Below are 56,590 nucleotides of genomic sequence, written 5' to 3' on the forward strand. Positions count from 1 at the left end.
GGGAAGATAAGATTCGCCTCAATCACGATCCCACCGAGGAGTTACCGTCCATGGACACCGTTGCCCTGGCCAAGCGCCGCTACACCACCAAAGCCTACGACGCCAGCCGCAAGATCCCCCAGGCCACCATCGACGCGCTGCTCGAGCAGTTGCGCCACAGCCCGTCCTCGGTCAACTCGCAGCCCTGGCACTTCGTGGTCGCCGACAGCGATGAAGGCAAGGCGCGCCTGGCCAAGAGCACCGAGGTGGGCTTCGCCTACAACACGCCGAAGATCCTCAACGCTTCCCACGTGATCGTGTTCGCCGCCCGTACCGACATGACCGAGGCACACCTGAACGACCTGCTCGAGCAGGAAGCCAAGGACGGGCGCTTCAGGAGCGAAGAGGCCAAGGCTGGGCAGGACCAGAGCCGCCGCTTCTATGTCAACCTGCATCGCCACGACAACAAGGACCTGCAGCACTGGATGGAGAAGCAGACCTACCTGGCCTTGGGTACCGCGCTGCTGGGTGCCGCCGCCTATGGGTTGGATGCCACGCCGATCGAAGGGTTTGACCCCAAGGCGATGGACGCCGAGCTGGGCCTGCGTGAGCGTGGCCTGACCAGCGTGGTGGTGCTGAGCCTGGGCTACCGCAGCGAGGAAGATTTCAATGCCGGGCTGGGCAAGTCGCGGCTGCCGGTGGACAAGGTGTTCACCTTCCTTTGAATTTGTTGCGCCAGGGGGGAAGGGAGAGTTTTTGTGCCTGTCAGCTTGAGCGCCGCATGAGCGGCGCCCAATCTCGAGAGCGCTGCAAGGCTATCGCCCGGCACCTGCCGGCCATTGCGCAATCCCCCACCGGAAAGTGCTGGCTGTAAAACCCATAGGGCACAGGTAGACTCGCGCCTCCCTCCAGCCCCCAGCGAGCCAGCCGCATGGATGCCACCCTCGAACTGCTCCAGACCGACGTTGCACAGGCCGACCTGGTACGCAACCTCTATCAGTTCTACGCCTACGAGTCTTCCGACTGGGAGCAGGAGGACGTGGAAGTGGACGGGCGCTTCTACATCCACGAACCCCACTTCGAACGCTACTGGCAGTCGCCCGGCTGGAGCGCCACGCTGGTGCTGGTCGATGGTTTCATCGCGGGTTTCGTCCTGGTCGAGCGCAGCGAACTGCCAGGTATCGACGCCTTCGAACTGGCCGACCTGTTCATCCTCAAAAAATACCGTCGCCAGGGCATCGGCCGCGCCGTCGCCCAGCAGTTCCTCTGCGAAGGCGATGCCGACTGGCTGCTGCGCTGGCATGGCGCCGATGCCGTGGCGACGCAGTTCTGCCAGGCATTGCTGGCCGACCTGCCGCGCGCCACGCGGGAAATCCCCCTGGACGATGAACCTGAGCTGTTCAATTACCTGGTAACGCCACGGCGGCACTGACGGGTGCATGCGTTTTTGTGACGGGCTTCACAAAACGCCCTCAAGCGGCATAATGCCAGCACTGTGCGGTTCCGCTCGTCAGAGGCCCGGAAGCGCTCCATTCGTGCCCGTCGCAGGTTCAGGGAAACTCCATGTCGCTAGCCACAAGTCCCGACGTCATGTACCGGCTGTTGATCCAGAGCGTGGTGGACTACGCCATCTACCTGCTCACCCCCGACGGTATCGTCGCCAATTGGAACCCCGGCGCGCAGCGGGCCAAGGGGTATCACGCCGAGGAAATCGTCGGCCAGCATTACTCGCTGTTCTACACCGAGGACGAGCGGGCGGCGGGGCTGCCGGCGAAGAACCTGGAACAGGCCCGCAGTTCCGGCCGCTTCGAGGAGCAAGGCCAGCGCCTGCGCAAGGACGGCTCGGCGTTTCACGCCCATGTGCTGATCGAAGCGGTGCGTGACGAGCAGGGGCAACTGATCGGCTTCGCCAAGATTACCCGCGACATCAGCGAGCGCCGCCGCCATGAGCAGGAATTGCTGCAGGCCAAGGAGCTTGCCGAGCAGTACAGCCAGGAAATGGTCACGCTGTCGCAGTTCCTCGATTCGGTGATCACCCACATCCCCGCCAGCGTGATCGTCCAGGACCTGAACAGCCAGCAGATCCTGCTGGCCAACCAGCAGGCCGAGCAGCTGTTCGGCGGCGTGGGTGTGAGCCTGGTCGGCAAGCTGCCGGGCGAGTGCATGGCGCCCACGGCGGCCGACTACCTCGAACAGCACCTGGCCCGTGGCGCGCGCAGTACAAAGGGCTTTGCCGCCGAGACCCGGGTCGATACCGCCAGAGGCCCGCGCACCCTGCGCAGCCGCGCCATGCTTTGCCAGAACCCGGGGCAGGGCGACTACGTGCTGTTCGTGGCCGAGGACGCTACCGAGGAACTGGCCGCCCATGCCCAGATCCATCACATGGCCCTCCACGACGCCCTGACCGGGCTGCCCAACCGCACGCTGTTCCATGAACGGCTCAAGCAGGCGCTGCTGCGCGGCGAGGACGACGGCAAGCTGACCGCCGCCCTGTGCCTGGACCTGGACAACTTCAAGAACATCAATGACACCCAGGGCCACGCCTTCGGTGACAAGCTCCTGCGTGCCCTGGGCAAACGCCTGCGCCGCGAACTGCGCGAGCATGACACCTTGGCCCGGCTGGGCGGCGACGAGTTCGCCGTGGTGCTGGCCGGCCTCGACAGCCATGAGGCCGCACGCACCACCGCCCAGCGCTTGATCGAGGCGATCTGCCCGCCGTTCCAGATCGAGGGGCACCAGTTCAGCGTGGGGGTGAGCATCGGTGTCGCCACTGCGCCGGACGACCACGACCAGGCCGAGCAACTGCTCGGTTATGCCGACATGGCCCTGTACGAAGCCAAGCGCAACGGGCGCAATCGCTTCGAGTGCTTCCATGTCGAGCTCGACGTCGCCGCGCGCCAGCGGCGGCTGGTCGAGACCGACCTGCGCACCGCCCTGCACCTGGGGCAACTGGAGCTGCACTACCAGCCAGTGGTCGACCAGCAGAGCAACAGCGTCACCGGCTACGAGGCGTTGCTGCGCTGGCAGCACCCGACGCGGGGCATGATCATGCCCATGGACTTCATCCCCATTGCCGAGGAGACCGGGCTGATCCATGAGATCGGCGCCCGCGCGCTGAACCTGGCCTGCCAGGAAGCGGCCAGCTGGGGCACCGAGCAGACGGTGTCGGTCAACCTGTCGGCGGTGCAGTTCAAGAACGCCGGCCTGGTCCACAGCGTGGCCCTGGCGCTGTCTGATTCAGGGTTGCCGGCGACGCGGCTGGAGCTGGAGATCACCGAGTCGGTGCTGCTGGGCAACAGCGAAGAGAACGTGCGCACCTTGCGTGCGTTGAAGGACCTGGGGGTGTCGATCTCCCTCGACGATTTCGGCACTGGCTATTCGTCGCTGGGCTACCTGCGTTCGTTCCCGTTCGACCGGATCAAAATCGACAAGTCGTTCGTGCACGACATGTGCGAGAGCCGTGAGGCGATGTCGATCGTGCGCGCTATCACCGAGCTGTCCAACAGCCTGATGATCAAGACCACCGCCGAGGGCGTGGAGTCGGCGGAGCAGATGCAGCGGTTGATGGCCGAGGGGTGCTCGCATTTCCAGGGTTATCTGTATGGGCGGCCGGCGCCGGCCAGCGAGCGGTTGCGGCAGGTGGGGGTGGTGGAGTGCCGGGCGACAGATTTGTAGTGTGTTCGAGATCGAGCGCCGCTGTGCGGCGCATCGCGGATGAATCCGCTCCTACAGGCGCGGCGCAACATGTTTGTAGGAGCGGCTTTAGCCGCGATGCGCCGCGCGGGCGGCGCTCGGTTTCATGGTCGCTGCAATTCTCCCTTCAAAGCCATAAAAAAGCCCCGATGACCAAGGCCATCGGGGCAAACGGTTGGGGGAGGAACCAACCAAAGGAGTCTTCAGATCAGGGACGCGATCAACCCGCGCTGGCCACCACCTCCGGCTGCCAGCCGCCACCCAGGGCCTTGTAGATCGCCACGATGCCGCTGTACAGCTCGACCTCGCCCTGGGCCTGGGCGTCCTCGGCGCTCAGCCGCTCACGCTCGGCATCGAGCAGCACCAGGTAATCCACCGTCCCTTCGCGATAGCGAATCGAGGCCAGTTCGGCCGCCTTGCGGCTGGCTTCGCTCTGGCGCATCAGTGCCAGCAGGCGCTGCTGGCGCTTGCTGTAGTCGCTGAAGGCGTTGGCCGACTCTTCCAGGGCCAGCAGCACCTGCTGCTCATAGTTGGCCAGGGCACCGTCGGCGTCGGCCTTGGCCCCGCGCAGGCGGGCGCGCACGCTGCCCAGGTCGAACGCCGCCCAGGTGATGCTCGGCCCCAGCGCCCAGGCGTTGGAGGCCGCCGAGCCGATCTGCGAGCCGCGCGCGGCGGTGAAGCCAAGGAAGCCGCTCAGGCTGACCCGCGGGAACAGGTCGGCGGTGGCCACGCCCACGTTGGCCGTGGCCGCCGCCAGTTGGCGCTCGGCGCTGCGGATGTCCGGGCGGCGGCGCAGCAGCTCGCCTGGGTCGCCCACCGGCAGGGCCTTGGCGATGGCCGGCAGGGCCTTGGGCGAAAGGTCCACGGTCATGGCGTCCGGGCGCTGGCCGAGCAGGGTGGCGATGCGGTTCTTCGCCCGCACCTGCGCGGCCTGCAATTGCGGCACGGTGGCTTCGACCCCCGCCAGACGGGCATCGGCGCGCACCACATCGAGCTCGTTGCCGACCCCGCTGTCACGCAGGGTCACGGTGATGTCCCGCGACTGCTGCTGGGTCTTGAGGTTGGCCACGGCGATCTGCTCGCGTAGTTGGGCGCCGCGCAGTTGGCCGTAGGCGTCGACCAGCTCGGCGATCAGGCTGACCTGCAACTGCTGCAGGTCGGCTTCGGCGGCGGCTTCCTGGGCTTCGCTGGCCTCGATCTGGCGCTGGATGCGGCCGAACAGGTCGAGCTCCCAGGCCATGTCCAGGCCCAGGTCGTAGCGTTCGCTGTTGACCCGGCGCTCGGTCTGGCCCGGGACCTGGCCCTTGCCCAGGTCGCTGCTGGCGCGGCTGGTGACCACCGGCAGCTGGTCGTTGGACACATCCTCGCGGATCGCCCGCGCCGCCTTCAGGCGGGCAAACGCCACGCGCAGGTCACGGTTGCCCTCCAGCGATGCCTGCACCAACTGGTTGAGCACCGGGTCGTCGAACTGTTTCCACCACACGCTCTCGAAGCGGCTGCGGTCGAAGGCCTTGGCCGCAACACCGCTGTCCAGCTTGGCCGGCGCGGTGTCCGGTGTCTTGTAGTCCGGGCCCACCGCGCAGGCCGCCAGGGCCAGGGCCAGCAGGCTCGGGGTCAGGGGTTTGAGCAACTTCATGCGTGGTTCTCCAGCGCGACGCTGCGCTCGGCCTTGCGGGCCTGGCGACGCTCGACGAAACGGCGGATCAGGAAGAAGAACACCGGGGTCAGGAACAGGCCGAACACGGTCACCCCGATCATCCCCGAGAACACCGCCACACCCATGGCGTGACGCATTTCCGAGCCGGCACCGGAGGAGAACACCAGCGGCACCACGCCCATGATGAAGGCGATCGAGGTCATCAGGATCGGCCGCAACCGCAGGCGGCAGGCTTCCAGCACGGCGGCCAGCGGGTCGAGGCCCTTGGCTTGTTCATCCTTGGCGAACTCGACGATCAGGATCGCGTTCTTGCACGCCAGGCCCACCAGCACGATCAAGCCGATCTGGGTGAAGATGTTGTTGTCGCCACCCGAGACGATCACCCCGGTGATGGCCGACAGCAGGGTCATCGGCACGATCAGGATCACCGCCAGCGGCAGGCTCCAGCTTTCGTACTGGGCGGCCAGCACCAGGAAGGCCAGCAGCACGCAGAGCGGGAACACAAACAGCGCGGTGTTGCCCGAGAGGATCTGCTGGTAGGTCAGGTCGGTCCACTCGAAGGTCATGCCGTTGGGCAGTTCCTCCTTGAGCAGTTTCTCGATTGCCGCCTCGGCCTGGCCGGAGCTGTAGCCGGGGGCCGCGGCACCGTTGATCTCGGCGGTGATGAAACCGTTGTAGTGCATCACCCGGTCAGGCCCCGACGTGTCGCTGACCTTGAGGAAGGTCGCCAGCGGGATCATTTCGCCCAGGTTGTTGCGCACCTTCAACTGGCCGATCTGCTCGGCATCGAGGCGGAACTGCTGCTCGGCCTGGACGTTGACCTGGTAGGTGCGGCCAAAGCGGTTGAAGTCGTTGGTGTACAGCGAGCCCAGGTACACCTGCAGGGTGTCGAAGATGTCGTTGATCGCCACGCCATGGGTCTTGGCCTTTTCCCGGTCGATGGCGGCATCGACCTGCGGCACGTTGACCTGGTAGCTGGTGAACAGGCCGGCCAGCTCCGGCACACTGCGGCTCTTGGCGATAATGTTCTGGGTTTCTTTGTACAGCGCTTCGTAGCCCAGGTTGCCACGGTCCTCGATCTGCAGGCGGAAGCCGCCGATGGTGCCAAGGCCTTGTACCGGCGGTGGCGGGAAGATCGCGATGTAGGCGTCCTGGATATCGGCGAACTGGGCGTTCAGCGCCGCGGCGATGGCCTGCGCCGACTGGCTCGGGTCCTTGCGCTCGTCGAACGGCTTGAGCGGGGTGAACACGATGCCGCTGTTCGGGCTGTTGGTGAAGCCGTTGATCGACAGGCCCGGGAAGGCCACCGAATCGGCCACGCCCGGTTGCTTGAGGGCGATCTCGCTCATCTTCTTGATCACCGCCTCGGTACGGTCGAGGCTGGCGGCGTCAGGCAGTTGGGCGAAGGCCACCAGGTACTGCTTGTCCTGGGCCGGGACGAAACCGGTCGGGGTGGACGAGAAACCGAGGTAGGTCAGGCCCATCAAGCCGGCATAGACGAACAGGGCGATGCCGCTGGAGCGGATGACCCGGCGCACGCCGCCGACATAGCCATGGCTGGCGCGGTCGAAGAAGCGGTTGAACGGGGCGAACAGCCAGCTGCCCAGCAGTTTTTCCAGGAACCGCGAGAAACGGTCCTTGGGCGCGTGGTGGTCCTTCAGCAGCACGGCGGCCAGGGCCGGCGACAGGGTCAGCGAGTTGAACGCCGAGATCACGGTGGAGATGGCGATGGTCAGCGCGAACTGCTTGTAGAACTGCCCGGTAAGCCCCGAGATGAACGCCGCCGGCACGAACACGGCGCACAGCACCAATGCCGTGGCGATGATTGGCCCGGTCACTTCGCTCATGGCCTTCTGCGTGGCCTCGAGCGGTTTCAGGCCCAGGCCGATATTGCGTTCGACGTTCTCCACCACGACGATGGCGTCGTCCACCACGATACCGATGGCCAGCACCAGGCCGAACAACGACAGCGCGTTGAGCGAGAAGCCGAACAGGTGCATCACCGCGAAGGTACCGATCAGCGAGACCGGCACGGCCATCAGCGGGATGATCGAGGCGCGCCAGGTCTGCAGGAACAGGATCACCACTAGTACGACCAGGATCAGCGCTTCGAACAGGGTGTGCACCACCGCTTCGATGGAACCACGGACGAACACGGTCGGGTCATAGACAATGCTGTAGTCCATGCCTTCCGGGAACTCTTTCTTAAGCTCGGCCATCTTCGCCCGCACTTCGTCGGAGATCTCGATGGCGTTGGAGCCCGGGCGCTGGAAGATCGGGATGGCCACGGCCGGCTGATTGTTCAGCAGCGAACGCAGGGCGTACTGGCTGGAGCCGAGCTCGACCCGGGCGATGTCCTTCAGGCGGGTGATCTCGCCGTTGGCGCCGGCACGGATGATGATGTTCTCGAACTCTTCCTCGTTGACCAGGCGGCCCTGGGTGTTGATCGACAGCTGGAAGCTGGTCGAGCCCGGGGCGGGCGGGGCGCCCAGTTGGCCGGCGGCGACCTGGCGGTTCTGCTCGCGAATGGCGGCCACCACATCACTGGCGGTCAGGTTGCGCGAAGCGGTCTTGTTCGGGTCGAGCCACACCCGCAGCGAGTAGTCGCCCATGCCGAACAGCTGCACGTCACCCACGCCGCCCAGCCGTGCCAGTTCATCCTTGATGTTGAGGATGGCGTAGTTGGACAGGTAGAGCATGTCGTAGCGGTTGTCCGGCGAGGTCAGGTGCACGACCATGGTCAGGTCGGGCGAGGCCTTGTCGACGGTGATACCGATACGGGTGACTTCCTCCGGCAGCTTGGGCTGGGTGCGGGTCACGCGGTTCTGCACCTGCACCTGGGCGTTGTCCAGGTCGGTGCCCAGGGCGAAGGTGATGGTCAGGGTCAGCTTGCCGTCGGCGGTGGATTGCGAGGACATGTACAGCATGTTCTCGACACCGGTGATGGCCTGCTCCAGCGGCGCGGCGACGGTTTCGCCGATCACCTTGGGGTTGGCGCCGGGGAAGTTGGCGCGCACCACCACGGTGGGCGGCACCACTTCGGGGTATTCGCTGATCGGCAGCTGGAACAGCGAGATCGAACCCGCGATCAGCAGCACCAGCGACAGCACCGCGGCGAAGATCGGCCGGGTAATGAAGAATTTCGAGAAGTTCATCGGTGTTGTCCCTTAACCGCGTGGCGCTTGGGCGCTGGCGACTTTGACATTGGCACCCGCTACCTTCGGCGCCGGGTTGCTGGCTTCGAGGGCCTGGCGCTGCTGGGCGAGGGCGGCGAGGGTCTGTTCGCTGGCCATCTGGGTTTCTTGCGGGGTGACTGGCGAGCCTGGGCGCACGCGCTGCAGGCCCTTGACCACGATGCGGTCATCTTTGTCCAGGCCGCTGCGCACGATGCGCAGGCCTTCGAGCTTGGGCCCCAGTTCCACGGCGCGGTAGGTGGCCTTGTTGTCCTTGTCCATCACCAGCACGAACTTCTTACCAAGGTCAGTGCCGACCGCCTCGTCGTTGATCAGCACGGCGTCGTACTGGGCGCTGCCGACCAGCTTCAGGCGCGCGTACAGGCCTGGGGTGAACTGGCCGTCGCGGTTGTCGAACACGGCGCGGCCACGGATGGTGCCGGTGCGCGGGTTGACCTGGTTGTCGACGAAGTTCATCTGGCCCAGGTGCGGGTTGCCGGTTTCGTTGGTCAGGCCCAGGTACACCGGGGTGCTCTGGCCGCGCTGGCCGTCGCGGGCGAGCTGGCTGTACTTGAGGTACACGCGCTCGTCGGCGTCGAAGTAGGCGTACACCTTGTCGGTGGAGACCACGCTGGTCAGCGGTGTGACATCGGCGCTGACGATGTTGCCGGCGGTGAACTGGGCGCGGCTGACGCGGCCGCTGATGGGTGCGGTGACGCGGGTGAAGCTCAGGTTCAGGCGGGCCAGGTCGAGCTGTGCCTGGATTGCATCGACCCCGGCGCGGGCCTCGGCGGCGGCGCTGGTGCGCGACTCGGCCAGTTCCGCGGAGATGGCGTTGCTGTCGCGCAGGCGCTCGCCACGGCGGGCTTCGTTGGCGCTGCGGATGGCGGTGGCCTTGGCTTGTTGCAACTGGGCTTCGAGGCGGCGGACTTCAGCCTGGAACGGGCGCGGGTCGATCTGGAACAGCAGGTCGCCTTTCTTGACCTGGGCGCCTTCGGTGAAGGCCACCAGGTCGATCTGGCCGGAGACCCGCGGGCGCACCTCGACGGTTTCCGGCGCCTCGAGGCGGCCGGTGAACTCGTCCCACTCGTTGATCGGTTGCTCGATCACCTTGGCTACGCTGACCTTGGGCGCGGCGGGAGCCTGCACGGCGTCGGGGGTGCGACCGCAAGCGCTGAGCACCACCACTGCCAGGGCAGCGAGCGGGAAGCGCAAGGGTTTGAGTGAGTGATCCATGGAGAACTCCGCCAATGTATTAGTAGTGGGCGGAGTCTGAGTGTGTTGCGTTTGAGGAACGAATCGAACGGAGCGAAGGTTATTATCACGCGCAATGATATGAGCGCTGGTGGCATCGATGATGACGTATGATCCGCGCTGTCCGCTCCTGGCCGGTGTTCGCCAGCAAGGCTGGCTCCTACGAGATTGCGGTAAGGCCACGCGATCCCTGTGGGATCGGGGCCGGTAGCGCTGACCGCTCCTGGCCGGTGTTCGCCAGCAAGGCTGGCTCCTACGAGATTGCGGTAAGGCCACGCGATCCCTGTGGGATCGGGGCCGGTAGCGCAGACTGGCCCAGGCATGACTGCCCCGAATCAAAACCTGTAGGAGCGGATTCATCCGCGATGCGCCGCCTGGGCGGCGCTCGATTTGCGCACCACCACAAAACCGCTCAGCCCCCCACCACCATCACCGTCTGCAACCGCGCCAACGCCCCTCCCTCCCGCTCCCGGTCGAACACCTGCACCGACACCTCCACCCCTTCACCCGCCAAGCGCACCACCCGTTGCTCACAACGCAACCGCAACCGCCCCTGGTCACACTCGACCTGCCGCAGTCCGGGCTTGGGGTCGCCCTCCAACCGCGTCTCGGCCAACCGCCCCTGGGCCGCCAGCAGCGCCAGCGACTTGTCCCGCAGCAACCCATTCCCCTGGGTCATCAGCCCGGTCGCGCGCACGGCAGCGGCCATGGCCACCGCGACGATGGTCAAGGCCACCAGCACTTCGATCAGGGTAAAACCCGCCTGGCGGTTGCGCACGGGGTGAGCTCCGGGCAAGGGAAAGCCGCACTGTAGAGCGCTTGGGTGACGCTTTGACGACGCCGACTCCCGAGCTTTTTCAATATCCGTGACATACCGGCTTGCCACAATCGGCCCCCGAATCGAACTCACGCAAGGAATGCCGAGATGCAGATCGCCCGTCGCAGCGCCAGAGGCCACCGTTTCCGTCAGCAGGGTTTCACCCTGATCGAGATCATGGTGGTGGTGGTGATCCTCGGGATCCTCGCGGCGATGGTGGTGCCCAAGGTGCTCGACCGCCCCGACCAGGCCCGCGCCACGGCGGCGCGCCAGGACATCGCCGGGCTGATGCAGGCGCTCAAGCTCTACCGCCTGGACAACGGCGGCTACCCGAACCAGAACCAGGGCCTGAAGGTACTGGTGGAAAAGCCGGCCCAGGCCAAGGAAGGTCAATGGCGCGCCTACCTGGACCGCCTGCCCAACGACCCGTGGGGGCGCCCGTACCAGTACCTGAACCCCGGCGCCAACGGCGAGATCGATGTGTTTTCCCTGGGCGCCGACGGCCAGGCCGGCGGCGACGGGGTGAACGCCGACCTCGGCTCCTGGCAGTTGTGACCGGCCATGGCGCGCCAGGACGGCATGGCGGTGATCAGCGCCTTGCTGATCGCCGCGGTGGTGGCGGTGATCGCCGCCGGGATGATCGAGCGCCAGGGCCTGCTGACCCGGCAGCTGGAGAACCGCCAACTGGCGGTGCAGGGGCAGTGGGCATTGCAAGGGGGGCTGCAGCTGAGCCGTCAGCTGCTGGCCGAGCAACGCCAGCGCGATCCGCTGGTGCGTGCGGGCCAGCCGTGGACGCGGCCATTGCCGGACATGGCCGCGGGCAATGTGGTATTCGGCGGGCAGTTGGAGGACGAGCAGGGCAAGTTCAACCTGCGCAACCTGGTAGTCGATGGCCGGGTCGACGCCGAGGCGCTGGCGACCTTCCAGCGGCTGTGTGGGCTGATCGGTGTCGATGCACGGTTGGCTTCGGCCATCAGCGAGCGGGTGATCGACAGTTATCCCCGGCAACCGGCCACCCCGGTGGCGTCGCAACAGGCTGGTTTCGACAGTGGCCGCCTGACGTCGCCCGCTAGCGCCAGCACGCCATTGCCGGCCAGGCAGCCGATGGCGGGCAGTCTCGATGCCTTCGCTTCGCTCAAGGGCATGAACACCCAATCCATGCAGCGCCTGCGCCGGTTCGTCACGCTGTTGCCGGCGCTCACCTGGGTCAATGGCAACACCGCCAGCGCCGAGGTGCTCGCCGCTCAGGTGCCAGGATTGTCGTTGCAACAGGCCGCCGCGCTGGTGGCCGAGCGCGATGGTGGGCGCTGGTTCGTCAACCGTGGCGACTTCGTCAACCGCCTGCGCATGCCGCAACTGGCGCAGGCCAATGTGCGGGTGGGGATCAACAGCGACTGGTTCCGCCTGCATGGCCAGGCGCGCCAGGGGCAGCGGGTGCTGCGCATGCAGGCGCTGCTACGCCAGCGCGAAGGGCGGCTGCCGGATGTGGTCTGGACGCGGGTGGGCGCATGAACACGCGCCTGGACGTTCAACTGCCACCGTTGGCCGAACTTGGGCCCGCGTCGAGCCTCGATTTTCGCCTGAGTGATCGCCAGGGCCACACCTTGGCCACGGGCAACGCCGAGCGTGCGCAGCTGCTGCGCGACGCCAAGGGCGCTGCCTGGCGCTTGCATCTGCACGAAGACGACAGCCTGGCCTTGGCCGTGGCCTTGCCGCCGCTCACGGGCAAGCGCTTGAGCGCTGCGGTACGTTGCACGGTGCAGGGGCTGGTGCTGGGCGATATCGGGCAGGTTCATGTCGCTCATGGGCCGCGCCAGGGTGATGGCCAGGTGGCGGTCGCCTGGCTTGGGCTGGCTCAGCTGGCCCAGTTGCAGGCATGGCTGCAGGGCGGGCGGGTCCGGCCACAAGGGGTGTTCACGCAACCTGCGCAGGATCGGCCGGTGGTGGACCTGGGCGGTGGCTTGCAGGGGCCGGCCCACACCTTGGATGTGGGACGGGCCGTGGCGGTGTGGAGTGCGGCGGCGTTGGTCTGGTGCCTCGGTTTGAACCTGCATGCCATGCAACTGGCCAGCGCAGGCGAGCAACTGCGGGCGCGCATGGTGAGCCAGGTGCGCACGGCGTTCCCGCACTTGCCGGTGGTGCTCAACCCACTGCAACAGGCGCGTCAGCAACTGCAGGGCGGGCAGGGTGCCACGGGCGACGGATTAAGTGCATTGCTCGACGGCGCAGGCAAGGCCATGCCGTTTCTTGCTGGCAATGTCGCAGCGCTGGACTACGCCGACGGTGAACTGCGCATCACGCCCTTGGCCGAGGGGCGCAAGATGCCCGCCGACACGGCCTGGCAGGCGCAACTCGCCGCCCTGGGTATCGAGGCCAGCGCCGGCGAACAAGGCTGGACACTGCGCGCTGGCGGTGCCGCGAACGAGGCCCTGGCCCATGTCGATTAAGGCGCGCATCAGCAGCCTGCATGGGCAGGCTCGGCAGCGTTGGCAGGCCTTGGCCCCGCGCGAGCGGCGCGCAGTGGCGCTGGCCACCGCGGTGCTGGGCAGCTTCTTCTGTGTGCAGGTGCTGGTATTGCCGGCGCTCGCCCGCATCGAGCACTGGAACAACGAAACCCCCAAGCTGCGCAGCCAGGCCCAGGCCCTGGACGCCCTGCTCGGGCAACGCCCGGCCGACCTTGCCGGGGCCCTGGCCAAAAGCCTGGACGAGGCCGGCCTGCGCGCGCATTCACAACTCGACGCCGAGGGCGACGGCTGGCACCTGGCCTGGCGCCAAGCCCCAGCCGAACCGGCCATGGCCTGGTTGCAGCATATTCCCCCGCGCCTGGGGCTCACCGTCGGCCAACTGAGCTTGCGCCGCGACCCGGGTGCCGACAGCGGCCCGGTGACGTTTTCCGGAACCCTTCGCATGGATCAGGCGCACGGCGCTAAGGACCCTTCATGACGTGCACTGGATCGCCACGCTTTCTTTCTCGGGCACTGCCGTTCACACCCCTGGCCTTGGCCCTGGCGCTCAGCGCCTGCGCCAGCGCGCCGGCACCGCACAAGCCCCTGGCCAGCAGCGAACTCGGCCAACCCCTGGCCCAGGTCGACGGCTCCACGACCGCCCTGGACCTGCACACCCAGGCCGGCGCCGGGGGGCGCCAGGCCGTGCGCCAGCTGCCGCCACGGGTCGGCCAGCGTCATAGCCGTGGCGCGCCTGCGCCAATGGCCGGCAACCCGCTGGGCGACCAGCCGGTGCAGCTGAACTTCGTCGACGCTGATATCCAGGCGGTGGTGCGTGGTCTGTCGCGGGCCACGGGCCGGCAGTTTTTGGTCGACCCACGGGTCAAGGGCCAGCTGACCCTGGTCTCCGAGGGCGAGGTGCCGGCCAGCAAGGCCTACGGCATGCTGTTGGCGGCGCTGCGCATGCAGGGTTTCAGCGTGGTCGACGTCAACGGCGTGGCCCAGGTGGTGCCCCAGGCCGACGCCAAGCTGCTGGGTGGCGCGCTGGTGAGCGGCGACCGCGACGCGGGCAACGGCATGGTCACTCGCACCTTCCGCCTGCAGTACGAAAACGCGGTCAACCTGATCCCGGTGCTGCGCCCGATCGTCTCGCCGGACAACCCGATCAACGCCTACCCCGGCAACAACACCCTCGTGGTCACCGACTACGCCGAGAACCTCGAGCGGGTGGCGCAGATCCTCGATCGCGTCGACATCCCCAGCGCCCTCGACACCGACGTGGTGGCGATCCACAACGGCATTGCCAGCGACATCGCCAGCATGGTCGGCGAGTTGCTCGACAGCCAGGGCGCCGACCCGACGCAGAAGATCAGCGTGCTGGGCGATCCGCGCTCGAACAGCGTGGTGATCCGCTCGTCCAGCCCCGAGCGCACCCAGCTGGCGCGGGACCTGATCTACAAGCTCGACAACGCGCAGAACAGCACCGGCAATCTGCATGTGGTGTACCTGCGCAACGCCCAGGCCGACAAGTTGGCCCAGAGCCTGCGCGGGCTGCTTACCGGCGAGAACGACAACGCCACCAGCGACGGCACCCGAGCGCTGCTCAGCGGTGGCGGCATGCTGACAGGGGGCAATAACAAGAATGGCAGTGCCAGCAACAGTGGCGCGTCGCAGAACAGCAACACCGGCAGCCTGAGCCGGGGCACTGGGCAAGCGGGCGCGAGCACGCCCAATGGCTACGGCAACGGCACGCAGCAAGACGACCAGGGCATCGCGTTCTCCGCCGGCGGCGCGACCATCCAGGCCGACAAGACCACCAACACCTTGCTGATCTCCGCGCCAGAGCCGCTGTATCGCAGCCTGCGCGAGGTCATCGACCAGCTCGACCAACGCCGCGCCCAGGTGGTGGTGGAGAGCCTGATCGTCGAGGTAGGTGAGGACGACGCCAACGAATTCGGTGTCCAGTGGCAGGCCGGCAACCTGGGCAAGAACGGCCTGTTCGGTGGCGCCAACCTGGGCGGCAGCGGCCTGGTCAAGGGCCCGAGCAGCATCGATGTGCTGCCGCCCGGGCTGTCGGTGGGGGTGGTCGACGGCACGGTGAAAATCCCCGGCATCGGCGAGGTGCTCGACCTCAAGGTGCTGGCCCGTGCCCTCAAGAGCAAGGGCGGCAGCAACGTGCTGTCGACGCCCAACCTGCTGACCCTGGACAACGAGGCGGCGAGCATCTTCGTCGGCCAGACCATTCCCTTCGTCAGCGGCCAGTACGTCACCGACGGCGGCGGCAACAGCAACAACCCGTTCCAGACCATCCAGCGTGAAGAGGTGGGCTTGCGCCTGAACGTGCGCCCGCAGATCTCCGAGGGCGGCACGGTCAAGCTCGATGTCTACCAGGAGGTCAGCAGTGTCGACCAGCGCGCCTCCAGCGCCGCTGGCACGGTGACCAACAAGCGCGCCATCGACACCAGCATCCTGCTTGACGACGGCCAGATCATGGTGCTCGGCGGCCTGCTGCAGGATGGCTACACCCAGAGCAACGAGGGCATCCCGTGGCTGTCGAGCCTGCCGGGGGTGGGCGCGCTGTTTCGCAGCGAGCGCCGGGCCAGCAACAAGACCAACCTGATGGTGTTCCTGCGGCCCTACATCGTGCGCGACGCCAATGCCGGGCGCAGCATCACCCGCAACCGCTACGACTTCATCCGCCGCGCCCAGGGCAACCTCAAGCCCGAGCACTCGTGGGCGCTGCCGGACATGGACATGCCGTTGCTGCCGCCGGTGGAGCAGGGGGTACCTGACCAGAGGCGCCTCACGCCGGGCGCGCCCCGTGCGTCGATCCGCGCGGTGCCGGTGGACGAGGTCGCCCGGTGAGCCGGTTGCCGTACGCCTGGGCCAAGGCCCAGCGCCTGGTGCTGCAGGCCAGCGGCGATGAGGGCGCGCGCCTGGCGCGCTGCCCGTCGAGCCCGGCGTGGGCGGTGGCGGAGGTGCGACGGCGTTTTGGCCAGGTACCGGTCGAGGCGCTCAGCGACGCGCAGATGGACGCGTTGCTGGTCAGTGCCTACGCCGACACCGGCAGCGCCGCGGCGGTGGTGGGGGCGGCGGAGAACGAGGTCGACCTCGACCGCCTGTTGCAAGATATGCCCGAGGTCACCGACCTGCTCGAAGCCCAGGACGACGCGCCGGTGATCCGCATGATCAACGCCTTGCTCACCCAGGCCGCGCGTGACCAGGCCAGCGATATCCATATCGAGCCCTTCGAGAGCCACTGCCTGGTGCGCTACCGGGTCGACGGCACCCTGCGTGACGTGGTCTCGCCGCGCAAGGCGCTGCACGGGGCGCTGGTGTCGCGGATCAAGATCATGGCGCAGCTGGACATCGCCGAGAAACGCCTGCCCCAGGACGGCCGCATCGCCTTGCGGGTGGCCGGGCGACCCATCGATATCCGTGTGTCCACCGTGCCCACCGGGCATGGCGAGCGGGTGGTGATGCGCCTGCTCGACAAGCAGGCCGGGCGCTTGCGCCTGGAGGCGCTGGGCATGGACGCGGCGCTGCTGGCGCGGCTCGACCAGCTGATCCGCCAGCCCCATGGCATCGTCCTGGTCACTGGCCCCACCGGCTCGGGCAAGACCACCAGCCTGTACGCCGCCCTGGCGCGGCTGGACGCCAGCGTCAGCAACATCCTCACCGTCGAGGACCCGGTGGAGTACGACCTGCCGGGGATCAGCCAGATCCAGGTCAACGCGCGCATTGACATGAGCTTCGCCGTGGCCCTGCGGGCGATCCTGCGCCAGGACCCGGACGTGATCATGATCGGCGAGATTCGCGACCTGGAGACCGCGCAGATCGCCGTGCAGGCGTCGTTGACCGGGCACCTGGTGCTGGCCACCCTGCACACCAACGACGCGGTGTCGGCGGTCAACCGCCTGGTCGACATGGGGGTGGAGCCGTTCCTGCTGGCCTCGGCGCTGCTCGGGGTGCTGGCCCAGCGCCTGGTGCGCCGGTTGTGCCCGCATTGCCGCGAGCCCGACCCGGCGATACCGGGGCAGTACCGCGCGGTCGGCTGCGCCCAGTGCAACCACTGCGGCTACAGTGGGCGCACCGGCATCCATGAGCTGTTCTGCGTCGACGACGCGGTGCGCAGCCTGGTGCACCAGGGCGCCGACGAACAGGCCCTGCGCGCCGCCGCCCGGCGTAATGGCATGCTCAGCCTGCGCGAAGATGGCCAGCGCTGGGTCGACGATGGCAGCACCTGCCTCGAAGAAATCCTGCGTGTCACCCGGGACGCCTGATGAACCGCTATCGCTATGAAGCCGCCGACGCCCAGGGCCGCCTGGTCAGTGGCCTGCTGGAGGCCGACAGCCCGGCTGCGGTGATGGCCCAATTGCGTGCCCTGGGCCTGACCGCCCTGGCGGTGGAGCCCCAGGCCGTGGCCGGGCAGGGCGGTGGCCTGTTCAGCCCGAAACTGTCCGATGGCGACCTGGCCTGGGCGACCCGCCAACTGGCCAGCCTGCTGGCCGCCGGGCTGCCGCTGGAGGCGGCACTGGGGGCGACCCTGGAGCAGGCCGAGCGCAAGCACATCGCCCAGGTGCTGGGCGCGGTGCGGGCCGATGTGCGCAGCGGCATGCGCCTGGCCGACGCGCTGGCCGAGCGGCCACGGGACTTTCCGGATATCTACCGCGCCCTGGTGGCGGCGGGCGAAGAGTCCGGCGACCTGGCGCGGGTAATGGAGCGTTTGGCCGACTACATCGAGGAGCGCAACACCCTGCGCGGCAAGATCATGACGGCATTCATCTACCCCGGGGTGGTCGGGCTGGTGTCGGTGGGCATCGTCATCTTCCTGCTCAGCTACGTGGTGCCCCAGGTGGTCAGCGCCTTCACCCAGGCGCGCCAGGACCTGCCCGGGCTAACCCTGGCCATGCTCGCGGCCAGCGACTTCGTGCGGGCCTGGGGCGTGCTGTGCTTCGCGCTGCTGGCCGGGGCGTTGTGGGGCTGGCGCGTCTACTTGAGGGCGCCAGGGCCGCGCTTGGCCTGGCACAGGCGGGTGTTGCGGCTGCCATTGATCGGGCGCTTTGTGCTGGGCTTGAACACGGCACGCTTCGCCTCGACCCTGGCGATCCTGGGCAGCGCCGGGGTGCCGCTGCTGCGAGCATTGGAGGCGGCGCGCCAGACCTTGGGCAACGACTGCCTCGACCAGTGCGTCAGCGAGGCCACGGCGCGGGTGCGCGAGGGTGTGGGGCTGGCCTCGGCGCTGGCGGTCGGCAAGGTGTTCCCGCCGTTGCTCATCCACCTGGTCGCCAGCGGTGAGAAGACCGGCGACCTGCCGCCGATGCTCGACCGGGCGGCCGACAGCCTGGCCAAGGATATCGAGCGGCGGGCGATGGGCATGACGGCCTTGCTCGAGCCGCTGATGATCGTGGTGATGGGGGCGGTGGTGCTGTTGATCGTGATGGCGGTGCTGATGCCGATCATCGAGATCAACCAGTTGGTGCAGTGAAGCCTACGATTACTCGCCGAGGCGTTGTTCCCGCGAGGGCGGATAACCAAAGTAAGCGGCGTAGCACTTGCTGAAGTGCGACACCGAGACGAACCCACAGGCTACCGCGACTTCCATCACCGACAGGTCAGAGTACTGCAGCAGGCGCCGGCTCTTGGTGATGCGCAACTCCATGTAGTAGCGCCGTGGCGAGGTGCCGAGCTGGGCCTGGAACAGGCGGTCGATCTGCCGCCGCGAACGGCCGGAGTAGGCGGCCAGCTGGTCCAGGCTCAGGGTTTCCTCGAGGTTGTTCTCCATCAGCTCGACGATGGTGCGCAGGTGCAGGCTCATGGACTTCTTCGCCCCTGGGCCGACCTGGCGATAGCGCGCGCCGGAGAACGACAGGATCTCCTCGACCCCCTCGGCCAGGGCGTCGCCGTGCAGGCGGCGGACCAGGCCGAGCATCAGCTCCATGGCGCCGTTGGGGCTGGCGGCGCTGAGGCGGTCGCGGTCGAGGGTGAAGCTGGCCGGGGTGATGCGGGTCTGCGGGCTGCATTCGGCCAGGCTGGCGCGTTGCTCGGGGTGGACGCTGCAGCCATAGTCGTCGAGCACCCCGGCGCGGCCGAGGAACCAGGCGCCGTTCCACAGCCCACCTAGCGTCATGCCGTGGCTGGCGCAATCACACAGCAGGCGGTCGAGCTCGGGGTACTTGAGGGGGGTGCGCAGGCCGCCGCAGATCACCAGCAGGTCGAGCCCGTGCAGGGTATTCGCGGCGAGGGGAGTGGCGACCAGTTCCAGGCCCAGGTCGCTGAGCACCCGGTCGCCGCCCAGCGACAGCGGGGTGAAGGCGAAGCGCTCGGCGCGCAGCAGGTTGGCGGTGACCAGCACGTCCATGGCCACGGTGAAGCTGGCCATGGAGAAGTGTTCGAGCAGCACGAAGGCGACCTGGTAGGGGCGTTCGACGCTGCCGTCGGTGGGCTTGAGCCGCAGCATGTTGCTGGTGCTGGTCTTCTTGCTGAACTGGCGTGGCGTGGGCACTGCGGACTCCGCTTCCTGGCTGGCGGAGATGAGTGTGCGTCGGGGCGGGGTGAAAGACAACCGGGTGAGTACGCGTTGGGCTATGCTGGGCGTCCGCTCCCCCAGGACCTCGATCACCATGAAATACGTTGCCGCCCTGTTGCTCAGCCTGCTCCCGTTGCTGGCTCAAGCTGTCGAGCCTGGGGACAGGCTCGCGCCCTGGACCTTGCTCGATCAATACGACCAGCCCTACAGCCTGTCGGCCGACACCCGCATCCTGCTGGTAGCCCAGGACATGGATGGCGCCAAGCTGGTCAAGGCGGCGTTGGCGGGGCAGCCCAAGGGCTACCTGGAGGCGCGCGATGCGGTGTTCGTCGCCGATATCCAGCGCATGCCGGCGCTGGTCAGCAAGCTGTTCGCCATACCGGCGATGCGTGACTACAGCTACCGGGTGATGCTGGATCGCGAAGGGCGGGTCGCCAGCCGTTATGCGGCGGCTGATGGCAAGGTGCAGTGGTTGACGTTGGACAAAGGTGTGCTGGTGAAGCGCCAAGCGTTTTCCGATGCCCCGGCACTCAAGGCGGCCCTGGAGCACCTGTAGGAGCTGGCCTTGCCGGCGAACACCGGCAAGGCCGGTGCCATCCACCGCGTCGCCTGGTTCGCCGGCAAGGCCGGCTTCTACAGGCCGTGTTCAACTGAAGGCTTCCTCCAGCAATCTGGGCAATAATTCTCCGGCCTTACCGGCCAGGGTGAACTCACGCGGATGGCTGGCCACCACCGGTTGCGGATTGACATGCACCACCGTCGCGCCGGCCTGCAACGCTACTCGTGGTATCGACGCCGCAGGCTGCACCACCCCCGAGGTGCCTACCGCCAGCAGCAAGTCGCAGTCTTCGGCGGCCGCGAAGGCCTGATCCAGCGTGTGTTCGGGCAACTGCTCGCCGAACCAGACCACGCCGGGCCGCAGGTAGCCTCCACACGCATTGCAGCGCGGTGGCTCGATACGTCGGCCTTGCTCGGCGCCTTCGGCCAGGGGCAAAGCACTGCCGACCGGTTGCGCGCAACTGAAGCAGCGAAAGGCATCCAGTCGCCCGTGCAAGTGCAGTACTTCGCGGCTGCCTGCGCGCTCGTGAAGGTCGTCGACGTTCTGCGTCACCAGGGTGACCTTCGGTAGCCTGGCCTGCAGGTTGGCGATGGCCTGGTGCGCAGGGTTGGGGCGTGCCAGGCTGATGCCCGCACGGCGCATCTCGTACCAGCCCCAGACCAGCGCCGGGTCCGCGGCAAAGCCGTCGGCGCTGGCCAGTTGCACAGGGTCGAAGCGCTCCCACAGCCCATCGAGCTTGTCGCGAAACGTGGCGATACCGCTCTCGGCCGACACGCCTGCACCGGTGAACACCACCAGGTGGCGGGCCTGGGCAAGCAGTTCGGGGGCGAAGGGCATGGCGGATCTCCAGGGGCAGGGCGGTCACTGTGCCAGCGGGGCGGCAGGCGAACAAGGTGGACTGGCGCTTGACCTCGACTTAACCCGAGGTTCGATACTCGGCCGCTCTTTCCATCGACGGAGCGATACCATGACACAGCCACGCGCGTTCCAGCTGTCCAACCCGGAAGGCCTCTACGACCCCAGCGCCAATGCTTATTCCCACGTCGCCGAGGTACGTGCCGGCAGCCGCTTGCTGTATATCGCCGGGCAGGGTGGGGAGGATGCCCAGGGCGAGCGCTCGGCGCATTTCGACGAGCAGGCCCGGCAGGCCCTGGCCAACCTGAAGACCGCCCTGGCGTCCAAGGGGGCGGGCCTGGCCGATGTGTTCAAGCTCACGCTGCTGGTGGTCGAGCACTCCGAGGAACGCCTGCGCCAGTGGGTGGCCGAAGCCGAGCGGGCCTGGGGCGGGCGGATGACGCCGACCTGCACGTTGATCCCGGTGCCGCGCCTGGCGCTGGACGGCATGCTGGTGGAAGTCGATGCGGTGGCGGCGTTGCCTGCCCAGTAGTCTCGACACGGCCCCTGTGGGAGCGGCGTGGATTCCGATCATTCCGAGATTTACCAGGTCGGCGCCCACTGGCTGGTCCTGCTGGGGGCACGTTTTACCGAGACGCGCCTGTCACGGGCCTGGTACCGGGCACGTTGATCGACCTGACGGCCGCCCGTGGGCTGGCCATCCAGGTGTCGCAGGTGGAGGGCACGATGGCGATCATGCTGATCGCCTTGTCGATGCCCGGCACCGTGCGCTATCGCCGCCGAGGAGCGCACCGGGCGCAACCGCTTGCAGGTGCTCGACCGGGTATCCAGCCAGGGCTGACCTACTTGTTGTTGATGCACTGCGACTGCACCACATAACGCACGGTACGCAGGGTGCCCAGGCTGTCTTCGAAGGTCATCAGCCGCGGCACCACCTCGCAGGTGCGCGGGTCGCCCGACTGGCGCACGAAGCGGGCGACATCCAGCTTCATGCCGTAGCGATAGTCGACGATCTCGGGCATCGGCTTGTCGCGTTTCGCCGCGTAGGCCGCCACGGCCTGCTGGTGGTCCGTGAAAAGCTGCTCGTTGCGCTGCCCGGAAAAGCCGGTGGCCTGGGCCGTGAAGGAAAGCGCCAGCAGCGCGGCGCAGATGATCGGACGTTGCATGGGGTGCCTCCGAAAGGTCCGTGGTTTCGGAGCCCACCCTAATGAGGGCCGACCAACAGCGGCATGACGCCAGGGTTACAGATCTGCAAGGGGCGCCATGCCCGCTGTGTGCGCCCCTTGAATGACGCGATTGTAATGCTCCCATCACCTTCCCGTTATCCGCCGGCGGCGAGCATCAGCCTCGGCCGAAGGGGCTGGGTGCGCCTGCATCTGGCCAGACCAGGGACGCTCCAGCGCCAAGGGCCGACAACAAGAACAGCCGCAATCGAAGGAGCATCGGATGACAAACAGTCCCACACTATCCCTGGCCGCGCTGGTGGCGCTGGTGGGGGTCGGCCCGGCCGCCTGGGCCGCCGAAGAACGGCAGGAAGGGTTCATCGAGGGCAGCCGCCTGAGCGTGCTCAACCGCAACTACTACTTCAACCGTGACCACCGCGATGGCCCGGGCCCCACCTACAACCGCGGCAAGGCCAGCGACAACGGCTATTCCGAGGCCTGGGCCCACGCCATCATCACTCGCTTCGAATCCGGTTTCACCCAGGGCAGCGTGGGGGTCGGCGTGGATGCCTTCGCCATGCTCGGGCTCAAGCTCGACACCGGTGGCGGGCGCAACGGCGGGCGCAGCTCGTTCGACGTGCTGCCGGTGGACAGCGATGGCCAGGCTCGCGACGAATACAGCAAGGTCGGCGGCGCGGCCAAGGTGCGCCTGTTCGACACCGTGCTGCGGATGGGTGACGTGTTCCCGGCCAACCCGGTGGTGGCGGCCGGTGACTCGCGCCTGCTGCCGGAAAGCTTTCGCGGCGTCACCCTGGAGAACACCAGCCTGCAGGGCCTGACGCTGCAGGCCGGGCGCCTGCATGCCATGAGCCAGCCGGTGTCCAGCGACCTGCGCGACAGCTTCGTGACTTTCTACGGTGGCCCGGTGGATTCGCCGTGGATCGCCTACGGTGGTGGCGACTACGCGCTCAACGAGAACGTCAGCGTGAGCCTGTTCGGCAGCCGCCTGAAGGATGTGTGGAACCAGTACTACGCCGGCACCAGCGTGACCTGGCCACTGTCGGAGCAACTGGCGCTGATCGGCGGCTTCAACATCTACAACGCCAGGGACGAAGGGCGTCAGCGCCTGGGGCAGTTCGACAACGACATCTGGAGCGCCAAGCTTGGGGTGCGCTACGGCGCCCACACCCTGGCGCTTACCCACCAGCGCAACAACGGCGACAACGACTTCGACTACCTGCGCCAGTCCGACTCGATCTTCCTCGACAACTCCATCCAGTACAGCGACTTCAACTCGCCGAAGGAGCGTTCGTGGATGCTGCGCTACGACCTGAACATGGCCGCCTATGGTGTGCCGGGGCTGTCGTTCATGACCCGCTATGGCCGTGGCAGCGACGCCGACTACAGCCACGCCAACGCCTACTACATGCGCCGCGACGACAATGGCGACCCGCTCACCGAGCAGAAACGCTGGGAACGCGACATCGAGGTCAAGTATGTGGTGCAGACCGGTGCGGCCAAGGACCTGTCGCTGCGCGTGCGCCAGGCCACGATCCGGGCCACGGCCTTCGAGTCGGACCTTGACGAGGTGCGGGTGATCGTCGAGTACCCGTTGTCGATTCTCTGATCGCAACCAGAGTTCACCTTGAGAAGCCCACGTGCTCCTTTGGTTGAAGGTGAATGTTTTGGCGCCTCTTGCGAGGCGCCTTTTTTTGCTTTCAGCTCTCTTCCTTCGGCTGCACCACGATCGCCAGGGCATCCGGCTCGGGGCCGGCTTTCCAGCGCGCCTTCTCGGTCCAGTTGGCGGTGCTGATAACGGCGACTTCGTCGCCACCGCTGATCGCCACATAGACCCGCTTACCATCGGGCGAGACCACGGCCCCGATCGGTAGCGCCTCTTCACCGAGCATCGTGCGGCGGTACTCGGCACTCTCGCGGGCCAGGCCGATGCGCTTGATCTCTTTCTTGGCCGCCACGTCGATGACGGCCAGTTCCGCCGACTTGGCACAGGTGACCAACGCATACTTGCCATCCGGGGTCATGGCGACGCGGATCGGGAACAGGCCGGTGCGGATACGGTCGGTGACCTCCAGGCGCTGGGCATCGACGATCACTACTTCGTTGCCGCCACGGTTGCTGACCCACACCTGGCTGCCACTGGGGGTGACCGCCACGCCCTCGCTGCCCGAGCCAGTCGGGATCTCGGCGATCTTCTTTTTGTGCAGCAGGTCGACCACCGACAGGGTGCCGCTGTCGACATGGGTGACGTAGGCGCGGTCGGCACCGGGCGACAGCGCGACCATGTGTGGCTTGCCGCCACCGACGTCGATGCGCTCGAGCACCTTGCCCTGGGCCAGGTCGACCACCAGCAAGCGCTCGCTGGCTTCGGTGGTGACTACCACGCGCTGGCTGTCGGGCAGGAAGCGAATACCGTGAGGGCGGGCGTCCTGGCCCAGGTCGATGGTGCGGATGACCGTGCGCGTCGGCCAGTCGATCACGCTCAGGCTGTTGTTGGCCGTGCCTTGGGCGCCGTAGTTGCCGACCACCGCCAGCAGGCCGTTGCCGCTGACCACCACTTCGTGGGGGCCGGTGCCGACCGGCAGGCGGATCATCTCCTGGCCGTTGCGGGTGTCCAGGGCCGACACGCTGGCGTCGGCCTTGTTGCCGACCAGCAGGACATCGTCGGCACTGGCCAGGGGCGCGCAGGCGAGCAGGGCGCTGGCCAGGGTCAGCAAGCGCAGGGGGGGCGTGAGTGTCAGGGGGTAGGGCATGTCCAGTCTCCTTGAGAGTGCATTCCTTATTGCATGCACTGGATGTGACCGGCCGGGCCAGGTGAGAGTTTCAGTGGATGTGCGCGGGGCGGAAAAATTAACGTTGCTGTTACATGAGTACGCGAGGCATTAGGCTGCGCGGAGATGGCAAAATAATGCCAGTTGTTCAAGTGAGTAACAGGTGAATTATTTATGTATGTGTTATGCCTTGGGTCAGTGTCTTTATGAGGTTTAGTTGTGGTTGTCGTTTTTTTGTCAATGCGTTGGCATGAGGAAATTAGGCTTTTAATTCTAAATTATGCGGATGGGTGCCGGTGACTTCTGGGGTGGCTTCAATTGAATGGCTTTGGAACTGTTGCTCTATATTTGCCGCTCTATCTCGGTGGTTTTGCTGGTTTTTAGGTGAATTGACAGCAGTGTCTGCATCCTCTAGAGTCCGCCGCTACTTGTTACAAACTAATTCGTTAGTAGAGTGGCAAGATGCCGCTATGGATTGGCGTCATACAAGAATAACACCCGTCTGCGTATATCTCGTGTTTCTCGAAAGTTAAATGAGATTGTCGCTGTCCTAGTGGCATCAAGCCATGAAGTGGACAGGCGCTCGGTTGCCTGTCGATAACCGGAAGCCACTAAAGAAAAGGAAATTCTTTATGTTCCAGATATACAGCTGCCCGCTCAGTAGCGCCCAGCAGGAAGTGTGCCTCGCTATCAGCCAGAGCGGACGTAACGTCAACTATCACTTGTGTGACGTCATCGATTTGCGCGGTGACTTGAACCTGGCGTGGCTGGAGGCGGCCATTCATGGCCAGTTGCTGCAGGCCGACGCCCTGCGCGCCAATTTCGAGATCGACCCGCGCAGTGGCGAATACATGCAGCGCATCCACGCCACCGACACGCTGCCGGCCAAGACCTTCCAGTTTCATGACGTCAGCGACCGCGCCGCCCCGGAACAGGCTTGCAGCGAGCTGCTACAGCACCTGCTGGGGCACGACATGGACCTGCAGCGCGAGCCGCTGGCCCGCTACGTGGTGGTTCGCCTGGGCGCGCGTCACCATCGCCTGGTCGAGCTGGCCTCGCACCTGGTGGTGGACGGCTTCGGCCATGGCATCCTGTTTGGCAACATCACCGCGCACTACAACGCCTTGAGCCGAGGTGCACAGCTGGCGCCCCATGGTTATGCGCCGCTGGCCAGCGTGGCCGAGGCCGAGCGGGCCTATCGCGACAGCCCGCAGCACGACAAGGACCGCGGCTACTGGCGTCAGTACTGCCTGAAGATGCCCGAGCCCACCCAACTGGTGCCGGGCGACGCGCCACTGGTTTCGCTCAACCGCCTGCGCCAAGTGTTCCAGGGCGAGACCGTGCAGCAGCTGCGCCGGGTGGCCGGCGAGCAGTCGTTGCGGCTGTCGAGCATCCTGCTGGCGCTGTGCGCCACCTACCTGCACCGCATGACCGGCCAGGCCGAATTGGCCGTCGGCATGCCCGTGGCCGCGCGCCAGCTCAAAGCGTTGCGCGAGCTGCCCTCGATGGTCGCCAACATCCTGCCGTTGCACCTGTCGTTCACGGCCCAGAGCACGGTACTGAGTGTGGCTGCGAACATCCAGCGCCAGTTGCGCCATCACCTGCTGCACCAGACCTACCGCAGCGAAAGCATGATCCGCGACCTGCACACCGAGCGGGGCAACAAGCCGTTGTTCAACACCCTGCTTAATATCGTCGCCTACGACCAAGGGCCAGGCTTCGAGGGCTGCGACACCACGATCCAGAACTACGCCAACGGGCCGGCCGAGCACCTGGGCATCGATATCTTCGACCGGCATCAGGACGGGCGCCTGGAGATCGGCTTCAATGCCAACGCCGACCTGTATCCGGACGCCGCACTGGCGCTGCACTACCAGCGCCTGGTGGCGCTGTTCGAGCGCTTCGTCGAGGCACCGGACACCCTCGCGGCGGACTATGACTTGTTCCTGGAGGATGAACACGCGCGCTTCTATTCGCTGCCGGTGGCCAAGGGGGCGTTGCCGGTGTTCGCCGACGCGTTCGCGGGTGCCGTGCGCGAGCACGCCGGCCGCGTGGCGTTGAGTGAAGGCGGGCGTTCCCTGCGTTACGCCGAACTCGATGCCGACGCCACGCGCCTGGCCGCTCACCTGCAAGCGCAAGGCGTGAAGGCCGGCGATTGCGTGGTGGTGATGTTCTCGCGCAGCGTCGAGTGGGTAGTGGCGGCAGTGGCATTGTTCAAGCTCGGCGCCTGCTATGTGCCGGTAGACCCCGACTTGCCGCCGGCACGCATCGAGCACATCCTCGCTGATGCCGACCCCGCGCGGGTGATCGTGGCGCCCGGTAGCCAGCTCGCCGTCGAGGTCGTCGCCGACAAGCTGCTGCAGCTCACCCCTGAAGCGTTGGCGCAACTGCCGCAGGCCGAACAGGCGCTGGCGCCGTTCGATGCCAACCTGCCGGCCTACCTGATCTACACCTCAGGTTCCACCGGCAAGCCCAAGGGCGTCGAGGTCACCCACCGTAACCTGGTGCCGATCGCCCGCACGGCCATCGAGGCGGCCCACCTGCAGCCGGGGGCGCGGGTACTCCAGTTCATTGCCGCTGGTTTCGACATGTCGGTGCTGGAGATCATGATGACCCTGCTGGCCGGTGCGCAGCTGGTGATCACCGACAAGGTTTCCAGCGCGCCGGGCAAGGCGCTGGCCAAGGTGGTCCGGCAGGCGTCCATCGACCTCCTGGTAATGACCCCGAGCCTGCTGGCCTGCCACCAGACCGAGGACTTCCCCCAGGACACCACGCTGCTGCTGGGTGGCGAGCCGTGCACGCCGGCGTTGCTGGCGCGTTTCGCCCATTGCCGCTTGCTCAATGTGTACGGGCCGACCGAGACCTCGTTCGCCACGTCGATCAACGCCCATTACGGTAGCGGTGACCTGTCGATTGGCCCGGCCACCGACAACACCCGCCTGTACGTGGTCGACAGCCAACAGCGCCTGCTACCGCCGGGCAGCTGGGGTGATCTGCTCATTGGCGGCCCGGGCGTGGCGCGGGGGTACCGCAACCGTCCGGACCTCACCGCCAAGGGGTTCGTCACTGACCTGCTCGACCCTCAGGGCACCATGTACCGCGCCGGAGACCGGGTGTTCTTCGATCACCAGGGGCGTATCCACTACCTCGGCCGCCAGGACAACCAGGTCAAGTTGCGCGGCCTGCGCATCGAACTGGACGAGATCAAGAACGTGCTGCTGGGGTGCAACGGCGTGACCGACGCCACGGTGTTGCTGCGTGATTTGCGCCAGGGGCCGGCCATCGTCGCCTATGTCGCCAGCACAGATACCCGCCTGGACAGCGCGCAACTGAAGCAAGCGCTTGGCCGGCATCTGCCCCAGCACATGATTCCGAGCGTGATCATGCGCGTCGATCATTTCCCGCTGACGCCCAACGGCAAGCTCGCGGTCGATCGCCTGCCGGAGCCTGTATTGGCCGAAGCTTGCGAGCTGAGTGCCGCCCAGACCCCGGAGGAGCACGCCATGTGCGTGCTGTTCGCCGAAGCGCTCGACTGCCCAGAGGTGTTCGCCAACCAGAGCTTCTTCGACTTGGGCGGGCATTCGCTGCTGGGCCTGCAACTGGTCAACCGGATCCGCGAGCAGTTCGGTGTCGCCTTGGGGATCGCCGACTTTCTCGCCGCGCCGACCCCTCGCCAGCTCGCCCAGCGCCTGCAGCGCAACAACGGTTACAGCGACCCGTTCAGTGCCGTGCTGGCGCTGCGTACCGAAGGTCAGCGGCCGCCGCTGTTCTGCATCCATCCCGGCGGTGGCATCGCCTGGCCGTACGCGGGGCTGCTGGCGTACCTGCCGCAGGACCAGCCGCTGTATGCCTTGCAATCACCGATCCTGCTCGACCCGGAGCGGGTGGTCGGCTCGTTGGAGGAGCTGGCGCGGGAGTACCTGCAACGCATCCTCGCGCTGCAACCCCAGGGCCCTTATCAACTGGCGGGCTGGTCGGTGGGCGGCAACCTGGCGCTGCTGATGGCCGCGATGCTGCAGGCCCAGGGGCATGAGGTGAGCTTCCTGTGCATGTTCGACAGCTATCCGTTGCAGGGCGGGCCGGCGTCGCTGAAGCTGGACGATGCGATGATCATCAGCCGCATGACCCGCGCCATCGTGGGTTCGCCACGGGCCGGGCTCAAGGGGCTCAAGAGCGCCATGGAGGAAGTGCTCGGCAGCCAGCAGCTCGGGGATGCCTTCCTGACCCGGCTGGTGGACGACTCCAAGCTGATGCTCGAATTGTTGGGGCGTTGCCAGTACGCACGTTACAAGGGCGACCTGCTGTTCATTCGCGCCACCACCGATATCCTGCGCCAGGATGAGCAGCAACCGGGCTTGTGGTTGCCCTACATCGACGGTGAGTTGGTGCAGGTTGATGTCGAGGCGCCCCATGAGTGCCTGCTGCAGCGCCAGTACCTGGACCAGTTCGGTGAGCGCTTCGTCGAGGCGCTGCTCGAACGGCAGGCCGCGGCGGCGGTCAACGAAGCCTGAAGCGCATCGCCGCCCGGTTCACCCACTGAGGGTGAAACCGGGCGGCATGCCTTTACTCCGTGAACAGATCGCTGGTCGAAGGCATCGCGTCCAGCTTCGCCTGAAGCAGCGCGATGCACTGCTGGTGGTGGGCGATCTGCGCGCGGTGGGCCTCGATCTGCGCCTGCAGGTCGTGGCTGTCCGGGGACGTCAGGCGGGCGATCTTCTTCGACAGTGCGATCTTGCGGTCGGCTTCCTGTCGGGCGGGGTCGTCCATCTGCGCCACCAGCCACTCCAGGTCCGCAGGCGACTGCACGGTCTGGAATTGTTCCAGTGGCTTGAGGTAGACCACCGACTTCTTCTGGCGCCCCAGCAGCTCGAGCACGTTGCCGAGGGTGCCGGGGCTCTTGCAATCCCAGATCATCAGGCCGTAGTCGCAGTCCGCCGCCATGGCCAGGTCTTTAGCGGTGTGGAAGGCGCGGCCTCTGGCGTTGACCGGCGGTGCGATCATCGCCAGTGGCCAGCCACCGTCGTTATGCCGAGGCGTATCGCCACTGCAGTAGACGGTGACGGCCGGGTAGGCGGCTTGATGAAAGTAGCGCTGCACGGCATGGTCCACACCGCCTGCATCCCCCACCAGCACGTCCAGCCCGGATGAGCGGATGTTGTCGAGCCTGGCCTCGACGTGTGTGGGGAGGCGCTTGATGGTGATCGAACCGGCGATGAAGACCCTGGGCATTAGTGCCTCCGCGTCAGGGCGACGACAGAAATGCTGCGGATGCTAGCGTATTCGCGCAGGGCGGTACAGGCGGCCTGCAGCGATGCGCCGGTGTCGTACAGGTCGTCCAGCACCAGGATGTCGGAGCCGGGTTGCAGGTTGGCGTTGACCGTGAAGCACCCGGCCAGTGCCTTGATCCGCTCCTCATAGCTGGCCAGGTCCTTCATCAGGCCGGTACTCCAGCGTTTCTCCAGGGTTTGCTCGTTGTAGCCGGCATCGAGCAGCGCGGCGGCCCGCTGGGCTACTTCACAGACCGGCTGGCGCGGGCGCTGCTTGCTGGCGGGCATGGGCAGGACCACGTCGAAGCGGCGCCCGGCGAGCGCGCCGGCGACCGATTGGGCGAGGAATTCCACCTGTTTGTAGTTGTCCCGGTACTTGAGCTGGAACACCGCTTCGCCGATGGCGGTCCTGACCGTGTCGAACTGCATGTAGCCGTATTCGTTGGGGCCGATGGGGACGCTGGAGACGATGTGCTTGTCCAGGCTGATGCCGTAGTCCCAGGCGGGGTTGGCGGGGAGGGGGTGGATGACCATTGAGCGCTTCCTTGTTCGTCAGTCGATGGGGGTGACCCTTGTGGGCCGAGACGCCATCTTGCGTCTGACTCGGGCCGGGATCGACTTCATGGTTTCCGTGTTCGCTGTAGTCCTTTTCCTTGTTTTTCGGGGCTCGTCGTTCTGGATGCAAGGCCGGACGCTTTGCCGTGTTCGGCGCGAGAGGTGTGGCGCCTATGAGATCGAGCGCCGCAACTCCCCCGTCGAACACCCTGAAGGCCCATCCCTCTCAAAGCGATTGCACAGGACTCAACTCACCCGCAACCAGATCGCCGAGGCGTCATCGCTCATCTTGAAGCGTGGATGGCGCAGGCAGGCGGCATCCTCCTGTTCGATCTCGCGCAGCGTACGCGCCAGATCGATCAGGCCATGGCTCAGCAGGCGCTCGACGAACGCCCTCGGTGCATAGGCGTGGTAAGTGTCGAACAGCGCGGCGAAACCATCGCTCATCAACACGATGTCGTCGCCCCGCGCCACGGGAGCACGGCTGTAGCAGGTACCTTCCCGGGACAGCTGGGCATCGACGCCAAGCACCGCCCTGGGCCGTTCGCGGGCCTGGCGGCGGTCGGCCAGCACCGCGGGCGTGCGCACGTTGTGGGCACCGGTGCCAGGGCCCAGGGCGGCTGCTTCGCCGCGCTCCGCCTCGCGATCGGGCTCCGGTGTGAGGAAGGCGACGCCTTGGGCGCTGCGGTGCAGGACCACGCAATCGGCCAGGTGCGCGCAGACCAGTTCGTCGCCTTCCAGCGCCACAGCAGCGAACGCAGCGCGTGGCAGCTCCCAGTGCGCCACGGGTTCGCGCTGGCGGTCCTGCTGGTAATCGCGGGCCAAGGTGTCGAACACCGTTTCGCACAGCGTCTGCAAGGGCCCCGAGGCCACGCTGAAGGCACGTTGCGCCGCACCCGCCAGCCAGGCCGCGCCGCCGCGTTCGCCCAGCAAGCCGGGCGCGCCGAGATCGGTGGCGCCGTCGATGACCCAGGCATGGCAGTCGGCGCAGCCAATGCGGTCGTCATTGGGCACGTCCGGCTTGCCGGCCAGGCTGAGGGTCTGGATCAGGTCGAAATGCATGGGGATCTCCGTGTCGGGGGCAGGGGCGTGCATGGGCCCCCGACCTTGAACCCTGTGCTGGCGCGCGTCAAATTCGGGGCATGCCTGACAGTCATCAACGTTGACGGACGATACGTTCGGTATTCAGGCGAGGGTCTTGGCCATTTCAGTCGTGGCCGCCCAACCGAGCTCCGCATAGACCGGCCTGCCGGCCTCGGTCGCATGCAGCACGGCAAAGCCCAGGCCGCGCCGGGCGAACTCGGCCTCGGCCAGGCGCATCAGCCCGCGAGCCAGGCCACGGCGGCGGTGGCTGGGTTCGACATAGACATTGAGCACATAGCCGCGCAGGTCCTGGGTCGGGTGGTTCGGGTGCGGCGGCCATTCGATGTCCATGAGCCCTATGGCCGCCACCGGATGATCCTGGTCCAGCAGCACAAAGCCATAGTAGCGGCCGTCTTCCAGGCGTGGTCGCAGCCACGGGCTGAAGTGTTCGGTCATCAGGCGCAGGCGTTCCGGCGTGCCACCGGCCTCGAAGAACATGGCCTCGCGGTGGGCGCAGACCATGGCATGGTCCTCGGGGCGTACGCAGCGCACGGTCAGGCCTGGAAAGTCGATGTGGGTGGGGAGGTCGTTCATGTCAGCTACCGGGGCGGAGTGTTCGATGCTAGGGGGTGCAGCCCAGGGGCGGCAGATACAGATGCGCGCTGAATCCGGCATACAGCGCGCTTGTCGCGATCGTCGAGCGAGGCGATGATCGGCGCCAACGCCACGCTGATCGACGAGGCCTGCATGTCCATCGCCCTGCTTTTACGTTGCCCCGATCTGGAAACCGTACGCTGCCATTACCGTGACGAGCTGGGCTTTACCGTCACGGCTCATGCCTTACGGTTCGCGCGAATTCGGTGTGCGTGATTGCAACGGTTATCACCTGGCGTTCAGCCAACACCAGGCCGGGCGGGGCGCTGCTTGAAGCGCCCCGCATTTTTGCTATCCCTTTCAAGGCCTTTGGGCGCAGGGGGCGTGACCGCATTAGGGCCGCCAGATGCTCGCCGCAACCCTTGCGGCGTCCATCAGATCGAGCGCCGCGCGGGCGGCGCATCGCGGATGAATCCGCTCATTCGTTGCAATGTGCCTATGCCTGATAGGCGCTGCTGCCGCTTCGCCGGGCTCAAGGCATGCGCCAAGGCTGGCAACCATGGCCTGCCAGGGCTAACCCGCGCAAGAACGATCAAACCGGCTTCGCGCACCCTTGCTAAGGTGGTCGCGCTGACTGAGGAGCAATGGAATGCGCGGTATCGAACACATCCTGTGGTACATCGAATCGGCTCTGGATACTGACCTGGACCTGGCGGGTGTCGCCAGGCATTTTGGCCTGTCGCCGTTCGCCCTGGCCCGCCAGTTCGTCGCCACCACCGGCTGGCCGGTGATGCGTTATGTCCGGGCCCGGCGGCTGAGCCGGGCGGCCCAGGCCCTGCGCGAAGGCCACCCGGACATCCTGGACGTTGCCCTGGCGGCGGGCTACGGCTCCCATGAAGCATTCACGCGGGCCTTCTGCGACCTGTTCGGCGTTGCGCCGAGCCAGGTGCGTGGGCAGGCCCATGAACCGATCACCCTGGTGGAGCCTCTGCGCATGAAAGCACTGAACTATGTTGCCTTGTCTGAACCCCGCTTCGAACACCGTCCCGAATTCATCGTCGCCGGCCTGGGCGAACGCTTCACCTTCGAGCGCAACGAGGGCATCCCGGGGTTGTGGCAAGCCTTTGACCCCTATGTGGGCCGAGTGCCTGGCCAGGTGGGCGATTTCACCTACGGGCTGTGCTGCAACCCGGGGGAGGATGGCAGTTTCGAGTACATCGCTGGGGTCGAGGTGGCCCGTACTACCGAGCTTGCGGCGAACTTTCGCTTCTTCCGGCTAGCGGCGCGGGATTATGCGGTGTTCCGCCACCTGGGCCACGTGTCGATGATTCACCAGACGGTATTCACCGTGTTCAACCAGTGGCTCCCGGCCTCCGGCTACCAGGCCGCCGACGCGCCGGAGTTCGAGCTGTACAGCCCGGACTTCGATCCGATGCGCGGCATCGGCTACGTCGACCTGTGGATCCCCCTGGCCGGCCGCTGATCGCGCAGGGCCATTCGCGGGGGGCAGAGGGCTAGACTCGACGGGACATGGCAAGGGCACAGGAGCCACCGACATGACCCCGAAGAACAGTATCTGCCTCTGGTTCGACGGCGATGCCGAAGCGGCGGCGAACTTCTATGCGCGCACCTTTCCCGACAGCAGGGTGACCGCCGTGCACCAGGCGCCCGGCGACTACCCGTCTGGCCAGCAGGGCGATGTGATCACGGTCGAGTTCACCGTGATGGGCATCCCCTGCATCGGCCTCAATGGCGGGCCGATGTTCAAGCACAGCGAGGCGTTCTCGTTCCAGGTGGCGACCGACGATCAGGCGGAAACCGACCGTTACTGGAACGCCATCATCGACAACGGCGGTGAAGCCAGCGCCTGTGGTTGGTGCAAGGACAAGTGGGGGCTGTCGTGGCAGATTTCGCCGCGCGTTCTCACCCAGGCGGTGAGTGGCACTGATCAGGCTGCCGCCAAACGGGCGTTCGAGGCGATGTTGACGATGGGCAAGATCGACATTGCGGCGATCGAGAAGGCGCTCAAGGACTGAGGGCCAGGCGAGCGGGGCGCATCCCTGCGCCGGGAAACATCAGAAGCTGTACTTGGCCGTCAGCATGAAGTTGCGTGGGTCGCCGAAGGTGTCTCCACCGTAGTCCACGGATTTGGAAATCGACGAGTAATAAGTGCGGTCGAAGACGTTGTTGGCGTTGAGCTGCAGGTCCAGGTGCGGGTTGACCTGGTAGCCGGCCATCAGGTCGGTGACGGCGTAGGCGCCTTGAGTCAACCGGTAGTTGCTGCCGTCGCCCAGGGCGATGTCGTTGTACATACGGCTTTGCCAGGTCACGCCACCGCCCACGCGCAGTTTCTCCAGCGGGCCCTGGAAGCGGTAGACGGTGTACAGCTTGAACTGGTGCTCGGGGGTGTCGGAGTTGAGCGGTTTGTTGACCTTGGCCGGGTTGTTCGCATCCTTGACGGTGTGGACGCGGGCATAGGTGTAGCCGGCACCGAGCTGCCAGTGGTCGGTCAAGGCGCCTTGCAGTTCGAAGTCGATCCCTTGGCTGCGCACTTCGCCGGAGGCCTGGTAGCAGCTCAGTTGCGGGCAGCCCGGCAGTTTCACCTCGACCTGACGGTTCTCCTGGTCGATGCGGAACACTGCCAGGCTTGCGTTCAAGGCCCCGTCGAAATAGTCGCCCTTGATACCAACCTCGTAGTTCTTGCCGACGATCGGGGTCACCGGCTTGCCTGAGCTGTCCCGGCCTTCCTGTGGGGTGAAGATGTCGGTGTAGCTCACGTAGACCGAATGGTGCTGGTCGAGGTCGTAGATCAGGCCGCCGTAGCGGGTGACGTTGCGGGTGACCTTGTAATCGCCGGCGTCATTGTCGCGTTGATCGTAGTCGTACCAGTCCAGGCGCCCGCCGAGGATCAGCTTCAACGGGTCGGCGAGGCTCAGGCGGGTAGTGGCATACACACCTTCCTGGTTGATCACGTAGCGGCTGTTGCCGGTATGTACGAAGTCAGGCTTGGCGCCGTTGAGTGGGTAGTCGGTGTCGTAGGGGCTGTAGTTGCGCTCGTTCATGTCGTAGAGGCGCTTGCTGGCACCCAGCACCAGTTCGTGGTTGCGCCCGAGCAGTTCGAACGGGCCGCTGGCGAAGGCATCGAGGCCCAGCTGGTTCTCGTCGTTCTGCGACTGGTAGACCGTGCGGCTCAAGGCCTTGGCGGTGCTCCAGCGCGATTGGTAGGAGCCGCGGAACAGGGCGTTCTGTTCGCTGTAGTTGGCGTTGACCTGCAGGTTCCAGTCGTTGGCCAGGCGTTGGCGCAACTCGGCGAACAGCGTGTTGATCTCCTGGTCCTTGTCCTCCCAGTCGGTGCCCGGGTTGTACGAGCGCGACACATCCAGGTGGCGGCCGTTGAGGTCGGTGGGAATGGCGCCCCAGAAGACATTGGTCTTGTCCTTCTGGTGGGAGAAACCAAGGGTGAGCGTGGTGTCCTCGCTCAGGTCGGCCTCAGTCACTGCATAAAACAGGCCGTGGTTCTCTTCCTGGCCATCGCGAAAGCCGTTGGCGTCGCGGTATGAAGTGACCACGCGGCCGCGCAGGGTACCGCTGTCGTTGAGCGGGCTGGAGGCGTCGATCTCGCCGCGATAGTTGTCCCAGCTGCCGGCGGCGCCGGTCAGGGTGACCTTCTGTTCGGCCAGCGGGCGCTTGCGCACCAGGTTGATCGCCGCCGAGGGCGTGCCGGCCCCGGTGACCAGACCGGTGGAGCCACGCACTACTTCGACCCGGTCGAACATGGCCAGGTTAGGCTGGGCGCCGACCACCCAGCCGGTGTAGGCGCTGGGGATACCGTCGTACATGATGCTGTCGACGTCGAAGCCGCGGGCGGTATAGCTCTGGCGACCCGGCCCGTTGGCTTGGTTGAGGAACAGCCCCGGCGTGTACCGGGCCACATCGTTGATGCTGGTCATGTTCTGGTCATCCATGCGCTGGCGGGTGATCACGGTGACCGCCTGGGGTGTTTCGCGCATGGTCAATGGCAGCTTGGTGGCGGTCGACATGGCGCCGGTGGTGTAGGACTGCGACCCCTCCGTGGTGCTGCCCAGGCTGCTGTCATTGATGGCAGTGGCGCCCAGTTCCAGCACGCCTGGGGCCTGGTTTTCGGTTTGTGGGTTCGCGAGGGCGGGGGTGAGGGTGGCCATGCAGATGGCCGCGGCCAGCAGATTGCGCGCGGGTGTGAAGGGGTGGGAGGGCATGCGACGACTATCCTTATTGCTAGTGCTTATGAGAATTATTAGCGATAAGTGTGTCAGGATTTGTCGCATCTAAACAGCGTGATGTGCCACATTTCTCACAGATTTTTCACATGTTTCAGTGGCCCTGGTTGACCTCCAGAGCGCTCCGAGCGCGACGGTATCGTGTGGACCGTGCTGGCCCATTCGCCGGCAAGGCCTGCTCCTACAGGGGGCGGCGCTGAACCTGCAGGCGAACATCGGCAATGCGCTTGCCGGCTTGCAAGGCGATTTCCGAGGCCTGGCCATCGCGCTGCTTGCCTTGGCGCGCCTGGCCGACCAGCGCGGGAATCAATGGCCCTTCGGGCAAGTGCCGCCAGAACCGACCGGGCAGATGCTGGCGCAGGGCGTCGGGGTTGAGCCGGGCGGGGTTGAAAGTGTGCCGGTAATAGGTGAGCCAGAGCTCGGCGTCTGGGTCCTCCGCGTTCCGCGCCCACTGGCGCCAGTCCTCCGGGCAGTGGCGGCGGTAGTGCAGGTTTTCTCCGTCGAAGCGGATGCCGTCGCGCGGGGTTGCGATCAGCCAGCGCTGACGCCCCAGGCGTTCGGCGAAATGGCCGCTGGCACTGTCGAGGATGTCGTGTGCGGGTTCGTGATAGGCGACCAGGTCCAGTTGCAGGTGCTCGGCCAGTGCGGCAGGCAGCGGCACGAAGCGCACGAAGGCGTGCAGGTGATGGGCCTCGCGCCCAACCTGCTTGATACGCCGTTGCAGTTCACTGCCCAGGCGGTCACCGGCGAGCATGGCGGTGCGGTCGCCATGGGCGACGCGCCAGAGCACTTCGTAGAGCAGGTTCCAGCGTTGTTCGCCGCGATAGCGCCCAGCCTGTTCCAACTGGGCCAGCAAAGCCGCCGGCACGCGGGCGCGAAACGGGCCCGGGCCTTCGGGTGGAGGCGCCGCTACCGCGAGTAGATCATCCATCGGGCCTTGGCCCCAGGTGACCTCGGCCGGGTCGATGCCATGCCCAAGCAGTCGCCGAGCCTGGTCGCGCCAGGTGGCGAAGTCATCACCGCAGTCGAGCGCGATCATCCCCACAGGCCCATCTGCACCGGCGCCTGGGGCTCGCGCAGGCGGGCGCGCAGCAGGCCGCTGCGCAGTTCGGCCTGGGCCGGGCGGTAATCGCTGGTGACGATGAACGGGCGGGCTTTTTCCAGCACGCAGCGCAGCTGGATCAGGTCGTCGTAGCGCACCCGCCGTTCACGGCGCAGGGCCACCAGGCGCTGCACGCTGCGCAGGCCGATGCCGGGGATACGTGCCAGCAGCGCAGGTTCCGCGCGGTTCACGTCGAGCGGGAACACGTCGCGATTGGCCAGCGCCCAGGCCAGCTTGGGGTCGATGTCCAGCGCCAGGTTACCGGCCTCACCCAGCAGCTCACCGGCTTTGTAGCCATAGCCGCGCAAGAGAAAGTCGGCCTGGTACAAGCGGTGCTCGCGCAGCAGTGGCGGGGCGGCCAGTGGCACGCTGCCGGGGCTGTCGGGGATGGGGCTGAAGGCTGAGTAGTAGACGCGCTTGAGCCCGTATCCCTGGTACAGCGACTCGGCGTTGCGCAGCAGCGTGCTGTCATCGGTGGCGTCGGCACCGACGATCACCTGGGTACTTTGCCCGGCGGGCGTGAAGCGGGGTGCCCGCGGCTCGTCGGCCACCGCCTGTTGCCCCTGGTGGATCACCCCCATGGCCTGGCGGATGGTGCTGGCCTGTTTCTCCGGGGCCAGGCGCTTGAGGCTGGCGTCGGTGGGCAGTTCGATGTTGACGCTCAGGCGGTCGGCCAGGCGCCCGGCTTCTTCGATCAGCAACGGGTCGGCGTCGGGAATGGTCTTGAGGTGGATGTAGCCGCGAAAGCCGTGCTCCTCGCGCAGCAGGCGCGCCACCCTGACCAGTTGCTCCATGGTGTAGTCGGCCGAACGGATGATGCCGGAGCTCAGGAACAGGCCGCTGATGCAGTTGCGCCGGTAGAAGTCGAGGGTCAGGCGCACCACTTCCTCGGGGGTGAAGCGCGCCCGTGGCACGTTGCTGGAACGGCGGTTGACGCAGTACTGGCAATCGTAGAGGCAGAAGTTGGTGAGCAACACCTTGAGCAGGGATACGCAGCGGCCATCCGGGGTGAAACTGTGGCAGATACCCATGCCATCGGTGGCGCCAAGCCCGTCTCGGCCACGCGAGCTGCGCTTGGGCGCGCCACTGCTGGCGCAGGAGGCATCGTACTTGGCGGCGTCGGCCAGGATGCCGAGCTTGGCGATCAATTGCATGGGGATTCTCGAAATACTGAATATTCATACAGTATTTCGGGAATTAGCTGATTGCAAGTGCCTGCACGATCATGCCCGAGCAAATCAGTCGACTAAGCTTGACCCAGGCTCAACACCGCAGGCCCTGCGCCTGTGGGTTGCCGGTGCAGGCAAAGGCGAACACGGGAGCGCACATGAACATTGTGAAAAGAACGAAATGGGCCTTGCTCGGGCTGGTCCTGGCTTTGGGCCTGGGCAGCGCCCAGGCCGCCGATACCAGGCGGGTCGACGTCCTGCTGGTGGGCGGCGGCATCATGAGTTCGACACTGGCGGTCTGGCTCAACGAGCTGGAGCCTGGCTGGACGATGGAGATGGTCGAGCGCCTGGACAAGGTCGCCGAGGAGAGCTCCAACGGTTGGAACAACGCCGGCACCGGCCACTCTGCGCTGGCCGAGCTCAACTACACGCCGGAGAAGGACGGCAAGATCGACATCAGCAAGGCGGTGGAGATCAACGAGTCGTTCCAGGTTACCCGCCAGTTCCTGGCCTGGCAGGTGAAGCAGGGCGTGCTGAAGAATCCGCGTTCGTTCATCAACACCACGCCGCACATGAGTTTCGTCTGGGGTGACGACAATATCCGTTTCCTCAGGAAGCGTTACGAAGCCTTGCAGGCCAGCCCGCTGTTCAAGCCCATGCAGTACTCCGAGGATCACGCGCAGATCGCCAAGTGGGTACCGTTGATGATGGAGGGGCGTGACCCCAACCAGAAGCTCGCGGTGACCTGGACGCCCATCGGCACCGACGTCAACTTCGGCGAGATCACCCGGCAGTACGTGGGTTACCTGCAGACCCGGCCGAACTTCGACCTCAAGCTGTCCACCGAAGTCGAGGGCATCAGCCGCAATGACGACGGCAGTTGGCACGTCGAGTACAAGAACCTCAAGGACGGCAGCACCGCGGCCACCGACGCCAAGTTCCTGTTCATCGGTGCCGGCGGCGCCGCGCTGCCGCTGCTGCAGAAGTCGGGCATCGATGAAGCCAAGGACTACGCGGGCTTCCCGGTGGGCGGTTCGTTCCTGGTCACCGACAACCCGTCCATCGCCCAGCGGCACATGGCCAAGGCCTATGGGATTGCCGCCACCGGCGCGCCGCCGATGTCAGTGCCGCACCTGGACACCCGGGTGCTCGATGGCAAGCGCATGATCCTGTTCGGGCCGTTCGCCACCTTCTCCACCAAGTTCCTCAAGCAGGGCTCGCTGCTGGACCTGGTGGCCAGCATGTCGTTGCACAACACCTGGCCGATGGTGCGGGTCGGGGTGCGCGAGTTCGACCTGGTGCAGTACCTGATTGGCCAGTTGATGCAGTCGGACGATGATCGATTCGCCGCGCTGCAAACCTACTTCCCCGAGGCGAAGAAGGAAGACTGGCGCTTGTGGCAGGCGGGGCAGCGGGTGCAGATCATCAAGCAGGATGAAAACCTGGGCGGGGTGCTGAAGCTGGGGACCGAGATCGTCACCTCCAAGGATGGCAGCATCGCCGGGTTGCTGGGGGCCTCGCCAGGCGCCTCCACCGCGCCGCCGATCATGCTCGACCTGCTGAACAAGGTGTTCAAGGACAAGGTCGCCACGCCGCAGTGGCAGGCCAAGATCAGGCAGATCATTCCGTCGTATGGCATCCGCCTGAACGAGCATCCGGACAAGGTGCAGGAGGAGTGGCGCTACACCAGCGAGGTGCTGCAACTGGCGCCTGCCGAAGCACCTTGAGGCGTGTGCGCTCCAGGTAGGAGCCAGCTTGCTGGCGAACCGCTTTCGCCAGCAAGCTGGCTCCTACAGGGTGGACTGCGCAACTGTCTGGATCTGCTGGCGGAACCAGCGTCGCAACGGATCGGCATGGGTACGTGCATGCCAGATCTGCATCACTTGCACCCGTGGCAGGTCGAGCGGCAACGGATGGATGCGCAGGTCCGGATCACGCTCGACCGCCTCTTCGGCCAAGGACCTCAGGCAGGTCAGCAGCAGGTCGGTGCCACGCACCAGCCGCGTGGGTGCGATGAAGCTGGACAAACCGGCGATGATCCTGCGTTCACGGCCCAACTGGCGCAACGCGCGGTCGACGCGGCCATCCAGGTCGCCGGTCAGGGTGGTGATCAAATGCTCGCAGTTCAGGAAGGCTTCGAGGCTCATGCCGGCGGCCAGGCGCGGGTTGCCGGCTGATGCCAGCACGACGAAATCCTCGCTGAGCAGGTGCTGCTGGTGGAAGGTGTCCGGCAAGTCGGTATAGAAACCGGCGATGGCCAGGTCGCAGGTGCCTTTCTCCAGTGCCTCACGCGGCAGCTCGCCACGGGTGTTGTGGGTGACCAGGGTGAGGTTCGGTGCCTGGCTGCGCAGGACCGGCAGCAGCCCAGGCAGCAGCGTCTGCTCGAGGTAGTCGGTGCTGTAGAGATGAAGGCGGGCAGGGCGGGCCAGGAAGTCCTCGCCATCGCAACGCTCGAAGAAATCCCTCAACTGCTCGGTCAGCACCTGCACCTGGGGGGCCAGTTCGTGGGCGCGTGGCGTCGGGGTGAGGCCGCGTGGCGCACGCACGAACAGCGGGTCGCCGAACTGATGCCGTAGCTTGTTGAGCTTGTGGCTGAGGGCCGGCTGGCTGAGGGCCAGGCGCTCGGCGGCACGGGAGGCGTTGCGCTCTTCGTAGAGCACCTGGAACAGGTGCAGCAGGTTGAGATCTTTGTGGGCGATATTCATAAATTGGATTGTAGAAATAAAAGCTTTCGAATTATCGAATCTTAGCGTGATGGCTAGGATGTGCCCATTCACATCCATCCGGAGGCGCCAATGCCCATCGCCATCTTCGCCACTATTCACCCCCGTCCTGAACACCGTGGCGCCACTGAAGCAGCCTTGCGCCTGATGGTCGAGCGCAGCCGCGCCGAACCCGGCAACCTGCGCTATGACCTGTTCGCCCACACAGGCGACGCAGCGGCGTTCGAGCTGTTCGAACTGTATACCGACGAGGCCGCTGTCGAAGCCCACCGCGCCAGCCCCCATTACCAGGCTTATCGCGCCGCCACCGCCGACTGGCTGGCAGCACCGACGCGGGTGCAACTGGCCCGTGCGCTCGATATCCGCCCATTCAACTAACCAGGAGCTCAACATGTCCAGACTCACAACCGTCGCCCTGGCCGGCGCGCTCATGGCGGGTGGTGCCGTCGCTGCGCCCAAGGGCGAGGTGCTGGTGCTGCTGTCCAGCGAAAACCAGCTGGCGCTCAAGGATGGCAAGCACTACCCGACCGGTTATTACCTCAACGAATTCGGCGTGCCCGCCGACCAGTTGCTCAAGGCCGGCTACACGTTGGTGCTGGTCACGCCCAAAGGCAATGCGCCGAGCGTCGACGAGCGCTCGGTCGACCCGATGTACTTCGGTGGCGACCAGGCGGAAATGCTGCGTATCCGCCATGTCGTCGACAACCTGCCGGGCATCCACGATACGTTGTCGTTGACGCAGGTGCTGGCGGGTGACCTGGACCGTTACGCCGGTATCTTCATCCCAGGCGGGCATGCGCCGCTGATCGACCTGGCCAACAATCCCCAGGTAGGGGCACTGCTGCGTCACTTCCATCAGGCTGGCAAGCCCACCGCCGCCATCTGCCACGGCCCTATTGCGCTGTTGTCCGCGCAACGGGACCCGGTCTCTTTCCGCGCCGCGCTGGCCCGTGGCGAGGCCCCGGCGGCCAGCAACTGGAGCTACCAGGGCTACCGCATGACCATCTTCTCCGACCCGGAGGAGCAGGTATTCGAAGGCTCGCTGAACGGCGAACGCCTGCAGTTCTACCCAGCCAAGGCCATGGCCGGCGCAGGTGGCAGCATGGGCTATGCCGAGGCGTGGAAGCCCCATGTGGTGGTCGATCGCGAGCTGATCACCGGGCAGAACCCGTTCTCCGACAAGGCGCTGGCCGCCGCTTTGCTGGAGAAGCTGGAAGCTAAGGTGAAGAAAGGGGGCTGAAACACCGAGGAAAGCAAAAGCCCTGGTCCGTTGGCCAGGGCTTTTGCCGTGATGCGGGTAAGCGCTTTCAGCGCTTGGCCGGCCTCGTCAGGCCATCGACCACCAGCACCGCCGCACCGGCCATGATGGCGATATCGGCCAGGTTGAAGACGCCGGTGTGCAGCGAGCCGACATTGAGTACCAGATAGTCGACCACATGCCCGTCGCGAAACACCCGGTCGATCAGGTTGGCCAAGCCACCCACGGCGATGAACCAGGCAGCGCTGGCCTTGACCGGCGCCGTCTGCCACTGCCTGAAGGCCCAGATGCTGGCCCAGCAGCACACCACGCCCACGACCACCACGAAGACCAGTAGCTTCAAGCCGGCCGGCAGGTTTGCACCCAGGCTGAGGAAGGCGCCGGGGTTGAGGCTCAGGGCCAGGTCGAGCCAGATGCTCTGGTTGCCCAGGACATAGCTGTGGTTGTCGAGGGCTACCAGGGCGATCAACTTCACCCATTGGTCGATGATGACGAAGGCAAGGCCCAGGACAAGGACGAAGGTACGGCTGGTGAACATGGTGGTGATTCCTGTGCTGCGCGGGCGCGACCGTCCGGTATTGGCGGGTATGCCGACAGCGCGGCGAAGATAGCGCAGGCGGGTCTAGACTTAAAGCCTGGACCCGCATGACACGCGGGCTGTTCAACCCTTCGACCACCGCCCCCGGGCCGGACATCGCCGACGGTGGCCTTCCGCTAGAGGAGGTCAGGTCATGGACGAGGCAAGGCTTCAGGAATTCATGGGCAGGTTGGTGGGCGACATGGGCGCCGCGGCCACCTTGGCCAATGTCGTGCTCGGTGACGAGCTCGGGCTGTACCGGGCCATGGCCGACAGCCTGCCGGTCACGCCCGAGGTGCTGGCCGAGCGCACCGGCTGCCAGCCCCGCTTGGTGCGTGAATGGCTCAATGGCCAGGCCGCGGCGGGTTATGTGGAGCACCGCAACGGCAGCTTCACCCTCCCCGAGGAGCAGGCCCTGGCCCTGGCGCTCGAGGACTCGCCGGCCTACATGGCCGGTGGCGCGGCGGTGCTGGCCGCACTGTTCCATGACAAGGATAAGCTGGTCAAAGCCATGCGCGGCGATGGCGGGCTGGCCTGGGGCGATCATCACCCCTGCATGTTCAGCGGTACCGAACGTTTCTTCCGGCCCGGCTACCGGACGTTCCTGGTGGCGGACTGGCTGCCGGCACTGGACGGCGTGGTGGCCAAGCTGCAGGCCGGGGCGCAGGTGGCCGATGTTGGCTGTGGCCATGGTGCCTCGACCATCGTCCTGGCCCAGGCATTTCCGGCCTCGCATTTCATTGGCTATGACTACCATGCGCCCTCGGTGAGCACCGCCATCGAACGTGCCCGGGAAGCTGGCCTGGGCGACCGGGTGAGCTTCGTCCAGGCTTCGGCCAAGGATTATCCCGGCCATGATCTCGACCTGGTGTGCTTCTTCGATTGCCTGCACGACATGGGCGACCCGGTCGGCGCGGCGCGGCACGCCTATGAAGCGTTGAAAGAGGACGGTACGGTGATGTTGGTCGAGCCGTACGCCGAGGATACGCTGGACGCCAATATCAATCCGGTCGGGCGGCTGTTCTACGCGGCTTCGACCTTCATCTGCACACCGAACTCGTTGTCGCAGGAAGTGGGCTTGGGGTTGGGCGCGCAGGCCGGTGAGGCACGGTTGCGGGCGGTGTTCGAGGAGGCGGGGTTCACGCGGTTCCGGCGGGCGACGCAGACGCCGTTCAACCTCATCCTCGAAGCGCGTAAATAGGTCGGGCGCGAACCGCTTCGCACGATGAACCATGGGCGCCACCGAGCGCCCATGGTTGCGTCACGTCAATACAGGTGGATAACCCCCTTGGCCATCAGCTCCTTGATGGTCTGCAGGAATGTGTCGTCGTCGAGTTGCGTGAGACGGGCGCGCAGATCGGCGAGGGCGCAAGGGCCATCGATCAGTTGCCGGGTCAGCAGGTTGTCTTGCAGGCGCAAGCCGTTCAGGGCCAGGTTGTCACGTTGCACCAGGTCGCTGTAGGGCGTGGCCAGGCGCACCTGCCTGGCTTCGAGCGCCTGCAGGTCACGGGCGAACCAGGCTCCGAGGTTGAGCCCACCGTCCATGCGCTCCTTGAAGAACACCATGCGTTCGAAGGCATTCAGGGTACTTTCGTCCTGGGCCAGGCGTGCCATTTCCTGTGCCATCGACGCGTCCAGTGGCAAGGCCTGGCCCAGGCTGAGGCTGTCGCGACAGGCTTCGTGCTGGTTCAGCACACTTGCACTGAGCCAGCCGAGGTAGTCGAGTACATAGGGCTTGTGCACGCCGATTGCCAGGTGAAAGCACTCGCCTTCCGAGGGATAGGCGCAGTGCCACCAGCCGCGCGGGATGTAGAGGATGTCGCCTGGCTCGGTGATGACATCCAGCACCGCTTCGGTCGGGCACTCCTCGCGCCGGTCGCGGCTGAGCTGGCCGGCGATCGGGTTGGCGAAGGTCGGCTTGTAGATCTTCCAGCGTTTGCGGCCAATCAGCTGGGTGGCGAAAACGTCGTGTGCATCCCAATGGTTGCCGAACGCGCTGTCGCCGGTCATGGCCAGGTAACCATTGGCAACGACTTGCCCCAGGCTCAGGTGGGCGATCGCGTTGCACAGGCGCTTGATGCGCAGCGAGCGCATTTCCAGGCGATTGAGTACCAGCGTCGCACCGTTGGCCAACTCGTTGTACAGCCGCTCGCGGTTCAAACAGGTTTTGGTCTGGCCGTAGTAGGGGATGCGTTCGGCGAACTCCGCTTCGCCGAGCGGGCGCTCCCCGATCAGCTTGACGTAGCCGGCGTTGATTTCGCAGGCATAGAGCAGTTCATCCACATCGTCCCAGCTCGACAGGATGGGTTGGGTGACACCGCGCAGGTGCGCGGGCGCCTTGCCCATGAGCTGTTCACGGAAGTACTGCGCATCGATGTGCACGGTCATCAGTCCTGGTCCTGCCCGTTGATGAACCCCAGTTCGCCGATGGTGACATGACCTTCCGGCTGGTAGCTGGAGTTGGTGAACCAGTACGCGTGGGAAGAGGCGTAGATCGGGTCGTACAAGGTAAAGACATGCCCGCCCACCGGGGCGCCGTAGCCTTCGGGCTGGGTGTATTCGGACAGGTCCGGATGGAAATTGAAGCTTTTGAAAATCCCGAGGCCAGGGGCATTCTTGAAATCGGTGTAGTTTTGCCCGTCGTGGTGCTTGATGTAGATGTACTGGTCCAGGGTGAGGCCGGCGGCCTTGATCGGGGCATTGACCGAGGGATCGTTGAAGCGTGCGGTGTACTTGGCGATGTCGTCGTAGAACGCGTGGATCTGGCTGTCGTTGGACATGCGGTTGCCCAGGTTGGCGTGGTTCTCGGCCCAGGTGCCGGACAGGTAGCCAAACAGACCGGCCGCCGAGGAGTTGGCGTTCTGCGTCTTCAGGCCCAGCGTGGACTCGATGAACGCCGCCTTGACGGCGAACTCGATCTGCGACTCCTTGAAGCCATGCTGGTAACCGTAGTTGGCGATGGCTTCGGCGTTCTGCAGTTGAATAGCGTTGAGGTCGGCCATGTCAGTGTGCGTCCTTGCAGGTGTCGGTCAGTTTTCGGGTGATTGCGGCGGTCTGTTCGTTCACGGGGGCATGGGCCGAACGTTCGGCCAGGCGCTGGTAACTCAGGCAGGCGTCGGCCTGGCTGTAGCGCGACTTGTCGATCAGTTGCAGTGCTTCCGCCAGCTCGGGTTCGCTTTGCAGCGCCTGGCCCATATAACGGGCCAGGCGTGCCCGATAGAGCTGGCGCGCAGCGTCGTCGTCGACCGCCACGAAAGCCAGGGTGGTGGGGTTGCGCTCCAGCTTGTAGGCCTGGAACACCACGCCATGGCGGGGGTCGGCCAGCGGGCTGCTGGCGACCAGGGCGTAGGGCACGCCGTCGTGGTCTTGCAACTGTGCGCTGGCTTCGCCGAAGCCAAGGCTGGCGCTGGCCAGCTCGCCGTTGACGATGGCGAACGCGCGCAAGGTTTCATGGCGGCCGCTGTAGCTGCCGCAAAGCACGCTGACCGCTTCGCCAGCCAGTGTCAGGGTGTGGTTGGCCGGAAGCTGTTCGCATCCGGGGAGCAGGCGGGTGTTCTGCTCGAGCAAGATGTCAGGCCCTTGCTTCACCAAGATGCGCGCGCCATAGGGCGCCTCGGCGAACTGGCTGGGCGTGGATTGCTTCAGGTAGCTGACCTGCAGGGCGTCGGGAGCCGATTGCGAGGCGAGCGTCAGCCCGGACAGGCTGAAGACCAGCAGTCCGCCAAACAACTTTGAAGTCATTTCAATTGTTCCTTAAAGAAGAACGCAGGCTGGAAGTGATGGGGTTGAAGATGATCGAAGCGATGGATCGCTTGTCTGTCTTGATGTCCATGAGTACGGACATGCCGGGTTTTACTTTGCTGTCGAGGTCCTTTGCGAGTCTCCATTCCCCTAGTGCGGCTTCAAGTGTGTACTGACGGTTGCCTGGGCCGCCTGCCTGGGCACGGTCTTCTTCGGAGTCGGCGCTGATCCAGGTCAGGTTCGCGCCAATGCTGCCGTAGAGTTGGTAAGGGAATGCGTCGACCTTGACCTCGGCTGGCGCACCCACTGCAAGAAACCCCACATCGTTGGAGTTGGCCTTGGCCCTGACCACCAGGTTGGCATCCGCTGGCACCAGCTTGGTGATTTCCTCCGACGCCTTGACCATCTGCGTGGCGTGGGTGAGCTTGAGCTCGGTGATGTAGCCGGCCTGCGGCGACTCGATCGCCAGCAATCGGGAGTTGCGCCTGGCCTTGACCAGTTCGCTGCCCAGGTCATCGAGGGTTCGCGCCAGGTTTTCCCGCTCCTTGAGCAGTTGCTCTGTCCGCGAGCCATGCAATGCGTCGACCTTGCCTTGGGTGATGACCAGCTCCTGGCGTTCCTTGCGTAGCCGGGTCTTGAGAATGATGCCTTCGTTGCGCAGGCGGTTACGCGTGTCGAGGTATTCCATGTACTTGAACCGGGAGATGGCGCTGCCGGCACTGTCGCGCACGGCTGCTTCCTGGGCGTCGGCGATGCGCAGCAGGTCCTTGTTCTTCTGGATCTCCGCCTGGGTGGAGACGATGGCCAGTTCACCGATGGTGGCCTGGCGCTCCAGGTCGAGCAGGGTCTGGCTGAAGTTGCGCTCCGAGGCACGCCACAATTCGAGCTCCTCGCGCGCGGCCGTGCCCTGGTCATGTTCGAAGGCCGGCGGCCGTTCGTTCAGCGAGGCCTGCACCCGCTCCTCCGCCAGCCGGGTCTTTTCGTGCAACGCTTCCAGCTTGGCCAGTTCAGCCTGCGACACCTGGGGGTCAAGCAGGGCAATGCGCTCGCCCTTGTTGACGAACTGACCTTCCTTGACCAGAACCTCCTTGATCTCGCCGGTTTCCACGGCCTGGATACTTTTTACCTTGCCTTCGGGGGCGATACGCCCGCTGACGGTCACCACGGTATCGATCCTGATCAACGAGGCAGCGAGCATTGCCGCGAGCAGCAGCACCACGGTGAGCTGGATGGCGACCCTTGGCAGGCGCCGGGCAGGCTGTTCGAGATACGCCGCCACATCGGGGTTGCAAGGGCTCATACGGCTTCGTCCAGGCTGTGGCGGGTGTCTTGCAGCACAAGGCCGCCGTGTTCTAGGCGGTAGATCCGGTCATAGCCGGCCAGCGAACGCGGTCGGTGTGAAACAGTGATCACCGTCAGCTCGGGGAAATGCCGAATCAGGTTGTCGTGGATCAACTGTTCGGTCTGCTCGTCCAGCGCACTGGTCGACTCGTCCAGCAGCAGGATGTCCGGCTTGGACGCAAGCGCCCTGAGCAGGCAGATGCGTTGGCGCTGGCCCCCCGAGAGGCTACCGCCGCCCTCGCCGAGGATGCGCTGGTAGTGGTCTGGATGGGCTTCGATGATGTCATCGGCGCAGGCAAGCCTGGCAAGCGCGTCCAGTGCCGGACGGTCGGTCATGGCGTTGAGTGGCGTGATGTTGTCGAGCAAGGTGCCGCTGAACAGGAAGGCCTGTTGTGGCAACAGGCAGACCTTGTGCCGGATGAAGGCCTGGTTGTACTGGCGGATATCCACGCCATTGGCCGCCACGCGCCCTCCCTGCGGCTGATAGGCGTTGGCCAGCAGCTTGAGCAGCGTGCTCTTGCCGCAGCCGCTGCGGCCGACGATGGCGATTTTCTCGCCTTGCTGGATGTCCAGGTTGACGGCATCCAGCAGCGCCGGCCCCTTGGGGCCATAGCGAAACGTCAGGCGGTCTGCGCTGAGCATGGAGATACGTGGGGTAGTGAGGGCTTTTTCGGGCTCCGCCGGCGCGACCTTGTCCTCCAGCTCAAGGAAGCTGGACAAGGCGTTGCGCAATTCCTGCAGCGTGTAGGTGGCACGGGCGATGGGGTGGAACACACGGCTGGAGAACATCTGGAAGGCAACGAGCTGGCCCATGCTCATGTGGTTGTCGAGCACCAGCAGGGCGCCATACCACAAGGTCCCCAGGATACCCAGGCGTTGGACCCAGATGTTGGTGGCCACCGTCCAGTTGGCGTGGCGAGCATCTCGGCAACCCTGTTCGGCATCGGCCAGCAGTTGCGTGCCAAGGCGCGATTGGACGAGGCCTTCTCGGCCTGTCAGTTTCAAGGTCTCGATGCCCTGCAAAGCCTCGGTCAGCAGCGCGGGTGCCTGGGATGCCTGGGCGGGCCTGGCCTGGCGGATACGGTCGAACATCAGGTTCAGCGAGAAGATCACCAGGATGAAGGCGCTGGAAAGCACGGTCAGTGGCAGGCTGTAGGCCATCATCAGCACCACGAACACCAGGCAGAAGGCCAGGTCCAGCGCGTTGAACAGGCCGCCGGAAAAGTTCAGCTTGCGGAAGATGTCGGCGCGCCGTGCGGTCTCGACCAGTTCGCCGACTTTACTGGCCCCATAGAAGGGCAGTGGCTTGTCCAGCAGCGAGGCATGGACGCGCGAGGCGATCAGCATGTCGAGTTTGGCGCTGGCTTCGGTGCTCACATACACCCGGGCCAATGACAGCGCCAGTTCGCAGCAGGCGAGGATGATGGCCAGGCTGCCGAAAACGTGCAGGGCGGACAGGTTCTGGTGGACCAGGACCCGGTCGATGATGATCTGGCTGAAGATCGGGATGGAAAAGCCGAGCGTCTGGATCAGTAGGGTAGCGCCGGCGATCAGTGCCACGGTGGGGCCATCGAAATAGTGACGCAGCGCGGCACGCAGGCTCAGAGCACCGGTCGGGTTTCTTTTCAATTGCAGGGCTGTGCCGATGAGCATGCGCTTGACTTCGGCCAACGGCAGCATCAGCGGGGTGTCCGGCATGCCTGGCTGGAAGATGAAGCACAGGCCTCTTTCCAGCTTGGCCAAGACACACAGGCCGTGCTCTTCAAGGTTGATGAGCAGGGGCTGGGGCGCTCGATCCAGGTGTTGTGCCGCCCAGGCCTTGCAAGTGAAGCCCTGCTGCCTTGCCAGTGAGCGGCATTGCTTTTCCAGGGGTTGGGACGAAACCGAATGGCGTTGACGCTGCAAGGCCAGTGGGTCGGTGGCATGGCCTTGCAATGACAGGCAGAAGCACAGGCTTGGAACAATCCCGTCCATGGAAGCGCCTTAAAAGAGAATGATTTAGATATGGATTTATCGCGGCATCATACATTTTTTACATTTTGTAACATCCATATTTGTTAATCGTAAGCGATTGATTTGATTGCAAAAATCTATTGATGTAGGCGGCGTTCGGAGAGTGGGGTGCGCGCTGCGGAGGCTTGGATATTCTGTAAAAATGATGGCTTTATGGTGGCATCTACAGCGAATGCCGTTGCCGAGTGTGAGGGGGGATTGCGTGCCCAGAACGGGCCAGAAGGGAAAGTGGGTGCAAAAGAAAAGGGGGCCTCTCGGCCCCCTCAGTGTTTCATGGCTTGGCTATCAAGCCTCGGCGTCCCATGGACGGTCGCCGTTCTCATCCTTGACGCGGGTCGGCAGGCCCATCACGTCCAGCGCCTTGAGGAACGGCTCGGCAGGCAGCTCCTCGACGTTGACCATGCGCCCGGCGTCCCACTGGCCGCGGGCGACCAGCAGGGCGGCAGCCACCGGCGGTACGCCGGCAGTGTAGGAGATGCCCTGGCTGTCGGTCTCGGCGTAGGCCTCTTCGTGATCCGCCACGTTGTAGATGAACACCTCGCGCGGCTGGCCGTCCTTGGTGCCCTTGACCAGGTCGCCGATGCAGGTCTTGCCGGTGTAGCCCGGGGCCAGCGAAGCGGGATCAGGAAGCACGGCCTTGACCACTTTCAACGGCACCACTTCCAGGCCTTCGGCGGTCTTGACCGGTTGCTCGGAGAGCAAACCGAGGTTCTTCAGCACGGTGAACACGTTGATATAGTGCTCGCCGAAGCTCATCCAGAAGCGCACGTTCGGCACGTTCAGGTTCTTCGAGATCGAGTGGACCTCGTCGTGGCCGGTCAGGTACAGGTTTTGCGATCCGACCACCGGCAGGTCGTCGGTGCGCTTGACCTCGAACATGGTGTTGCTGGTCCACTGGCTGTTCTGCCAGCTCCATACTTGCCCGGTGAACTCGCGGAAGTTGATTTCCGGGTCGAAGTTGGTGGCGAAGTACTTGCCGTGGGAGCCGGCATTGACGTCGAGGATGTCGATCGAGTCAATGCGGTCGAAATACTGCTGCTGCGCGAGTTTCGCGTAGCTGTTCACCACACCCGGGTCGAAACCGACACCAAGAATGGCGGTAATGTTCTTCTGCTGGCACTCTTCGAGGTGTTTCCACTCGTAGTTGCCATACCAGGGCGGGGTTTCGCAGATCTTGCCCGGTTCTTCGTGAATCGCGGTGTCAAGATAAGCGACACCGGTATCGATGCAGGCGCGCAGCACCGACATGTTGAGGAAGGCAGAACCAACGTTGATCACGATCTGCGATTCGGTCTCGCGGATCAGTGCCTTGGTTGCCTCGACATCGAGGGCATTGAGCGAGAAGGCCTGGATGTCGGCGGGTACCTTGAGGCTACCCTTGGCCTTGACGCTGTCGATGATGGCCTGGCATTTGGAGATGTTCCGTGACGCAATCGCAATACGACCCAGTTCGTCGTTATGCTGTGCGCACTTGTGGGCCACCACCTTGGCGACACCTCCTGCACCAATGATAAGAACGTTCTTCTTCAATTCAGCTGCTCTCCTTCATGAAAGCCTGTCTTACGACAGGCTCGAAACGTAGTCGTCGAAACCGAACTCGCGCACCACCTCGACGCTGCCGTCGAGCTGCTTGACCACGATGGACGGCATTTTCAGACCGTTGAACCAGTTTTTCTTGACCATGGTGTAGCCGGCGGTGTCGACGAACGACAGGCGGTCACCAATCTGCAGCGGCTTGTCGAACTGATACTCGCCGAAGATATCGCCGGCCAGGCACGACTTGCCGCAGACCATGTAGGTGTGCGCGCCGTCGTTGGGGGCCATCTTGGCGTTGAGGCGGTAGATCAGCAGGTCGAGCAGGTGCGCCTCGATCGAGCTGTCGACCACGGCCAGGTGCTTGCCATTGTACAGGGTGTCGAGCACGGTCACTTCCAGCGAGGCGCTGTTGGTGATAGCCGCTTCGCCCGGCTCCAGGTAAACCTGCACACCGTAGGTTTGCGAGAACTGCTTCAGGCGCGCGCAGAATGCGTCCACCGTATAGTCTTCACCGGTGAAGTGGATGCCGCCACCGAGGCTGACCCACTCGACCTTGTGCAGCAGGTGGCCGAAGCGCTCTTCGATGTGCGACAGCATCTTGTCGAACAGGCCGAAGTCACCGTTCTCGCAGTTGTTGTGGAACATGAAGCCGGAGATCTTCTCGATCACCTTTTCGATCTTTTCCGGGGCCCATTCGCCCAGGCGGCTGAACGGGCGCGCAGGGTCGGCCAGCAGGTAGTCGGAGCTGCTCACCTGCGGGTTGACGCGCAGGCCGCGGACCTTGCCTTCGGATTGCTCGGCGAAGCGCTCGAGCTGGCCGATGGAGTTGAAGATGATCTTGTCGCAGTTGTCGAGCATCTCTTCGACTTCATCGTCGGCCCAGGCCACGCTGTAGGCGTGGGTTTCGCCTTCGAACTTCTGGCGGCCGAGCTTGAGCTCGTACAGCGAAGACGAAGTGGTGCCATCCATGTACTGCTGCATCAGGTCGAACACCGACCAGGTAGCGAAGCACTTGAGGGCGAGCAGGGCCTTGGCCCCGGACTGCTGGCGAACGTAGGCAATCTTTTCCATGTTGCCCAGCAGCTTTTGTTTATCGATGAGGTAGTACGGCGTCTTGATCATTTAAAGGCCCCCGGCCAGGCCGGCCAAAAAAAGGACACGCATTGTGCCTTCACTTGCCACTATTCGAAAGGGCGCAAGGCGCATTTCGTCTGAGTTGCGTGGGCGACAGGCCCAGTTGAACAGAAGATTGTGACTGTCCGGAGCTGCGCTCAGGTTGCGCGCCTGCACGATGTGTTGTCGATCCTGGCCCGAGGGCGTATAAACTGCACCCACTTTTTGGCCGGTCGCTTCCTGAACCGGCCGCTGAAACAAAGAGAGTCGATATGGGCGCACAGTGGAAAGCCAAGCATAGAGAAACGGCGGCCAACGCCAAGGGCAAGATCATGGGCAAGCTGGCCAAGGAGATCCAGATCGCCGCCAAGTCCGGCGCCGATCCGGACATGAACCCACGCCTGCGCCTGGCCATCGTCCAGGCCAAGAAAGCCTCGATGACCCGTGAGACCCTGGAGCGTGCGATCAAGAAAGGCGCTGGCCTGGACGGCGAGGCCGTGCAGTACCATGCCGTCAGCTACGAAGGCTTCGCCCCGCACCAGGTGCCGCTGATCGTCGAGTGCCTGACCGACAACGTCAACCGTACCGTGGCCCAGATCCGCGTGCTGTTCCGCAAGGGCCAGCTGGGGGCCAGCGGTTCGGTGGCCTGGGACTTCAACCATGTCGGCCTGATCGAGGCCACCCCGGAAGGTGACGCCGACCCGGAAATGGCGGCCATCGAAGCCGGTGCCCAGGACTTCGAGGAAGGCGAGGAAGAGGGTTCGACCCTGTTCATCACCGACACCACCGACCTGGACGCGGTGCAGAAGGCCCTGCCGGAGCACGGCTTCACCGTGACGTCGGCGAAGATCGGCTACACCCCGAAGAACCCGGTCAGTGCCGCCAGCCTGAGCGCCGAGGCGCTTCAAGAGGTCGAAGCGTTCCTCGAGGCGATCGACGAGAACGAAGACGTGCAGAACGTCTATGTCGGCCTGACCGACTGACCTACCCAGCGCTTCACCGGCAAGCCGGCTCCTACACGCAGTTCCCCCGTAGGAGCCGGCTTGCCGGTGAATGGGCACTTGGATTCAGCACAGGGGAGCCTGCATGAACCCCACCTTCGCCTCCCTCAGCCTCGCCCACCTGCGCACCCTCGACTGCCTCCTGCATCTGAAGAACCTCAGCCACGCCGCCGAGCGCCTAGGCTGCAGCCAGTCCGCGCTCAGCCGCCAATTGGCCCTCCTGCGCGAGGCCTTCGACGACCCGTTGCTGGTGCGTCAGGGCCGTGGTTACGTACTCAGCGAGCACGCCGAGGCATTGGTCGAACCGCTACGGCAGGTGCTGGACGAACTCAACGCCCTGCGCCAACCCGCCGCCTTCGACCCGGCCCGTTGCGAGCGGCGTTTCTGCCTGGCGGCGTCGGACTATGTGGCCGAGCACATGCTGCCGTTGCTGGTGGCGGCATTGGAGCGCGAGGCACCTGGGGTGTCGCTGGAGTACCGCACCTGGCAGGCCGGGCAATACGCCTTGCTGGCCAGTGGCGAGATCGATCTGGCCACCACGCTGTTCGACGAGTCGCCAGCCAACCTGCACGGCCGCCTGCTCGGTGAGGACCGTGCGGTGTGCCTGATGCGGCATGACCATCCACTGACCTTGCACGCTGAACTCAGCCAGGGTGACTACCTGGCGTTCAAGCATGTGCGGGTGTCCGGTGGCGGCGACAAGGACAGCTTCATCGACCGCCACCTTCGCGCCCAGGGCGCGCAACGGCGGATCAGCCTGGAGGTGCCGTTCTTCAGCGCCATGGTCCAGGTGGTCGCTAACGGCCAGGCGCTGGCCACGGTGCCCGAGCATATCGCCACGCAATTGGCGCGGTTGCATGGCCTGGCCTGGCGGCCGCTGGGCTTCATCACGCACACCCAGCGCTACTGGGTGGTCTGGCATCAGCGCCTGCAGGCTTCGGCCGAGCACCGTTGGTTGCGCAACCGGGTGTACGAGCTGTGGCGCCAGTCGCAGTTCGGTGTGCAGGGCGGGCATGCGCCTTTGCCATAGCAGCTATGCGCGAAGTGGGGTTATTCATTGGTCAAAGGCGGCCTAGACTGCTGGGCATCGAGTTGTCTGCAACAGTCAATTCGCCGGCAAGCCGGTGCCCGCGCGGGAGCCGGCTTGCCGGCGAATTGGCCGGTACAGGCAGCGGACAACCCACAGGAGACCGCCGCGTGACCCCCGAACAATTCCGCCAGTACGGCCACCAACTGATCGACCTGATCGCCGACTACCGCCAGAGCGTCGCCGAGCGCCCGGTCATGGCCCAGGTCGAGCCTGGCTATCTCAAAGCCGCCTTGCCCGGCGTGGCGCCGCAGCAGGCTGAACCCTTCGAGGCGATCCTGAAGGATGTCGACCAGCTGCTGATGCCTGGCCTGTCCCATTGGCAACATCCCGACTTCTACGGTTACTTCCCCTCCAACGGCACGCTGTCGTCGGTGCTGGGTGATTTCCTCAGCACCGGCCTTGGCGTGCTTGGCCTGTCGTGGCAGTCCAGCCCGGCCCTGAGCGAGCTGGAGGAAACCACCCTCGACTGGCTGCGCCAACTGCTGGGGCTGTCCAGCCAGTGGAGCGGGGTCATCCAGGACACCGCCTCGACCAGCACCCTGGTGGCGCTGATCTGCGCCCGTGAGCGGACCACCGACTATGCCCTGGTGCGTGGCGGCCTGCAGGCCCAGGCCAAGCCTCTGGTGGTCTACGTCAGCGCCCACGCCCACAGCTCGGTGGACAAGGCCGCGCTGCTGGCCGGTTTCGGCCGCGACAACATTCGCTTGATCCCCACCGACGAACAGTTCGCCATGCAGCCCGAAGCGCTGCGAGCGGCCATCGACAAGGACCTGGCCGCCGGCAACCAGCCTTGCGCCGTGGTCGCCACCACCGGCACCACCACCACCACCGCGCTCGACCCGCTGCGCGCGATCGGCGAGATCGCCCAGGCCAACCAGCTGTGGCTGCATGTCGACTCGGCCATGGCCGGCTCGGCGATGATCCTGCCGGAATGCCGCTGGATGTGGGACGGTATCGAACTGGCCGATTCGGTGGTGGTCAATGCCCACAAGTGGCTGGGCGTGGCGTTCGACTGCTCGATCTACTACGTGCGCGACCCGCAGCACCTGATCCGGGTGATGAGCACCAACCCCAGCTACCTGCAATCGGCCGTCGATGGCGAGGTGAAGAACCTGCGCGACTGGGGCATCCCGTTGGGGCGCCGGTTCCGCGCGTTGAAGCTGTGGTTCATGCTCCGTAGCGAGGGCGTGGAAAACCTGCAGCAACGCCTGCGGCGCGACCTGGACAACGCCCGCTGGCTGGCCGAGCAGGTGCAGGCG

At 65.4% G+C, this 56,590-nt stretch carries 48 protein-coding genes and 1 pseudogene (1 of these 49 running past the window's edge); 25 read left to right on the plus strand and 24 right to left on the minus strand.

Going from position 1 to position 56,590, the window contains the following annotated elements; translation table 11 throughout:
* The first annotated feature begins 50 nt into the window (after positions 1 to 50).
* From nfsB to IM733_RS04695, 3 genes are all read left to right on the plus strand, one after another.
* Positions 51 to 704 (plus strand): oxygen-insensitive NAD(P)H nitroreductase, encoded by a 654-nt coding sequence (gene nfsB, locus IM733_RS04685; protein WP_248919754.1) that lies wholly within the window; start codon positions 51 to 53, stop codon positions 702 to 704.
* Positions 705 to 910: 206 nt separating this feature from the next.
* The gene (locus IM733_RS04690) at positions 911 to 1,411 is read left to right on the plus strand and encodes a GNAT family N-acetyltransferase (RefSeq protein WP_248919755.1); all 501 of its coding nucleotides are present in this window, start codon (positions 911 to 913) and stop codon (positions 1,409 to 1,411) included.
* Between the two features lie 131 nt (positions 1,412 to 1,542).
* On the plus strand, positions 1,543 to 3,654 hold the full coding sequence (locus IM733_RS04695) for a putative bifunctional diguanylate cyclase/phosphodiesterase (protein ID WP_248919756.1): 2,112 nt from the start codon (positions 1,543 to 1,545) through the stop codon (positions 3,652 to 3,654).
* A 238-nt stretch (positions 3,655 to 3,892) separates the two neighbouring features.
* Here IM733_RS04695 and IM733_RS04700 read toward each other — a convergent pair whose 3' ends face one another.
* The 4 genes from IM733_RS04700 to gspI all read right to left on the minus strand — a co-directional run bounded on the left by IM733_RS04700 (position 3,893) and on the right by gspI (position 10,534).
* Positions 3,893 to 5,308 carry an efflux transporter outer membrane subunit gene (locus tag IM733_RS04700; RefSeq protein WP_248919757.1) on the minus strand — a complete coding sequence of 472 codons (1,416 nt, stop codon included), beginning with the start codon at positions 5,306 to 5,308 and terminating at the stop codon, positions 3,893 to 3,895.
* On the minus strand, positions 5,305 to 8,484 hold the full coding sequence (locus tag IM733_RS04705) for an efflux RND transporter permease subunit (protein WP_248919758.1): 3,180 nt from the start codon (positions 8,482 to 8,484) through the stop codon (positions 5,305 to 5,307). Before IM733_RS04705 ends, IM733_RS04700 begins: the two co-directional genes overlap by 4 nt.
* Before the next feature lie 12 nt (positions 8,485 to 8,496).
* Positions 8,497 to 9,738: a multidrug efflux RND transporter periplasmic adaptor subunit MexE gene (mexE, locus tag IM733_RS04710; RefSeq protein WP_248919759.1), complete on the minus strand. Its 1,242-nt coding sequence runs from the start codon at positions 9,736 to 9,738 to the stop codon at positions 8,497 to 8,499.
* Between the two features lie 430 nt (positions 9,739 to 10,168).
* Positions 10,169 to 10,534: a type II secretion system minor pseudopilin GspI gene (gspI, locus tag IM733_RS04715; protein WP_248919760.1), complete on the minus strand. Its 366-nt coding sequence runs from the start codon at positions 10,532 to 10,534 to the stop codon at positions 10,169 to 10,171.
* Positions 10,535 to 10,681: 147 nt separating this feature from the next.
* Between gspI and gspG the strand changes: the two genes are divergently transcribed.
* The 7 genes from gspG to gspF are packed head-to-tail and all read left to right on the plus strand — an operon-like array spanning position 10,682 to position 18,505.
* The gene (gene gspG, locus IM733_RS04720; protein WP_248919761.1) at positions 10,682 to 11,128 is read left to right on the plus strand and encodes a type II secretion system major pseudopilin GspG; all 447 of its coding nucleotides are present in this window, start codon (positions 10,682 to 10,684) and stop codon (positions 11,126 to 11,128) included.
* 6 nt (positions 11,129 to 11,134) lie between these two features.
* The gene (gspK, locus tag IM733_RS04725; protein WP_248919762.1) at positions 11,135 to 12,085 is read left to right on the plus strand and encodes a type II secretion system minor pseudopilin GspK; all 951 of its coding nucleotides are present in this window, start codon (positions 11,135 to 11,137) and stop codon (positions 12,083 to 12,085) included.
* Positions 12,082 to 13,020 carry a type II secretion system protein GspL gene (gene gspL, locus IM733_RS04730; protein ID WP_248919763.1) on the plus strand — a complete coding sequence of 313 codons (939 nt, stop codon included), beginning with the start codon at positions 12,082 to 12,084 and terminating at the stop codon, positions 13,018 to 13,020. The genes gspK and gspL overlap by 4 nt, the downstream gene beginning before the upstream one ends.
* Positions 13,010 to 13,516: a type II secretion system protein GspM gene (gspM, locus tag IM733_RS04735; RefSeq protein ID WP_248919764.1), complete on the plus strand. Its 507-nt coding sequence runs from the start codon at positions 13,010 to 13,012 to the stop codon at positions 13,514 to 13,516. Before gspL ends, gspM begins: the two co-directional genes overlap by 11 nt.
* Positions 13,513 to 15,882, plus strand: a complete 2,370-nt coding sequence (gene gspD / locus IM733_RS04740) for a type II secretion system secretin GspD (RefSeq protein WP_248919765.1) — start codon at positions 13,513 to 13,515, stop codon at positions 15,880 to 15,882. The genes gspM and gspD overlap by 4 nt, the downstream gene beginning before the upstream one ends.
* Positions 15,879 to 17,300 (plus strand): type II secretion system ATPase GspE, encoded by a 1,422-nt coding sequence (gene gspE, locus IM733_RS04745; RefSeq protein ID WP_248919766.1) that lies wholly within the window; start codon positions 15,879 to 15,881, stop codon positions 17,298 to 17,300. Before gspD ends, gspE begins: the two co-directional genes overlap by 4 nt.
* A complete protein-coding gene (gene gspF, locus IM733_RS04750) occupies positions 17,300 to 18,505 on the plus strand; it encodes a type II secretion system inner membrane protein GspF (RefSeq protein WP_248919767.1) in 1,206 nt (401 codons plus the stop codon). Before gspE ends, gspF begins: the two co-directional genes overlap by 1 nt.
* 9 nt (positions 18,506 to 18,514) lie before the next feature.
* On the opposite strand, the gene IM733_RS04755 is transcribed toward gspF, so the two are convergent.
* On the minus strand, positions 18,515 to 19,522 hold the full coding sequence (locus IM733_RS04755; RefSeq protein WP_248919768.1) for a GlxA family transcriptional regulator: 1,008 nt from the start codon (positions 19,520 to 19,522) through the stop codon (positions 18,515 to 18,517).
* A 118-nt stretch (positions 19,523 to 19,640) separates the two neighbouring features.
* Here IM733_RS04755 and IM733_RS04760 point away from each other — a divergent pair, with 118 nt between their 5' ends.
* Positions 19,641 to 20,102, plus strand: a complete 462-nt coding sequence (locus tag IM733_RS04760) for an FAD/FMN-containing dehydrogenase (protein ID WP_248919769.1) — start codon at positions 19,641 to 19,643, stop codon at positions 20,100 to 20,102.
* 90 nt (positions 20,103 to 20,192) lie between these two features.
* Here IM733_RS04760 and IM733_RS04765 read toward each other — a convergent pair whose 3' ends face one another.
* Complete coding sequence (locus IM733_RS04765; protein WP_248919770.1) at positions 20,193 to 20,942, minus strand: SIR2 family NAD-dependent protein deacylase; 750 nt, start codon at positions 20,940 to 20,942, stop codon at positions 20,193 to 20,195.
* Between the two features lie 130 nt (positions 20,943 to 21,072).
* Here IM733_RS04765 and IM733_RS04770 point away from each other — a divergent pair, with 130 nt between their 5' ends.
* On the plus strand, positions 21,073 to 21,492 hold the full coding sequence (locus IM733_RS04770; protein ID WP_248919771.1) for a RidA family protein: 420 nt from the start codon (positions 21,073 to 21,075) through the stop codon (positions 21,490 to 21,492).
* An 80-nt stretch (positions 21,493 to 21,572) separates the two neighbouring features.
* A pseudogene (locus tag IM733_RS04775) lies at positions 21,573 to 21,740 on the plus strand (GGDEF domain-containing protein); the annotation flags it as partial.
* Between the two features lie 62 nt (positions 21,741 to 21,802).
* On the opposite strand, the gene IM733_RS04780 reads toward IM733_RS04775, so the two are convergent.
* Positions 21,803 to 22,126 carry a DUF2790 domain-containing protein gene (locus tag IM733_RS04780; RefSeq protein ID WP_248919772.1) on the minus strand — a complete coding sequence of 108 codons (324 nt, stop codon included), beginning with the start codon at positions 22,124 to 22,126 and terminating at the stop codon, positions 21,803 to 21,805.
* Between the two features lie 280 nt (positions 22,127 to 22,406).
* On the opposite strand from IM733_RS04780, the gene IM733_RS04785 reads away from it, so the two are divergent.
* Positions 22,407 to 23,750 (plus strand): OprD family porin, encoded by a 1,344-nt coding sequence (locus IM733_RS04785; protein ID WP_248919773.1) that lies wholly within the window; start codon positions 22,407 to 22,409, stop codon positions 23,748 to 23,750.
* 91 nt (positions 23,751 to 23,841) lie between these two features.
* Here IM733_RS04785 and IM733_RS04790 read toward each other — a convergent pair whose 3' ends face one another.
* Positions 23,842 to 24,894, minus strand: coding sequence for a YncE family protein (locus IM733_RS04790; protein WP_248919774.1), 1,053 nt, complete (start codon positions 24,892 to 24,894; stop codon positions 23,842 to 23,844).
* A gap of 650 nt (positions 24,895 to 25,544) precedes the next feature.
* Between IM733_RS04790 and IM733_RS04795 the strand changes: the two genes are divergently transcribed.
* The gene (locus IM733_RS04795) at positions 25,545 to 29,423 is read left to right on the plus strand and encodes an amino acid adenylation domain-containing protein (protein ID WP_248919775.1); all 3,879 of its coding nucleotides are present in this window, start codon (positions 25,545 to 25,547) and stop codon (positions 29,421 to 29,423) included.
* 52 nt (positions 29,424 to 29,475) lie between these two features.
* Here IM733_RS04795 and IM733_RS04800 read toward each other — a convergent pair whose 3' ends face one another.
* The 4 genes from IM733_RS04800 to IM733_RS04815 form a co-directional block, all read right to left on the minus strand.
* Positions 29,476 to 30,141 (minus strand): hypothetical protein, encoded by a 666-nt coding sequence (locus IM733_RS04800; RefSeq protein ID WP_248919776.1) that lies wholly within the window; start codon positions 30,139 to 30,141, stop codon positions 29,476 to 29,478.
* Positions 30,141 to 30,713 carry a ComF family protein gene (locus IM733_RS04805; RefSeq protein WP_248919777.1) on the minus strand — a complete coding sequence of 191 codons (573 nt, stop codon included), beginning with the start codon at positions 30,711 to 30,713 and terminating at the stop codon, positions 30,141 to 30,143. The genes IM733_RS04800 and IM733_RS04805 overlap by 1 nt, the downstream gene beginning before the upstream one ends.
* Positions 30,714 to 30,980: 267 nt before the next feature.
* Positions 30,981 to 31,829, minus strand: a complete 849-nt coding sequence (locus IM733_RS04810; RefSeq protein WP_248919778.1) for a protein phosphatase 2C domain-containing protein — start codon at positions 31,827 to 31,829, stop codon at positions 30,981 to 30,983.
* A 90-nt stretch (positions 31,830 to 31,919) separates the two neighbouring features.
* Positions 31,920 to 32,411 (minus strand): GNAT family N-acetyltransferase, encoded by a 492-nt coding sequence (locus tag IM733_RS04815; RefSeq protein ID WP_248919779.1) that lies wholly within the window; start codon positions 32,409 to 32,411, stop codon positions 31,920 to 31,922.
* A 114-nt stretch (positions 32,412 to 32,525) separates the two neighbouring features.
* Here IM733_RS04815 and IM733_RS04820 point away from each other — a divergent pair, with 114 nt between their 5' ends.
* The 3 genes from IM733_RS04820 (at position 32,526) to IM733_RS04830 (ending at position 34,447) form a co-directional block, all read left to right on the plus strand.
* Positions 32,526 to 32,687, plus strand: coding sequence for a hypothetical protein (locus tag IM733_RS04820; RefSeq protein WP_248919780.1), 162 nt, complete (start codon positions 32,526 to 32,528; stop codon positions 32,685 to 32,687).
* A 373-nt stretch (positions 32,688 to 33,060) separates the two neighbouring features.
* Positions 33,061 to 33,894, plus strand: coding sequence for an AraC family transcriptional regulator (locus IM733_RS04825; protein WP_248919781.1), 834 nt, complete (start codon positions 33,061 to 33,063; stop codon positions 33,892 to 33,894).
* Positions 33,895 to 33,967: 73 nt separating this feature from the next.
* Complete coding sequence (locus tag IM733_RS04830) at positions 33,968 to 34,447, plus strand: VOC family protein (protein WP_248919782.1); 480 nt, start codon at positions 33,968 to 33,970, stop codon at positions 34,445 to 34,447.
* Positions 34,448 to 34,486: 39 nt separating this feature from the next.
* Here IM733_RS04830 and IM733_RS04835 read toward each other — a convergent pair whose 3' ends face one another.
* The 3 genes from IM733_RS04835 to IM733_RS04845 all read right to left on the minus strand — a co-directional run bounded on the left by IM733_RS04835 (position 34,487) and on the right by IM733_RS04845 (position 38,923).
* Entirely contained in the window at positions 34,487 to 36,646 is a 2,160-nt protein-coding gene (locus IM733_RS04835; protein ID WP_248919783.1) for a TonB-dependent siderophore receptor, read from the minus strand.
* A 202-nt stretch (positions 36,647 to 36,848) separates the two neighbouring features.
* Positions 36,849 to 37,706 carry a TIGR03915 family putative DNA repair protein gene (locus IM733_RS04840; RefSeq protein ID WP_248919784.1) on the minus strand — a complete coding sequence of 286 codons (858 nt, stop codon included), beginning with the start codon at positions 37,704 to 37,706 and terminating at the stop codon, positions 36,849 to 36,851.
* Entirely contained in the window at positions 37,703 to 38,923 is a 1,221-nt protein-coding gene (locus IM733_RS04845) for a putative DNA modification/repair radical SAM protein (RefSeq protein ID WP_248919785.1), read from the minus strand. The genes IM733_RS04840 and IM733_RS04845 overlap by 4 nt, the downstream gene beginning before the upstream one ends.
* Positions 38,924 to 39,096: 173 nt before the next feature.
* Between IM733_RS04845 and mqo the strand changes: the two genes are divergently transcribed.
* Positions 39,097 to 40,665 carry a malate dehydrogenase (quinone) gene (mqo, locus tag IM733_RS04850; protein ID WP_248919786.1) on the plus strand — a complete coding sequence of 523 codons (1,569 nt, stop codon included), beginning with the start codon at positions 39,097 to 39,099 and terminating at the stop codon, positions 40,663 to 40,665.
* 63 nt (positions 40,666 to 40,728) lie between these two features.
* Here the strand turns inward: mqo and IM733_RS04855 are convergent, their stop codons facing one another.
* Positions 40,729 to 41,643 (minus strand): LysR family transcriptional regulator, encoded by a 915-nt coding sequence (locus IM733_RS04855; RefSeq protein WP_248919787.1) that lies wholly within the window; start codon positions 41,641 to 41,643, stop codon positions 40,729 to 40,731.
* Between the two features lie 90 nt (positions 41,644 to 41,733).
* On the opposite strand from IM733_RS04855, the gene IM733_RS04860 reads away from it, so the two are divergent.
* Together IM733_RS04860 and IM733_RS04865 are read left to right on the plus strand one after the other, a co-directional pair.
* A complete protein-coding gene (locus IM733_RS04860) occupies positions 41,734 to 42,039 on the plus strand; it encodes a putative quinol monooxygenase (RefSeq protein WP_248919788.1) in 306 nt (101 codons plus the stop codon).
* 13 nt (positions 42,040 to 42,052) lie between these two features.
* On the plus strand, positions 42,053 to 42,901 hold the full coding sequence (locus tag IM733_RS04865; RefSeq protein WP_248919789.1) for a type 1 glutamine amidotransferase domain-containing protein: 849 nt from the start codon (positions 42,053 to 42,055) through the stop codon (positions 42,899 to 42,901).
* Between the two features lie 67 nt (positions 42,902 to 42,968).
* On the opposite strand, the gene IM733_RS04870 is transcribed toward IM733_RS04865, so the two are convergent.
* Positions 42,969 to 43,457: a signal peptidase II gene (locus IM733_RS04870; protein WP_248919790.1), complete on the minus strand. Its 489-nt coding sequence runs from the start codon at positions 43,455 to 43,457 to the stop codon at positions 42,969 to 42,971.
* 193 nt (positions 43,458 to 43,650) lie between these two features.
* Between IM733_RS04870 and IM733_RS04875 the strand changes: the two genes are divergently transcribed.
* The gene (locus IM733_RS04875; protein WP_248919791.1) at positions 43,651 to 44,697 is read left to right on the plus strand and encodes a class I SAM-dependent methyltransferase; all 1,047 of its coding nucleotides are present in this window, start codon (positions 43,651 to 43,653) and stop codon (positions 44,695 to 44,697) included.
* Between the two features lie 65 nt (positions 44,698 to 44,762).
* Here IM733_RS04875 and IM733_RS04880 read toward each other — a convergent pair whose 3' ends face one another.
* The 7 genes from IM733_RS04880 to nspC all read right to left on the minus strand — a co-directional run bounded on the left by IM733_RS04880 (position 44,763) and on the right by nspC (position 53,249).
* Positions 44,763 to 45,884, minus strand: coding sequence for a cupin domain-containing protein (locus IM733_RS04880; protein WP_248919792.1), 1,122 nt, complete (start codon positions 45,882 to 45,884; stop codon positions 44,763 to 44,765).
* Positions 45,884 to 46,498: a hypothetical protein gene (locus tag IM733_RS04885; protein WP_248919793.1), complete on the minus strand. Its 615-nt coding sequence runs from the start codon at positions 46,496 to 46,498 to the stop codon at positions 45,884 to 45,886. Before IM733_RS04885 ends, IM733_RS04880 begins: the two co-directional genes overlap by 1 nt.
* 1 nt (position 46,499) lies before the next feature.
* Entirely contained in the window at positions 46,500 to 47,237 is a 738-nt protein-coding gene (locus IM733_RS04890) for a hypothetical protein (RefSeq protein WP_248919794.1), read from the minus strand.
* Position 47,238: 1 nt separating this feature from the next.
* Positions 47,239 to 48,537, minus strand: a complete 1,299-nt coding sequence (locus tag IM733_RS04895) for an HlyD family type I secretion periplasmic adaptor subunit (protein ID WP_248919795.1) — start codon at positions 48,535 to 48,537, stop codon at positions 47,239 to 47,241.
* A complete protein-coding gene (locus IM733_RS04900) occupies positions 48,534 to 50,552 on the minus strand; it encodes a peptidase domain-containing ABC transporter (RefSeq protein WP_248919796.1) in 2,019 nt (672 codons plus the stop codon). The genes IM733_RS04895 and IM733_RS04900 overlap by 4 nt, the downstream gene beginning before the upstream one ends.
* 324 nt (positions 50,553 to 50,876) lie before the next feature.
* Complete coding sequence (locus tag IM733_RS04905) at positions 50,877 to 52,121, minus strand: saccharopine dehydrogenase family protein (protein ID WP_248919797.1); 1,245 nt, start codon at positions 52,119 to 52,121, stop codon at positions 50,877 to 50,879.
* A 30-nt stretch (positions 52,122 to 52,151) separates the two neighbouring features.
* Positions 52,152 to 53,249 (minus strand): carboxynorspermidine decarboxylase, encoded by a 1,098-nt coding sequence (nspC, locus tag IM733_RS04910; RefSeq protein WP_248919798.1) that lies wholly within the window; start codon positions 53,247 to 53,249, stop codon positions 52,152 to 52,154.
* Positions 53,250 to 53,512: 263 nt separating this feature from the next.
* On the opposite strand from nspC, the gene IM733_RS04915 reads away from it, so the two are divergent.
* From IM733_RS04915 to IM733_RS04925, 3 genes are all read left to right on the plus strand, one after another.
* Positions 53,513 to 54,223 carry a YebC/PmpR family DNA-binding transcriptional regulator gene (locus tag IM733_RS04915; RefSeq protein ID WP_248919799.1) on the plus strand — a complete coding sequence of 237 codons (711 nt, stop codon included), beginning with the start codon at positions 53,513 to 53,515 and terminating at the stop codon, positions 54,221 to 54,223.
* A gap of 103 nt (positions 54,224 to 54,326) precedes the next feature.
* Positions 54,327 to 55,271 (plus strand): LysR family transcriptional regulator, encoded by a 945-nt coding sequence (locus IM733_RS04920; RefSeq protein ID WP_248919800.1) that lies wholly within the window; start codon positions 54,327 to 54,329, stop codon positions 55,269 to 55,271.
* A 167-nt stretch (positions 55,272 to 55,438) separates the two neighbouring features.
* Positions 55,439 to 56,590: the 5' portion of a DOPA decarboxylase gene (locus tag IM733_RS04925; protein ID WP_248919801.1), read on the plus strand. The gene runs 258 nt beyond the window's last position; 1,152 of the gene's 1,410 nt are visible here — the first part of the coding sequence; the start codon lies at positions 55,439 to 55,441; its stop codon lies beyond the right edge, outside the window.

This window comes from Pseudomonas entomophila (assembly GCF_023277925.1).
GTDB classification, from domain to species: Bacteria; Pseudomonadota; Gammaproteobacteria; order Pseudomonadales; family Pseudomonadaceae; genus Aquipseudomonas; species Aquipseudomonas entomophila_D.

Bases quoted from the DNA above. Each gene is read 5' to 3' on its own strand.
- IM733_RS04870 (WP_248919790.1), bottom strand. From the start codon at position 43,457: ATGTTCACCAGCCGTACCTTCGTCCTTGTCCTGGGCCTTGCCTTCGTC.
- IM733_RS04835 (WP_248919783.1), bottom strand. From the start codon at position 36,646: ATGCCCTCCCACCCCTTCACACCCGCGCGCAATCTGCTGGCCGCGGCC.
- IM733_RS04785 (WP_248919773.1), top strand. From the start codon at position 22,407: ATGACAAACAGTCCCACACTATCCCTGGCCGCGCTGGTGGCGCTGGTG.
- IM733_RS04805 (WP_248919777.1), bottom strand. From the start codon at position 30,713: ATGGTCATCCACCCCCTCCCCGCCAACCCCGCCTGGGACTACGGCATC.
- gspL (WP_248919763.1), top strand. From the start codon at position 12,082: ATGAACACGCGCCTGGACGTTCAACTGCCACCGTTGGCCGAACTTGGG.
- IM733_RS04770 (WP_248919771.1), top strand. From the start codon at position 21,073: ATGACACAGCCACGCGCGTTCCAGCTGTCCAACCCGGAAGGCCTCTAC.
- gspK (WP_248919762.1), top strand. From the start codon at position 11,135: ATGGCGCGCCAGGACGGCATGGCGGTGATCAGCGCCTTGCTGATCGCC.
- IM733_RS04865 (WP_248919789.1), top strand. From the start codon at position 42,053: ATGTCCAGACTCACAACCGTCGCCCTGGCCGGCGCGCTCATGGCGGGT.
- nfsB (WP_248919754.1), top strand. From the start codon at position 51: ATGGACACCGTTGCCCTGGCCAAGCGCCGCTACACCACCAAAGCCTAC.
- IM733_RS04830 (WP_248919782.1), top strand. From the start codon at position 33,968: ATGACCCCGAAGAACAGTATCTGCCTCTGGTTCGACGGCGATGCCGAA.
- IM733_RS04920 (WP_248919800.1), top strand. From the start codon at position 54,327: ATGAACCCCACCTTCGCCTCCCTCAGCCTCGCCCACCTGCGCACCCTC.
- IM733_RS04815 (WP_248919779.1), bottom strand. From the start codon at position 32,411: ATGAACGACCTCCCCACCCACATCGACTTTCCAGGCCTGACCGTGCGC.
- mqo (WP_248919786.1), top strand. From the start codon at position 39,097: ATGAACATTGTGAAAAGAACGAAATGGGCCTTGCTCGGGCTGGTCCTG.
- IM733_RS04875 (WP_248919791.1), top strand. From the start codon at position 43,651: ATGGACGAGGCAAGGCTTCAGGAATTCATGGGCAGGTTGGTGGGCGAC.
- IM733_RS04860 (WP_248919788.1), top strand. From the start codon at position 41,734: ATGCCCATCGCCATCTTCGCCACTATTCACCCCCGTCCTGAACACCGT.
- IM733_RS04825 (WP_248919781.1), top strand. From the start codon at position 33,061: ATGCGCGGTATCGAACACATCCTGTGGTACATCGAATCGGCTCTGGAT.
- IM733_RS04810 (WP_248919778.1), bottom strand. From the start codon at position 31,829: ATGCACGCCCCTGCCCCCGACACGGAGATCCCCATGCATTTCGACCTG.
- IM733_RS04695 (WP_248919756.1), top strand. From the start codon at position 1,543: ATGTCGCTAGCCACAAGTCCCGACGTCATGTACCGGCTGTTGATCCAG.
- IM733_RS04840 (WP_248919784.1), bottom strand. From the start codon at position 37,706: ATGATCGCGCTCGACTGCGGTGATGACTTCGCCACCTGGCGCGACCAG.
- IM733_RS04895 (WP_248919795.1), bottom strand. From the start codon at position 48,537: ATGAGCCCTTGCAACCCCGATGTGGCGGCGTATCTCGAACAGCCTGCC.
- gspG (WP_248919761.1), top strand. From the start codon at position 10,682: ATGCAGATCGCCCGTCGCAGCGCCAGAGGCCACCGTTTCCGTCAGCAG.
- IM733_RS04700 (WP_248919757.1), bottom strand. From the start codon at position 5,308: ATGAAGTTGCTCAAACCCCTGACCCCGAGCCTGCTGGCCCTGGCCCTG.
- mexE (WP_248919759.1), bottom strand. From the start codon at position 9,738: ATGGATCACTCACTCAAACCCTTGCGCTTCCCGCTCGCTGCCCTGGCA.
- IM733_RS04800 (WP_248919776.1), bottom strand. From the start codon at position 30,141: ATGCCCAGGGTCTTCATCGCCGGTTCGATCACCATCAAGCGCCTCCCC.
- IM733_RS04855 (WP_248919787.1), bottom strand. From the start codon at position 41,643: ATGAATATCGCCCACAAAGATCTCAACCTGCTGCACCTGTTCCAGGTG.
- IM733_RS04780 (WP_248919772.1), bottom strand. From the start codon at position 22,126: ATGCAACGTCCGATCATCTGCGCCGCGCTGCTGGCGCTTTCCTTCACG.
- IM733_RS04765 (WP_248919770.1), bottom strand. From the start codon at position 20,942: ATGCCCTTCGCCCCCGAACTGCTTGCCCAGGCCCGCCACCTGGTGGTG.
- IM733_RS04705 (WP_248919758.1), bottom strand. From the start codon at position 8,484: ATGAACTTCTCGAAATTCTTCATTACCCGGCCGATCTTCGCCGCGGTG.
- gspF (WP_248919767.1), top strand. From the start codon at position 17,300: ATGAACCGCTATCGCTATGAAGCCGCCGACGCCCAGGGCCGCCTGGTC.
- IM733_RS04900 (WP_248919796.1), bottom strand. From the start codon at position 50,552: ATGGACGGGATTGTTCCAAGCCTGTGCTTCTGCCTGTCATTGCAAGGC.
- IM733_RS04890 (WP_248919794.1), bottom strand. From the start codon at position 47,237: ATGACTTCAAAGTTGTTTGGCGGACTGCTGGTCTTCAGCCTGTCCGGG.
- IM733_RS04845 (WP_248919785.1), bottom strand. From the start codon at position 38,923: ATGCAATTGATCGCCAAGCTCGGCATCCTGGCCGACGCCGCCAAGTAC.
- IM733_RS04820 (WP_248919780.1), top strand. From the start codon at position 32,526: ATGATCGGCGCCAACGCCACGCTGATCGACGAGGCCTGCATGTCCATC.
- IM733_RS04885 (WP_248919793.1), bottom strand. From the start codon at position 46,498: ATGGCCGACCTCAACGCTATTCAACTGCAGAACGCCGAAGCCATCGCC.
- IM733_RS04915 (WP_248919799.1), top strand. From the start codon at position 53,513: ATGGGCGCACAGTGGAAAGCCAAGCATAGAGAAACGGCGGCCAACGCC.
- IM733_RS04880 (WP_248919792.1), bottom strand. From the start codon at position 45,884: ATGACCGTGCACATCGATGCGCAGTACTTCCGTGAACAGCTCATGGGC.
- IM733_RS04690 (WP_248919755.1), top strand. From the start codon at position 911: ATGGATGCCACCCTCGAACTGCTCCAGACCGACGTTGCACAGGCCGAC.
- gspM (WP_248919764.1), top strand. From the start codon at position 13,010: ATGTCGATTAAGGCGCGCATCAGCAGCCTGCATGGGCAGGCTCGGCAG.
- nspC (WP_248919798.1), bottom strand. From the start codon at position 53,249: ATGATCAAGACGCCGTACTACCTCATCGATAAACAAAAGCTGCTGGGC.
- gspD (WP_248919765.1), top strand. From the start codon at position 13,513: ATGACGTGCACTGGATCGCCACGCTTTCTTTCTCGGGCACTGCCGTTC.
- IM733_RS04790 (WP_248919774.1), bottom strand. From the start codon at position 24,894: ATGCCCTACCCCCTGACACTCACGCCCCCCCTGCGCTTGCTGACCCTG.
- IM733_RS04795 (WP_248919775.1), top strand. From the start codon at position 25,545: ATGTTCCAGATATACAGCTGCCCGCTCAGTAGCGCCCAGCAGGAAGTG.
- IM733_RS04760 (WP_248919769.1), top strand. From the start codon at position 19,641: ATGAAATACGTTGCCGCCCTGTTGCTCAGCCTGCTCCCGTTGCTGGCT.